This is a genomic window from Acinetobacter sp. CY73, from assembly GCF_059515865.1.
On record NZ_JCAKMZ010000003.1, the window covers coordinates 57672 to 115342 of the forward strand.

At 39.4% G+C, this 57671-nt stretch carries 53 protein-coding genes (1 of these 53 only partly in view); 30 read left to right on the plus strand and 23 right to left on the minus strand.

Annotated features, from left to right (window positions below):
* Positions 1 to 197: 197 nt before the first annotated feature.
* From AC5YD2_RS02860 to rsfS, 4 genes are all read left to right on the plus strand, one after another.
* Positions 198 to 986 carry a crotonase/enoyl-CoA hydratase family protein gene (locus tag AC5YD2_RS02860; RefSeq protein ID WP_496124863.1) on the plus strand — a complete coding sequence of 263 codons (789 nt, stop codon included), beginning with the start codon at positions 198 to 200 and terminating at the stop codon, positions 984 to 986.
* 63 nt (positions 987 to 1049) lie between these two features.
* Positions 1050 to 1916 (plus strand): NAD(P)-dependent oxidoreductase, encoded by an 867-nt coding sequence (locus AC5YD2_RS02865; protein WP_496124864.1) that lies wholly within the window; start codon positions 1050 to 1052, stop codon positions 1914 to 1916.
* Between the two features lie 84 nt (positions 1917 to 2000).
* Positions 2001 to 2783 carry a hydroxypyruvate isomerase family protein gene (locus tag AC5YD2_RS02870; RefSeq protein ID WP_496124865.1) on the plus strand — a complete coding sequence of 261 codons (783 nt, stop codon included), beginning with the start codon at positions 2001 to 2003 and terminating at the stop codon, positions 2781 to 2783.
* A 112-nt stretch (positions 2784 to 2895) separates the two neighbouring features.
* Positions 2896 to 3300 (plus strand): ribosome silencing factor, encoded by a 405-nt coding sequence (rsfS, locus tag AC5YD2_RS02875; protein ID WP_496124866.1) that lies wholly within the window; start codon positions 2896 to 2898, stop codon positions 3298 to 3300.
* A 271-nt stretch (positions 3301 to 3571) separates the two neighbouring features.
* On the opposite strand, the gene AC5YD2_RS02880 is transcribed toward rsfS, so the two are convergent.
* Genes AC5YD2_RS02880 through AC5YD2_RS02890 form a run of 3 tightly spaced genes read right to left on the minus strand, consistent with a single transcriptional unit; the run spans position 3572 to position 6483 of the window.
* The gene (locus tag AC5YD2_RS02880) at positions 3572 to 5017 is read right to left on the minus strand and encodes an NAD(P)(+) transhydrogenase (Re/Si-specific) subunit beta (RefSeq protein ID WP_496124867.1); all 1446 of its coding nucleotides are present in this window, start codon (positions 5015 to 5017) and stop codon (positions 3572 to 3574) included.
* A gap of 3 nt (positions 5018 to 5020) precedes the next feature.
* Positions 5021 to 5344 (minus strand): proton-translocating transhydrogenase family protein, encoded by a 324-nt coding sequence (locus tag AC5YD2_RS02885; RefSeq protein ID WP_278362360.1) that lies wholly within the window; start codon positions 5342 to 5344, stop codon positions 5021 to 5023.
* Between the two features lie 11 nt (positions 5345 to 5355).
* The gene (locus AC5YD2_RS02890) at positions 5356 to 6483 is read right to left on the minus strand and encodes a Re/Si-specific NAD(P)(+) transhydrogenase subunit alpha (protein ID WP_496124868.1); all 1128 of its coding nucleotides are present in this window, start codon (positions 6481 to 6483) and stop codon (positions 5356 to 5358) included.
* 912 nt (positions 6484 to 7395) lie between these two features.
* Here AC5YD2_RS02890 and AC5YD2_RS02895 point away from each other — a divergent pair.
* Positions 7396 to 8322 (plus strand): DMT family transporter, encoded by a 927-nt coding sequence (locus AC5YD2_RS02895; protein ID WP_496124869.1) that lies wholly within the window; start codon positions 7396 to 7398, stop codon positions 8320 to 8322.
* A gap of 54 nt (positions 8323 to 8376) precedes the next feature.
* On the opposite strand, the gene soxR is transcribed toward AC5YD2_RS02895, so the two are convergent.
* Positions 8377 to 8859 (minus strand): redox-sensitive transcriptional activator SoxR, encoded by a 483-nt coding sequence (soxR, locus tag AC5YD2_RS02900; RefSeq protein ID WP_496124870.1) that lies wholly within the window; start codon positions 8857 to 8859, stop codon positions 8377 to 8379.
* Between the two features lie 66 nt (positions 8860 to 8925).
* Here soxR and AC5YD2_RS02905 point away from each other — a divergent pair, with 66 nt between their 5' ends.
* Together AC5YD2_RS02905 and AC5YD2_RS02910 are read left to right on the plus strand one after the other, a co-directional pair.
* On the plus strand, positions 8926 to 9357 hold the full coding sequence (locus AC5YD2_RS02905) for a RidA family protein (protein ID WP_496124871.1): 432 nt from the start codon (positions 8926 to 8928) through the stop codon (positions 9355 to 9357).
* A 21-nt stretch (positions 9358 to 9378) separates the two neighbouring features.
* Complete coding sequence (locus AC5YD2_RS02910) at positions 9379 to 10584, plus strand: MFS transporter (protein WP_496124872.1); 1206 nt, start codon at positions 9379 to 9381, stop codon at positions 10582 to 10584.
* Positions 10585 to 10685: 101 nt separating this feature from the next.
* Here the strand turns inward: AC5YD2_RS02910 and AC5YD2_RS02915 are convergent, their stop codons facing one another.
* On the minus strand, positions 10686 to 11033 hold the full coding sequence (locus tag AC5YD2_RS02915) for a hypothetical protein (protein WP_496124873.1): 348 nt from the start codon (positions 11031 to 11033) through the stop codon (positions 10686 to 10688).
* A gap of 45 nt (positions 11034 to 11078) precedes the next feature.
* A complete protein-coding gene (locus AC5YD2_RS02920; RefSeq protein ID WP_496124874.1) occupies positions 11079 to 11336 on the minus strand; it encodes a hypothetical protein in 258 nt (85 codons plus the stop codon).
* Between the two features lie 177 nt (positions 11337 to 11513).
* Between AC5YD2_RS02920 and dusA the strand changes: the two genes are divergently transcribed.
* Complete coding sequence (gene dusA, locus AC5YD2_RS02925; RefSeq protein ID WP_496124875.1) at positions 11514 to 12539, plus strand: tRNA dihydrouridine(20/20a) synthase DusA; 1026 nt, start codon at positions 11514 to 11516, stop codon at positions 12537 to 12539.
* A gap of 58 nt (positions 12540 to 12597) precedes the next feature.
* Here dusA and AC5YD2_RS02930 read toward each other — a convergent pair whose 3' ends face one another.
* From AC5YD2_RS02930 to AC5YD2_RS02960, 7 genes are all read right to left on the minus strand, one after another.
* Positions 12598 to 13383, minus strand: a complete 786-nt coding sequence (locus AC5YD2_RS02930; RefSeq protein WP_496124876.1) for a tRNA threonylcarbamoyladenosine dehydratase — start codon at positions 13381 to 13383, stop codon at positions 12598 to 12600.
* A 366-nt stretch (positions 13384 to 13749) separates the two neighbouring features.
* Positions 13750 to 14583, minus strand: a complete 834-nt coding sequence (locus AC5YD2_RS02935) for a TatD family hydrolase (RefSeq protein WP_496124877.1) — start codon at positions 14581 to 14583, stop codon at positions 13750 to 13752.
* Positions 14584 to 14615: 32 nt separating this feature from the next.
* On the minus strand, positions 14616 to 15596 hold the full coding sequence (locus AC5YD2_RS02940) for an RsiV family protein (protein WP_496124878.1): 981 nt from the start codon (positions 15594 to 15596) through the stop codon (positions 14616 to 14618).
* Between the two features lie 157 nt (positions 15597 to 15753).
* A complete protein-coding gene (locus AC5YD2_RS02945; protein WP_496124879.1) occupies positions 15754 to 16608 on the minus strand; it encodes a hypothetical protein in 855 nt (284 codons plus the stop codon).
* Positions 16609 to 16702: 94 nt separating this feature from the next.
* On the minus strand, positions 16703 to 18295 hold the full coding sequence (locus AC5YD2_RS02950) for a peptide chain release factor 3 (protein ID WP_496124880.1): 1593 nt from the start codon (positions 18293 to 18295) through the stop codon (positions 16703 to 16705).
* A gap of 301 nt (positions 18296 to 18596) precedes the next feature.
* Positions 18597 to 20660: a bifunctional diguanylate cyclase/phosphodiesterase gene (locus tag AC5YD2_RS02955; RefSeq protein WP_496124881.1), complete on the minus strand. Its 2064-nt coding sequence runs from the start codon at positions 20658 to 20660 to the stop codon at positions 18597 to 18599.
* A gap of 214 nt (positions 20661 to 20874) precedes the next feature.
* Positions 20875 to 23058 carry a carboxy terminal-processing peptidase gene (locus AC5YD2_RS02960; protein ID WP_496124882.1) on the minus strand — a complete coding sequence of 728 codons (2184 nt, stop codon included), beginning with the start codon at positions 23056 to 23058 and terminating at the stop codon, positions 20875 to 20877.
* Positions 23059 to 23255: 197 nt separating this feature from the next.
* Between AC5YD2_RS02960 and nagZ the strand changes: the two genes are divergently transcribed.
* Entirely contained in the window at positions 23256 to 24275 is a 1020-nt protein-coding gene (gene nagZ, locus AC5YD2_RS02965) for a beta-N-acetylhexosaminidase (protein WP_496124883.1), read from the plus strand.
* A 97-nt stretch (positions 24276 to 24372) separates the two neighbouring features.
* Entirely contained in the window at positions 24373 to 25269 is an 897-nt protein-coding gene (locus AC5YD2_RS02970) for a class I SAM-dependent methyltransferase (protein ID WP_496124884.1), read from the plus strand.
* A 118-nt stretch (positions 25270 to 25387) separates the two neighbouring features.
* Here the strand turns inward: AC5YD2_RS02970 and AC5YD2_RS02975 are convergent, their stop codons facing one another.
* The gene (locus tag AC5YD2_RS02975) at positions 25388 to 26710 is read right to left on the minus strand and encodes an alpha/beta fold hydrolase (RefSeq protein ID WP_496124885.1); all 1323 of its coding nucleotides are present in this window, start codon (positions 26708 to 26710) and stop codon (positions 25388 to 25390) included.
* A 287-nt stretch (positions 26711 to 26997) separates the two neighbouring features.
* Between AC5YD2_RS02975 and AC5YD2_RS02980 the strand changes: the two genes are divergently transcribed.
* From AC5YD2_RS02980 to AC5YD2_RS03015, 8 genes are all read left to right on the plus strand, one after another.
* On the plus strand, positions 26998 to 28263 hold the full coding sequence (locus AC5YD2_RS02980; RefSeq protein WP_496124886.1) for a glutamate-5-semialdehyde dehydrogenase: 1266 nt from the start codon (positions 26998 to 27000) through the stop codon (positions 28261 to 28263).
* Positions 28264 to 28550: 287 nt separating this feature from the next.
* Entirely contained in the window at positions 28551 to 28964 is a 414-nt protein-coding gene (locus AC5YD2_RS02985; protein WP_496124887.1) for a hypothetical protein, read from the plus strand.
* Positions 28965 to 29273: 309 nt separating this feature from the next.
* The gene (locus tag AC5YD2_RS02990) at positions 29274 to 30488 is read left to right on the plus strand and encodes an acetate/propionate family kinase (RefSeq protein ID WP_496124888.1); all 1215 of its coding nucleotides are present in this window, start codon (positions 29274 to 29276) and stop codon (positions 30486 to 30488) included.
* Positions 30489 to 30538: 50 nt separating this feature from the next.
* Positions 30539 to 32680, plus strand: coding sequence for a phosphate acetyltransferase (pta, locus tag AC5YD2_RS02995; RefSeq protein WP_496124889.1), 2142 nt, complete (start codon positions 30539 to 30541; stop codon positions 32678 to 32680).
* 91 nt (positions 32681 to 32771) lie between these two features.
* A complete protein-coding gene (locus AC5YD2_RS03000) occupies positions 32772 to 33062 on the plus strand; it encodes a hypothetical protein (RefSeq protein ID WP_496124890.1) in 291 nt (96 codons plus the stop codon).
* A gap of 518 nt (positions 33063 to 33580) precedes the next feature.
* Positions 33581 to 35107, plus strand: coding sequence for a fumarate hydratase (locus AC5YD2_RS03005; protein ID WP_496124891.1), 1527 nt, complete (start codon positions 33581 to 33583; stop codon positions 35105 to 35107).
* Between the two features lie 71 nt (positions 35108 to 35178).
* On the plus strand, positions 35179 to 35682 hold the full coding sequence (locus tag AC5YD2_RS03010; RefSeq protein ID WP_496124892.1) for a hypothetical protein: 504 nt from the start codon (positions 35179 to 35181) through the stop codon (positions 35680 to 35682).
* A complete protein-coding gene (locus AC5YD2_RS03015) occupies positions 35682 to 36176 on the plus strand; it encodes a DUF2059 domain-containing protein (RefSeq protein WP_496124893.1) in 495 nt (164 codons plus the stop codon). Before AC5YD2_RS03010 ends, AC5YD2_RS03015 begins: the two co-directional genes overlap by 1 nt.
* Before the next feature lie 194 nt (positions 36177 to 36370).
* Here AC5YD2_RS03015 and AC5YD2_RS03020 read toward each other — a convergent pair whose 3' ends face one another.
* From AC5YD2_RS03020 to tig, 4 genes are all read right to left on the minus strand, one after another.
* The gene (locus AC5YD2_RS03020; RefSeq protein ID WP_496124894.1) at positions 36371 to 37123 is read right to left on the minus strand and encodes a DUF2846 domain-containing protein; all 753 of its coding nucleotides are present in this window, start codon (positions 37121 to 37123) and stop codon (positions 36371 to 36373) included.
* 164 nt (positions 37124 to 37287) lie between these two features.
* On the minus strand, positions 37288 to 38598 hold the full coding sequence (clpX, locus tag AC5YD2_RS03025; RefSeq protein ID WP_496124895.1) for an ATP-dependent protease ATP-binding subunit ClpX: 1311 nt from the start codon (positions 38596 to 38598) through the stop codon (positions 37288 to 37290).
* 36 nt (positions 38599 to 38634) lie between these two features.
* Entirely contained in the window at positions 38635 to 39246 is a 612-nt protein-coding gene (gene clpP, locus AC5YD2_RS03030) for an ATP-dependent Clp endopeptidase proteolytic subunit ClpP (protein WP_496124896.1), read from the minus strand.
* Positions 39247 to 39438: 192 nt separating this feature from the next.
* The gene (gene tig / locus AC5YD2_RS03035; protein ID WP_496124897.1) at positions 39439 to 40773 is read right to left on the minus strand and encodes a trigger factor; all 1335 of its coding nucleotides are present in this window, start codon (positions 40771 to 40773) and stop codon (positions 39439 to 39441) included.
* A 261-nt stretch (positions 40774 to 41034) separates the two neighbouring features.
* On the opposite strand from tig, the gene AC5YD2_RS03040 reads away from it, so the two are divergent.
* The 5 genes from AC5YD2_RS03040 (at position 41035) to AC5YD2_RS03060 (ending at position 48034) form a co-directional block, all read left to right on the plus strand.
* Positions 41035 to 43209, plus strand: a complete 2175-nt coding sequence (locus tag AC5YD2_RS03040) for a TonB-dependent receptor domain-containing protein (RefSeq protein WP_496124898.1) — start codon at positions 41035 to 41037, stop codon at positions 43207 to 43209.
* Positions 43210 to 43895: 686 nt separating this feature from the next.
* Positions 43896 to 45593, plus strand: coding sequence for a 2-isopropylmalate synthase (leuA, locus tag AC5YD2_RS03045; RefSeq protein WP_496124899.1), 1698 nt, complete (start codon positions 43896 to 43898; stop codon positions 45591 to 45593).
* A gap of 100 nt (positions 45594 to 45693) precedes the next feature.
* Positions 45694 to 46854 (plus strand): homoserine O-succinyltransferase MetX, encoded by a 1161-nt coding sequence (gene metX / locus AC5YD2_RS03050; protein WP_496124950.1) that lies wholly within the window; start codon positions 45694 to 45696, stop codon positions 46852 to 46854.
* Positions 46854 to 47447, plus strand: a complete 594-nt coding sequence (gene metW / locus AC5YD2_RS03055; protein ID WP_496124900.1) for a methionine biosynthesis protein MetW — start codon at positions 46854 to 46856, stop codon at positions 47445 to 47447. The genes metX and metW overlap by 1 nt, the downstream gene beginning before the upstream one ends.
* Positions 47444 to 48034, plus strand: a complete 591-nt coding sequence (locus AC5YD2_RS03060) for a tetratricopeptide repeat protein (RefSeq protein ID WP_496124901.1) — start codon at positions 47444 to 47446, stop codon at positions 48032 to 48034. Before metW ends, AC5YD2_RS03060 begins: the two co-directional genes overlap by 4 nt.
* 69 nt (positions 48035 to 48103) lie before the next feature.
* Here AC5YD2_RS03060 and AC5YD2_RS03065 read toward each other — a convergent pair whose 3' ends face one another.
* Together AC5YD2_RS03065 and AC5YD2_RS03070 are read right to left on the minus strand one after the other, a co-directional pair.
* On the minus strand, positions 48104 to 48343 hold the full coding sequence (locus AC5YD2_RS03065; protein ID WP_496124902.1) for a hypothetical protein: 240 nt from the start codon (positions 48341 to 48343) through the stop codon (positions 48104 to 48106).
* A gap of 296 nt (positions 48344 to 48639) precedes the next feature.
* Positions 48640 to 48894 carry a hypothetical protein gene (locus AC5YD2_RS03070; RefSeq protein ID WP_496124903.1) on the minus strand — a complete coding sequence of 85 codons (255 nt, stop codon included), beginning with the start codon at positions 48892 to 48894 and terminating at the stop codon, positions 48640 to 48642.
* A 201-nt stretch (positions 48895 to 49095) separates the two neighbouring features.
* Here AC5YD2_RS03070 and rdgB point away from each other — a divergent pair, with 201 nt between their 5' ends.
* On the plus strand, positions 49096 to 49722 hold the full coding sequence (rdgB, locus tag AC5YD2_RS03075) for an RdgB/HAM1 family non-canonical purine NTP pyrophosphatase (protein ID WP_496124904.1): 627 nt from the start codon (positions 49096 to 49098) through the stop codon (positions 49720 to 49722).
* A gap of 40 nt (positions 49723 to 49762) precedes the next feature.
* On the opposite strand, the gene AC5YD2_RS03080 is transcribed toward rdgB, so the two are convergent.
* Positions 49763 to 50641: an AEC family transporter gene (locus AC5YD2_RS03080; RefSeq protein WP_496124905.1), complete on the minus strand. Its 879-nt coding sequence runs from the start codon at positions 50639 to 50641 to the stop codon at positions 49763 to 49765.
* Between the two features lie 245 nt (positions 50642 to 50886).
* Here AC5YD2_RS03080 and AC5YD2_RS03085 point away from each other — a divergent pair, with 245 nt between their 5' ends.
* From AC5YD2_RS03085 to AC5YD2_RS03100, 4 genes are all read left to right on the plus strand, one after another.
* The gene (locus AC5YD2_RS03085) at positions 50887 to 51114 is read left to right on the plus strand and encodes a Sec-independent protein translocase subunit TatA (protein ID WP_496124906.1); all 228 of its coding nucleotides are present in this window, start codon (positions 50887 to 50889) and stop codon (positions 51112 to 51114) included.
* 9 nt (positions 51115 to 51123) lie between these two features.
* Complete coding sequence (gene tatB / locus AC5YD2_RS03090; RefSeq protein ID WP_496124907.1) at positions 51124 to 51558, plus strand: Sec-independent protein translocase protein TatB; 435 nt, start codon at positions 51124 to 51126, stop codon at positions 51556 to 51558.
* Positions 51555 to 52331, plus strand: coding sequence for a twin-arginine translocase subunit TatC (gene tatC, locus AC5YD2_RS03095; RefSeq protein ID WP_496124908.1), 777 nt, complete (start codon positions 51555 to 51557; stop codon positions 52329 to 52331). The genes tatB and tatC overlap by 4 nt, the downstream gene beginning before the upstream one ends.
* Before the next feature lie 203 nt (positions 52332 to 52534).
* Positions 52535 to 54790 (plus strand): PhoX family protein, encoded by a 2256-nt coding sequence (locus AC5YD2_RS03100; protein ID WP_496124909.1) that lies wholly within the window; start codon positions 52535 to 52537, stop codon positions 54788 to 54790.
* Positions 54791 to 54942: 152 nt separating this feature from the next.
* On the opposite strand, the gene AC5YD2_RS03105 is transcribed toward AC5YD2_RS03100, so the two are convergent.
* A complete protein-coding gene (locus AC5YD2_RS03105; protein ID WP_496124910.1) occupies positions 54943 to 55722 on the minus strand; it encodes an NRDE family protein in 780 nt (259 codons plus the stop codon).
* A gap of 93 nt (positions 55723 to 55815) precedes the next feature.
* On the opposite strand from AC5YD2_RS03105, the gene lgt reads away from it, so the two are divergent.
* Positions 55816 to 56631 carry a prolipoprotein diacylglyceryl transferase gene (lgt, locus tag AC5YD2_RS03110; RefSeq protein ID WP_496124911.1) on the plus strand — a complete coding sequence of 272 codons (816 nt, stop codon included), beginning with the start codon at positions 55816 to 55818 and terminating at the stop codon, positions 56629 to 56631.
* Positions 56632 to 56682: 51 nt separating this feature from the next.
* Here lgt and AC5YD2_RS03115 read toward each other — a convergent pair whose 3' ends face one another.
* Entirely contained in the window at positions 56683 to 57513 is an 831-nt protein-coding gene (locus tag AC5YD2_RS03115; RefSeq protein WP_496124912.1) for a YwqG family protein, read from the minus strand.
* A 99-nt stretch (positions 57514 to 57612) separates the two neighbouring features.
* On the opposite strand from AC5YD2_RS03115, the gene AC5YD2_RS03120 reads away from it, so the two are divergent.
* A protein-coding gene (locus tag AC5YD2_RS03120) for a hypothetical protein (protein WP_496124913.1) crosses the window boundary here: on the plus strand, positions 57613 to 57671 show its 5' end (the start). Its footprint extends 349 nt past the window's final position; only the first 59 of its 408 coding nucleotides appear in the window; it begins with the start codon at positions 57613 to 57615; its stop codon lies beyond the right edge, outside the window.

The following is a 57671-nucleotide window of genomic DNA, read 5'->3' on the forward strand; positions in this document are numbered from 1 at the left end:
AGTTTTAATTGCTTAGTTGTGTTGCGTAGAGAATGAATTCTTAAGCAATAAGCTTTAAAGGTGCGTCATCTTATTTACTTTATTTAAGTCCTTGGAAGCCTAGCATTTAGAAAAAGGACAGATGACTCAGCTGTCATGTATGCCAATCAGACACATGCTATGCTTGATGCATAACACAATAATCACGAGTAGAGATCATGGATTTATTACGTATTGAAAAAAATAATGGTATTGCGACAGTCTATTTAAACCGCCCAGAAAAGCGTAATGCCATGAGTTTTGCTTTACTTCAGGCATTGGTGGATACCGCTAAAAAAATTAGAAAAGACCGCACTATTCGTTGTGTCATTTTAACAGGTGAGGCATCAGTGTTTAGCGCTGGTATCGACCTTGCCGACCTCAATAATCCTAAAAATCGTGCTTATGCGGCTTGGGAGTTAATTAAACCCGGTCAAAGTTTATTTCAAAGAGCTTTTCTCATTTGGCAAGAACTCCCTGTACCTGTGATCGCAGCCATTGAAGGATACTGCTTTGGTGCGGGTATGCAATTGGCACTGGCAGCCGATATTCGTATTGCACATCCTAAAACGCAAATGTCGATTATGGAAACACGTTGGGGACTCGTGCCTGATATGGGATTAACACGCTCGATTAAAGGTGTGATTGGTATTGATCTTGCTAAAGAACTGTCATTAACAGCACGTATTTTCGAAGGCCATTATGCAAAAGACATTGGATTGGTCACGCATTTAGATGATCAACCTTTGGTGAAGGCTCAAACCATTGCTGAAGAAATGTTACAACGCTCACCAGATGCTTTAGCAGCGGTCAAACAAGTACTCGACGCGATGCAACATCAGCCTAGAAAATCATTACGTTTAGAGAAAATTTGGCAACTCAAATTACTTTTGGGTAAAAATAGTCAAATTGCCCGTAAAAAAGATAAACATCCTGAAGTACAATTTTTACCGCGCCAATTCAAATAGACAGAATGATGTGTTTCACATCATCTCACTTAATCGCACAATCAGAATCACGGAAGAGTTGCTATGAGCTACACCAAACAGACTAAAATTGCATTCTTAGGCATGGGCTTAATGGGAAGTCGCATGGCTTCTCGACTGCTTCAAGCCGACTTTAAAGTGGCCGTCTGGAATCGTACTGCATCCGCATGTGATCCGCTTTTGTCTCAAGGTGCAAAATTCATCAATTTAGAAGAGGTGGGCAACTACCCTGTTGTACTGATGTGTTTATCTGATGATGATGCCGTGCAAAGTGTATTGGATCTGATCAAGCCCCATTTAGTTGCACATCAGGTGATTGTGGATTTCTCAAGTTTATCTGTGGATAAAACCAAAAGTCTCGCTGAAGAAGCAAAATCTAAAAATGTCATTTGGATTGATTCCCCTGTTTCAGGCGGAACAGCAGGTGCTGAAAACGGTTCATTGGTGATTTTCGCGGGTGGTGATACCAATGTGATTGAAAATCTGAGCGAGATCTATGCTGTACTTTCTCAACGTGTTACGCGGATGGGTGATACAGGTACAGGGCAAGCAACCAAAATCTGTAATCAGCTGATCGTAGCTGCAAACAGTACGCTCATTGCAGAAGCCGTAGCGCTGGCGGGTCAAGCAGGTGTGGATACACGTTTACTTGCACCTGCACTGGCCGATGGATTTGCGGACTCAAAACCTTTTCAAATACTTGCGCCACGTATGGCAATCCATCTTTTTGAACCTGTGCAATGGAAAGTGAAAACTTTATCCAAAGATTTAAACAATGCCTTAAAGCTTGCTGAACAATTTGATTTAGATATTCCTGTTGCAAAACAAGCATTTTCGCAATTGTCAGCGCATCAACAACTCGGTCATGCTGAAGATGATTTAGCAACGGTCATTCAACACGTTGAAAAGTAGCTACTGTTTCCATCGTTCATGGCTATACGACTTCATCTGCTTTAACTTACGCTTCAACTTATAAATAAACAAAGGAATACTTTCATGATTCAACTGGCTGTCAATTTGTCGATGATTTTCACTGAAGTTCCTTTGGTTGAACGTTTCGCATTGGCAAAAAAACATGGTTTTCAGAATATCGAAATTCAATTTCCTTATGAATTAGATATTGCCACCATTCAACAGCAATTAGATGAGCACCAGCTTAGACTTTGTCTGATCAATGTCCCAGCAGGTGATCTGATGCAAGGTGGAAATGGACTTGCGGGAATACCGGGTCAAGAAGTTGCATTTGCACAAGCGGTAGAACGTGCGATTGAATATGCCACTGCTTTACAAGTGTCCTCGGTGAATATTCTTGCGGGAAAGCAGCCTCAAGATGCTGACCTTCTCCCTTGCTTGACCACTTTGGCTGAAAATTTAAAGTTTGCTGCAATCAAGCTTTCTGACAATAACATTCAACCCGTATTTGAGATGATTAATGGCACGGATATGCCACGTTTTCTGATTCAGAATATTGCTCAAGCACAAGAAATGCTCGAAGCCGTCAATCATCCTTTCTTGAAAATGCAATTTGATTGCTACCATATGGCGATGATGAATGAAAATATCCTCGAAGCATTACAAGAGAATATTCAATCTATAGGTCATATCCAATTTGCAGATTGTCCTCATCGTCATCAACCTGATACTGGTGATATCAACTATGTAGATATTTTTGAATATTTAAATCAAAGTAATTACAAAGGTTTTGTTGGGGCAGAATATAAACCCACCCCAACGTCTGAAACTTCATTTGATTGGAAAGATAAATACTTTTCGAATTAAGTGGCTCAATGGGTTTAGAGAATCGCTTGATGGTTTTATCCACTAAATTTGAAATTTTAGTGTAAAAGCGCTATAGTGAAAGATGAGTTATAGTCAGGACAAAACACTTCTCATGAATTTAGAACCATCGCCCGGCGCTTCTAATTCTCACGAACTCTCAATGAATTCTCAAAATCAATCTGTTCAACAATGTTTGGCTGTTGTTAAAGAAGCATTGCTAGACGTTAAAGCGAAAGAAATTACTACGATTGAAGTTTCAGCGATTAGTAACGTTGCTGATGCTATCGTGATTGCATCAGGTACTTCTACACGTCATGTGAAGTCTCTAGCAAACAACGTGGCTGATGAAGCACGTAAAGCTGGCTTCCGTCCGATCGGTATCGAAGGTGAAAGCGATGCAGAATGGATCCTTGTTGATTTAGGTCTGGTTGTTGTTCATGTCATGCTTCCGACAGCACGTAAATTCTACGACTTAGAAAGCTTATGGCGCAATGCTGCTACAGAACCTGTAGCTTAAAAACGCACATGAATGAAAAAAGCGACTCTTGAAGTCGCTTTTTTTATGACTTTAATTTGGTGTAATCTTGGTATTTTCTAACGATATTAAGACATAATCTCGATTAATGAGAATGCTATATACTATCTATTTAGCTTCGATGCCATTAATCATTTACAAGGTGTGTCTTGAATCAAGACCCTGAGATTTCGGAAATACTTTGCCCTGCAACTTGGCATAAAACGCAAAAACCACCCGAAGGTGGTTTTCATTACATTAGGAAATTAAAGTCTTAGTGACCTGTACCATTAATGGCTTTAGTCATGTCTTCAACGACTTTTTTCGCATCACCAAAGATCATCATGGTCTTGTCGTTATAGAACAAGTCATTATCCAGACCCGCATAACCTGTTGCCATTGAACGTTTGATCACCATAATCGTGCGTGCTTTATGCGCTTCAAGAATCGGCATGCCATAGATTGGAGAACTTGGATCATCTTTTGCCGCAGGGTTCACCACGTCATTTGCACCGATCACCAAGACCACATCTGTCGCAGGAAAATCAGAGTTGATTTCATCCATTTCTAGAATATCTTCATAGGCAACATCTGCTTCTGCAAGTAATACGTTCATATGTCCTGGCATACGGCCTGCAACTGGGTGAATTGCAAAACGAACCGTTACACCTTGTTCTTTAAGCAAGTTTGCGAGTTCCTTAACCGCATTTTGTGCACGACCTTGCGCCATACCATAACCTGGCACAATCACAACGCTGTCCGCATTTGACATTAAAAAACCAGCATCATCTGCAGAACCAGAGCGATGGTTACGTTGAACTTGTTCACCGGCACCCGCTGTTGGTGCAGTTGCTCCCCCCATTGCCCCACCGAACAAAACGTTGATGATTGAGCGGTTCATTGCTTTACACATAATGTAAGACAGAATCGCACCAGAAGAACCGACTAGAGAGCCAGCAACAATCAACATATTGTTTTCTAAAGTAAAACCAATACCTGCCGCAGCCCAACCAGAGAATGAGTTCAATAATGACACCACTACCGGCATGTCACCCCCACCTACAGGCGCAATCCAAACCCAACCAAAGGCAAGTGCCAAACCTGTCATCGCCCAGAATGAATTCATATGACCTGTTAGGAAGAAATGAACACCGAAACCAAGCATCGCGATAAAGATCAATGCTTGAACGGGTTTAACCCATCCACCAGAAATGGTTTTCGCCCATTTCTTCGCAGCTAATTTACCATAAGCGAAGACCGATGCTGTAAAGGTAATCGCACCGACAAAACAGCCTACAAACAGTTCAAATAAATGAACTCGGCTCATTTCATGGAAATTCACACCATTTGCAGCTAAAAGGTCAGGACCCAATTCAATCAGTTTGTTATTGTGAATAATCGCAGCAATCGCAATCAATACCGCAGCTAGACCAACTAAAGAGTGCATTAAAGCCACTGTTTCAGGCATTTGTGTCATTGGCACTGTACGCGCACGTGCAATACCCACAATTGCACCAAGTACCATTGCACCGACAATCATCCAAACAACAGGATTATCTGCTACAAAGAAGGTCGTCAATACAGCAATCGCCATTGCGATCATACCGTAGCGGTTCCCTTGGATCGCAGTTTTAGGACCCGATAAACCACGCAAAGTTAAGATAAAAAGTACGGCACCGATCAGGTAGAACCAATCCGCATATTCTCGAATCATTTCCATGAATTAACCCTCTTTTTTCTTTTGCTTAGGTTTAAACATTTCTAGCATTCGAGCAGTTACTGCAAAGCCACCAAAAATATTAATACTTGCCAAGAACACAGCAATCGCACCCAAAACACTCACTACATTGATGGTTTGGAAATCCACACTGCCTTCAACGCCCACGATTGGAAGTCCAACAGTTTGAATCATCGCACCGACAATAATGATTGAAGAAAGTGCATTGGTCACCGCCATAAGCGGTGTATGAAGTGCCGGTGTAACGCCCCAAACCACGTAATACCCTACGAAGATTGCGAGCACAAAAATTGTAATTGTTTCAACCATGATCAGTCTCCTTAACCACGTTTTAACAGCACTTGGCCGCCATGCGTGACAAGCAATGCTTTTTGAATTTCATCTTCTTGATTGATTTTGAAATTTTTATCTTGATCAAAAAGCGTTTCAACGAAATTGAATACGTTACGTGCATAAAGTGCAGAAGCTTCTGTAGATACAGTCGCTGGAATATTTGGAATACCCAAAATTTTCACCCCATTTGCCGTCACGACATTTTCACCGCACACCGAACCTTCGACATTCCCCCCAGACTCAACCGCCATGTCTAAAATCACAGAACCTGGTTTCATCTTGGCAACAGTTGCAGCACTAATTAAACGCGGTGCATTACGACCAGGTAAGAGTGCAGTTGTAATCACAATATCGGCATTCGATACTGCTTTGTCCACGATCACGGCTTGGTCTTGAATGTACTGTTCACCCGGCATCCAGCCATAACCATTTTTAGCCGCATCAGCAGCTTTTTGTTTTTCTTCGTCAGACATGGGTACGTCTAACCATTTACCACCCAGTGATTCCACTTGATCACGTGCAGTTGGACGCAAATCTGTTGCTTCAACAATTGCCCCAAGACGCTTTGCGGTTGCAATCGCTTGAAGACCTGCCACACCTACCCCCATGATCACCACACGTGCAGGTTTTACGGTACCTGCAGCCGTCATCAGCATGGGGAACATTCGTTGATATTCAGCCGCAGCAAGTAATACTGATTTATAACCAGATAAGTTTGCTTGAGATGACAATACATCCATGTTTTGCGCACGAGATAAGGTTCGTGGCAAAAGTTCCAATGCGAATGCAGAAATCTGCTTGCTCGCAAACTGATCTAAATCGGGATTACGGTAGGGATCAAACATTGCAACGACGGATGTATTCGCTGATAATTTTTCGATTTCAGACGCTTGTGGCGCACGAACTTTCAAAATGAGTTGGCTACCTGTATATGCGTCGTCGGTCATTGTCGCACCAACGTGTTCAAAAGCACTATCGATATAAGCAGCTTTTACACCTGCTCCACGTTCAATGACGACACTATGACCTGCGCCAATTAATTTTTTGACTGTTTCTGGCGTCGCAGCAATACGAGTTTCACCGACGACAGTTTCAGTAGGGATTCCGATCTGCATGAGCATTCCTCAAGCTAATTTTTCTTAAGTAAACATCACAACCTGTGATGCTCCCCTCTGGATATAATTCATACGAATTTTTTGATTCTAATTGAACTTTTTTAAAATACTACCCAGTATTTATTTAATAAATGGGTGTATTTCGAACGACAAGGTCACACTTTTTTATCTAAAAAATATTTTTATATGTATTTGTTGACGAAAAATTATCACAAACAGGATTAAATTAGATCACTTATTAATCAATTTCTATTCTGTGCAGATTTTTATAAATTAAATAAGAATATCTTTAACTGTAAATTGATCTTTCTGACATTTTTTTAAACTTTTCAGACAAAAATACCAATGCTTAAAAAAGTGCTGAAAGCAGATGTGATCAACGTTTCAGTCTTAGTCAAACTATCCATTTGCTTTAATGACATTTCTTTTATGATTAAGATAATTCAACATGACTTTTAGAAAGCCATATTGCTGTCAGTTGGGTCAATTGATCTAACTCTGATGTTTTGCCGTTTTTGATTGAGAGAATGAAAATTAAAACCGCACAAGAAATAATCAGTGTTTTTTTCTATTCATCGCAATTTGATGCATTTAATTTGTTTCTGCATTTTGTTTGATGATGACTCAACACTAGATTGTATTTTTTGAACCAAATTGGTGCGAAAAATAATCAGTGATTTAGATGAAATGATCAAATCAAACGTTAAAGCCCTATTCTGAATCAAGCGACAATATTGAAAAGACTTAGATTTACAAGATTCAGATTTAAAAGAGATACCATGTTGCTATCGACTAAATCAGCTTTTATTATTTTATTGATGGATCAAAACTTCATATACTGAATAGCCATTCTAACGGCACTCAATTTCACTCCAGGCTTAAAATACTTAAATAGAGAAACTGTAGATCCAAATGAAAGTCACCTTATCAGGCACTCAACTGGGCTCAGTCTTCGCTCTTTCTGCCGCATTCCTTTTTAGTACCAAAGCTATTTTCATTAAACAGGCTTATGAGTTATCGAGTTTGGTTGATGGAACAGTACTGATGGCTTTACGTATGTTCAGTGCTTTGCCTTTTTTCTTACTCATCGCGTGGTTCAATCGTCATCACAACAAAAATCTGAATAGTAAAGATTGGCTCTTTCTGATCTTTGCGGGTTTACTCGGTTTCTATATTTCAAGTTGGTTAGACTTTGCAGGCTTGATGTATATCAGTGCATCATTAGAAAGAATTATTTTATTTCTTTATCCAACCTTAACGGTATTGGCATCAAGCTTTATCTATAAACAAGCTTTAAGCCTTAAAAGCATCATTGCCATCGCACTCAGCTACGGCGGAACCGTGATTGTGATGTGGCAAGAGCAAAGCAACGTCCCACATGAAAGTAATTTTTGGTTAGGTGCAAGTTTGGTTTTTGCTAGTGCTGTGTGTTTTGCGATTTACCTCTTGTTTACCCCTAAACTGATTCAAAAATTTGGCTCTTGGAACTTTACAGGTTTGGCTTTGAGTGTGGCATGTCTGGGAACACTTACACATTACTTTATTGCGACACCGAATCCTGTACAACTTCTCATGCAACTTCCTGAAGTCGTAATTTGGTATGGTGTTGCTTTAGGTATTGGCGTAACGGTCATTCCAACCTTATTGGTCGCTCAAAGTATCGCGCGAATTGGGGCTTCACAAACCGCAATGATTGGTTCAATTGGACCGATCCTCACCATTATTTTAGCGACTTTATTTTTGGGTGAATCAATGAATATCATCCAATGGTTGGGTTGTGCACTGAATATTGTTGGCGTGATGATTATCTCGTTGTCAAAAAGTAAGCTTGGCCGTTAATCACGAATGGCTTAATCCATTTAACTGAATTGTCCAGTAATGAAAGTTGAACAGTTACTTCATGATTAAGCGCTCATGATCAAGCTCAAATAATATTTTATTAAAATGTGCCCCTGCGGATTGCTTCCCTAGCTCATCATTTGGATTGCGAAGTGGACATTCTGTCATGGATAAACAACCACAGCCAATACACCAATCTAATTGCTGACGCAGTTGTAGCAGGTTGATAATTTTTTCGTCTAACAGTGTATGCCAGCTCTTCGACATCTTCTGCCAATCTTTTTGGCCAGTCACACCTTGTCTGGGTAAGTTTTCAAACTCTTGTTTTATGTCAGCTAGACTAATCCCCACTTGTTGTGCAACTTTTATAATCGCGATGCGTCGCAACATAGAACGCTGATAACGTCTTTGATTACCTTCTGTGCGTACACTCCAAATCAGTTCCTTATCTTCGTAGAACCTTAAGGTTGCGACTGACACTCCACTACGTTGCGCCAATCCACCAATACTGAGCCACTGTCCTAAATTTTCTCCCACAGCACTTGACCTCAAGTTAACTAGAGCTTTGATAATCACTCATCATCTTTTAAATGTCACCTTCTCATGTCAAATTCTAATCACAGTAAGCAAAATTCCATCCTGAGTATTTACAATCCATCGGCTTTATACAACCCGATTCCCTATGCTTATAGTCATGTTGCAGAAGTAAAAAATTTCTCACGGATTATTCACATCGCAGGTCAAGGTGGTGAGGATATTCATGGTGTATGCGCTATCGGTTTTGAACAACAGCTGATCAACACATTTAATAATATTAAAACTGCACTAGATCATTGCAACGCAAAATTCTCAGATATTGCCGTTTTGAGAATACTCGTTGTGGATCATGATTCACAAAAACATCAGCTTTTGATTCGTGAAATGAATAGAATATGGAAAGATAAAAAATTTCCAGCATGTACGCTCATACCTGTTCCTTGTTTAGCGACGACAGATATGCTGATTGAGATTGAAGCAACAGCTTATTGTGCTTAAGGTGATCACAAGGATATAAAGATGCAGCATGACCTCGATCAGCTCAATCAAAAAGACATTAGTCAGGACAAAGGACTGTTATTATTAATGGCAATTGCCTGTGGTATTTGTGCAGGTGCAAACTACTATTCACAACCTTTAATCAACTCTATTCAGCTGTACTTTCAAGCACCTGCCCCTGATGTAGCATTGAATGTGACCTTTGCCCAAGTGTCTTATGCACTTGGTTTATTGTTCATCGTACCGATGGGCGACATTCTCAATAAAACTAAATTCATTCCATTCCTTATGTTTCTAGCCTCATTAGGCTTATTTATTTGTGCATTTTCAGTCAATCTTGAAATGCTTTGGATTGGAACAATCATCACAGGATTATTCTCTGTCGCGGCTCAGATTCTGATTCCTTTTGCGACCATGGCAGTGAAACCTGAAAAAACAGGTGAAGTGGTCGGTCTACTGATGAGTGGCTTACTTGTGGGTATTCTGATTTCAACGAGTTTAGCGGGCTTACTCTCCAATTTATTCAATTGGAAATTGATTTATATCGTCAGTGGCATACTTATGCTCATGGTGGCAGTGGTGCTCAATCTGAGACTCCCTTATATTGAAACCAGTAAAATGAGCTATGCCAGTATTTTTCGTTCGATGGGAAAACTACTGAAAGATGAGCCACGTTTAATCTTCCGTTCATGTGTTGGTGCTTTTGCTTTTGCCACTATGAGTATCTTGTTTTCAACCATGGCTATCCTACTCAGCTCCTCTTTTCAACTCTCTGATGTGATGATCGGGTTATTGACTTTGGTTGGAATATTTGGCGCTTTATCGACTAAAAAAATTGGACAATTTGCAGATCAGGGCTATACCAAAACCATCACTTGGTCTGGGATTGGGATATTAGGAATCAGCTGGATTTTTCTCTATCTCGGGCAGTATTACCTGATCAGCTACATTATTGGTTTTGGTCTGATTAATTTAGGGCTCGCATCCGTACACAGTAGTAATCAAAATATTATTTTTAGGCTCAGTCCCGATGCGAAGTCTCGCATTAATTCGATTTATATGACCTCTTATTTTATTGGTGGCGCTGCTGGTTCTGCTTTAGGTATTTATGCATGGCATCATGGGGGTTGGGCAATGTCATGTCTGGTTGGTGTGGGATTAGTGATATGTACTGCTTTTTTTGCAATAGTCGATTTTCGTTTTATTCGTCGTCACAATATTGTTTGAAAGCCGAGATAGATTCGATCATTTGATCTTAGAAAAAGCCCCGATTGAGGCTTTTTTATTGGATGACTTTTATAAAGAGCATCTTTATTAAGAGACTTTTATTATGAAACTTGTACAACAGGATAATGTGGTTTTAAGAAATGCCACTTTTGAGCATTATTAATGAGTAGTTCTAAAATTGCGGGAATCAATGCCGTTAAAATTTGGCAACATTGACCAATTAAAGGACGGTTTAAACTGCTGTTATAGCTGACACCACCCTGTAAAATCTGATACTCAATGGTTAACATTCGGTTTAAGAGGGTATAAAGCAGCGTGTTTAAATCTTTTATCTCTAGCAGATGCTGTATCCGTTTTTTCTCATTTTCAAAATGCTCTCTCCATGTAGCTTGAGACACCGTTTGATTGCGATAGTCCCAATACATTTGATAAGAATATGGATTATCCAATACCTTTTTAATGGGTGCTTCGAGTTTCTCCCATACAATATTTGATCATTTTTGTGTTGCATCTTGATGTGAAATCAACTCTAGAAATTGTCCAATCTGATCTTTTTGTTGCGTTTTACTGTCTACATCTTCTGCATGAATGGCATTAAAAGAAACCCATAGGCTTAAAAACTGAAGATCTTTATCATCTTCCATCAACACTGATTTTTTTAACCAACTCAATGAGCGTTGAATCCTTAAATTAAATTGCTCAGAATTTTGATTTTTTGTACTTTTAAATATTTCTTCAAGTACGTAGATCATAGTGACCTCTGACTTTTATCTCTTATTTTTCCAACATACTTAAATTTTAAACATTGCACAATTTTGATTTTGTTATGTCATACCCATTAAATGTGTGTATTTTTCTAAGACTGTCGATTTTTTTCGAAAACTCGTATAATTCTGCGCTCTTTATATTCTTTGCTACGGATCTTGTTTATGTCATCAATCCAGTCATTAACACCTCGAATCTCGGTTGCACCGATGATGGATTGGACGACTAAGGACTACCGTTTCTTTGCTCGCTTGTTCAATCCAAACGTGATTATGTATACCGAGATGGTAACCACTGGTGCGATTATTTACGGTGGGGCGAATCGTCATTTAGATTATAACCATGAAGAACATCCGATTGTTTTACAGCTTGGTGGTTCTGATCCGAAAGACCTAGCAACCTGTACCAAAATGGCGCAAGACTGGGGCTATGATGAAGTCAACCTCAATGTCGGGTGTCCAAGTGACCGCGTTCAAAATAATAAAATTGGCGCATGCTTGATGGCAGAGCCTGATCTAGTCGCTGAATGTATTTCAGAGATGCGCAACGCGGTTGATATTCCAGTGACGGTAAAACATCGAATTGGGATTGATGACATGCAGTCTTATGAAGAAATGTTGCATTTCGTCGATACCGTGGCGAAGACAGGCTGTAATAATTTCATCGTTCACGCCCGTATTGCATTACTGCAAGGTTTATCACCGAAAGAAAACCGTGATGTTCCACCTTTGCGTTATCAAGATGTATACCGATTAAAACAAGACCGCCCGAATCTACTGATTGAAATCAACGGTGGTATTAAGACCTTTGCAGAAACCCAAGAACATCTCAAGCATGTTGATGGGGTAATGATTGGACGAGAGGCTTACCATAATCCGTATTTATTGGCTGAACTCGGTCAATTGTGGAATTTAGATCTGCCTGATCGTTTTGAAATCATGGATCAAATGATGCCGTATATTGCGAAACGTATGCAAGAAGGTGCGCCACTTTCTATTATCACACGTCACATTCTCGGTTTATTCCAAAATTTACCAGGTGCACGTAAATGGCGTCAGGCTTTAAGTGGTGGCAATGCCAAAACTTTTGCTGATGTTGAAAATGCGATTGTGAATATCAAAGAAGCGATGCAACGCACTGAAGATTATTTAAAAGAAAGTGAACTCAGAAATCAGCAACCTGAAATTTAATACCTATAAAAAAGCCCCATAAATTGGGGCTTTTTACAATGAAGTTTAAGCAATCAACTCACTTTAAAGCGTTTAATTGCTGGGCTTTTTTCTGATCCAATTTCTTAAGTACTTCTGAAACTGCCACCATGGCAAAACTCGAAGTCACAACGACAGCCGAACCATAACCACCACAGCGCAATCCTGCACTTGGGCAAACCTCAGCACTTGAGAATGGATTATCAATCGAGTACACGCAGGTAATACCAAATTTCTCTTTTGGCTTTTTACAAATACCTTTGCTACGGAGTTGAGTCCGTAACTTGGCTAACATTGGGTCTTGTTCGGTTTTAGATAAGTCAGCCACACGGATTTTTAACGGATCAAGCTTGCCACCTGCGCCACCCGAGACAATCAAAGGAATTTTGTTAAAGCGACAATGCAACATTAGAGCAAATTTGGCTTTCACATCATCGATACAATCCAGAATCAAATCAGGTGTACTCGCTAGAATGTCTGGGATATTTTCAGGTGTTAAATAATCATCGATCAAATTGATTTTAATTCTAGGGTTAATGGCGCGACAACGCTCAGCCATCACTTCAATTTTTTCATGACCGAGGGTTGTCGTCATTGCAGGTAATTGACGATTAATATTTGACGCAGCAACCACATCCATATCGACCAATGTCAACTCACCAAGCCCTGTACGCGCTAAAGCTTCAACCGCCCAAGAACCAACCCCACCAATCCCGATGACCATGACATGACTTTGCTCATAATGATTGAAGCTTTGTTCTCCATAAATTTTCGCAACACCTGCAAAACGGCGTTCATATTCATCATCTTGGAGAATTTCAGTCATAGCTCAAATCAATCTTAAAAGTACAAATTACATTTTAACAAATTCACCTGTGAAAATGTATTTTCAGCCGAATGATTGTCGCTGAACGACATTATCTAAAAAGCTAGATAAAAAAAAGCCCCACTGCTTTTGGTGTGAGGCCTGGAGAACTGAGTATTTTTTGGTATCTAATGTTTGGTCTGTAATGGCACATGAAATAGAGTGATTAGAATTAGATTACATTCTGACATTAACATATGTCAGTTTGATTAAACATTCAAGCAAACATAACACTTTGAAACGAAGCTACCGATCATTTGCTTAATCTAACAACATTTTCAAAATTAAATTTATCCTGTTTTAAACGTTTAAGCTTAAATTTTTAATCTAGGATTTTAAATGTAACGCCTCCATAGAATTCATCCATACTGTATTGGCGATTTGCTCACGATCACCACCGAATACGTCAACAAGTCCATCTAAAACGAAGGGTAAATTGACAGGTGTGTTCCGTGTCCGATGTTGATTCGAAAGCTGACAACATAGTGGCGTCATGTCGGGACAGTCTGTTTCTAAGACCAAATGCTCAATACCAAGCTCCTGTACGACTGTGTGGAGCTTTTTGGCTTGAGGATTGGTAATTTGTCCTGTAATCCCCAACTTAAAACCCAATTTGATCAATGCTTTTGCCTCTTCCACACCCCCGCTAAACGCATGTGCGATACCACCTTGCTTAAATTGATGTTTTTTAAGCATCGCTAAAGTTTCTGCATGGGACTTACGGATATGTAGCAATATGGGTTTATCAAAATGTTGCGCCATCTCTATTTGTCTTGAAAAATAAAGCTTTTGCTTCTCGAAAATTTCAGCTTGCTTATGCTGCTTTAAAAAAGTATCCAAGCCAATTTCACCAATAGCAACACAATCATGCTCACTCAATATCTTCTCTAATTCATCCAAATGTTGAGTTTGATGCTGCTCGATATAAAAAGGATGAAGCCCTGGTGCTAAATAGCTTCGTGGTGCATTAGGTAATTGATTCAGTTGGTGATGCGTCTGAATTAAAATATCAAAACGCTCTCGTAGAAAACCAATTAAGACAAGCGCCTGCACCCCTGCCTGTTTTGCTTTGAGTGCTAATTCTGCGCGATCAGCATCAAAATCCGATACATCAAAATGTGTATGTGTATCAAACAAAGGAACAGGGGTCAAAGAACTCATGAGATCTCTTTCGTACTCTACTTTATTGAGGTTTATGTCTTAGACGACTGAGTAACCACGGCATCTGAACTTGCCTGTTGCTCTTTAAACGCTTCAGGTAAATATTGCGGTTTCAAAATACCTTTGAGCTGTTCATAGGGAATCGTTAACCGCGGTAAACCCACCACATAAGGACCAATTTCATATTCTTGATATTGTAAAATTAAGCCTTGCTTGCCCAAATAGTAGTTTTGACTCAGCTCAAATTTCCAAGCTTGTTCATAGTCTTGAACATTTTCAGCCAATTTATTGTCTATCACCCATGTTTTAAATTGGTCATGTGCCAATTGTTTCAGATCAACCCGTTTATTGGCTTCAATCAATTGATCGAGTTCAATGATTTTTTTCTCTTTTAAATCATAATTATAGTAGTGCTGCGCTGAAGAACCATGCGCACCACCCAAATAATGACTTGAGTTGATCACCACAGTTGCCAACGGCTCTTGAGAGTTTAAAATTTTAGGGCTTACACTAAATGTAATTTCATGATTTACACCGAGCTTTTTCAGCTCATCATCCAATTTTAAAAAATTATTAACGTAAGGCTGTATCTGCTGTGCCAAAGCCTGAGTAGCAGTAGCTTGTTGATCCACTTCACTGGCAGACGTTTCAGTATTTGCATCAGACGCAGTAATTACATCCTGCGATGCCTTTTCATCTTTTGCATCGACTTCAATCGTTGATTGAAGAATTTTCACGATTGCCTGATCAATGATTTTGTCTAACTCAGGTTGATTTGTACTTAATCGATCAAGACGGATTTCAGGGCAACCATTGCCACGACAGGGTTCAAGTACCACTGGAATCGTCTGCGTTGAACCAATGAGTCTAAGTTGCTCAACAACAGGCTCTGATACTTCACCTTGATCAATCGGCGCTTTTGCATCTTGATCTTTATCAACGGGCTGACAAGCACTCATCAGTGCCATTAAGCTGATCACGGGCATTAAAGCTAGTTTATTAATTTTTAACATCTCTTGATCCCAATCAGGAAATCGCTTTTATCTAAAATCCTAGCCTAGCGCTGTCACTTAGCATGCTCAAGCTTCATTTGTATAGGTTTAGATACCTTGAGTTTAAATTTAACCGCTTAGTTCTTACAGAATATGACAGTCGCTATCATTATAAAATTTAAAACATTTTTTCAATGACTTCTGGGCGTAACACCTGTGACGTTTGTTCTTTGGTGAGATAAATATCTAACTGAGTCCCATCTTTAACAATTTCATTGGCGCGATAATGTAGCCCGATGCCTTCACCATCAAAAAACCAGTCGCTTTGTCCCCAATACAATTTTTTAGGCGCTGCTTTCTGGGTGTCAGAACTTTGATCTGCTTTCCATTCAGTATATTTTACTTGAATCATTTCATTTAAAGCATTTTGCTGATTGTTTTGAATCACATCCAACAAACTTAACTTCTTTTTTAATTTTCGATCAGCGACAAAGAAATAACCACGGTCTTTGACCGTCATACTTTGTTGCTTGGTATTCACAATCACTTGTAGTAATACATATTGGTTGCGCTGTGAGGCGATTCGCGTATTCAAATGCAATTCATAAGCCTGATTTGTTGCAAACTCAGCCTGCCAAGCATCTGATTTTTTGACATAGGCATCGATTGCTTGTTGCAATGACATCGCTTGTTTTAAACCTATTTGATCCTGAATCACACGTGATTGGCTTTCAGCAATCCATTGATTCATCCATGCATCTTGAGTTTGAATCGTTTGAATATCCATCTCAATACAATTTTTCTTCTCACAAAAAGGCAAAGCATATTTTGCGGGTTGTTCTTGAATATTTAAAAAAGGAAGAATCTCTGCTTGTTGTTCCTTTTTCAATTCGATATTCGATTGCTCATCATTTGATTCTTTATTTTTAGCATCACAAGCCACCAGACTCGAAATACAGAAGCTGAATAAACATGCCTTGAAAAATGTAGGTATAAATGTTGAGTTATTGAGTTCCATTTTCACAGCATACATTCCTTGAATTCACCTAAATGATCATAAGCTATTTTGAAATAAAAACAGCTTCCTGAAGAAGCTGTTTTTTATCACTATACGTATTTAAACTGTATTAATGTTCACGTGTTGCACGGAAATTAATATCAGGATAACGCTCTTGCATCAACTGCAAATTCACACGACTTGGAGCAAGATAAGTCAAATGCCCACCACCATCTAAAGACAGTTGATCATGTGCTTTTTTCTTAAATTCGTTGAACTTTTTCTCATCATCACAAGAAACCCAACGAACTGTATTGATGCTGATTGGCTCGTAAACACAATCCACTTTGTATTCTTCTTTAAGACGGTATGCAACCACTTCAAACTGAAGCACACCCACAGCACCAACAATTAAGTCATTACTGTTTTGTGGCATAAACACTTGCGTTGCACCTTCTTCAGAAAGCTCTTTCAGACCTTTTTGAAGCTGTTTAGATTTCAATGGATCTTTTAAACGAACGCGACGGAACATTTCAGGTGCAAAGTGAGGAATACCCGTAAATTGAAGTTTTTCACCTGAAGTAAAGGTATCACCAATCTGAATCGTACCGTGGTTATGCAAACCAATGATATCACCCGGCCACGCTTCTTCTAAGTGCTGACGGTCGCCTGCAAGGAATGTTAAGGCATCACTGATACGTACATCTTTATCTAGACGTACATGCTTCATTTTCAAGCCTTTCTCATAGCGACCTGAACAAATACGCATGAATGCAATACGGTCACGATGTTTTGGATCCATATTGGCTTGAATTTTAAAGACAAAGCCTGTGAAACCCTCTTCAGTTGCTTCAACTTTACGCGCTTCAGTAGGATGTGCTTTCGGCTCAGGTGCATATAAGCTAAATGCATCCAGCACATGATCAACACCGAAGTTACCCAGAGCTGTACCAAATAACACAGGCGTTTGACGACCCGCTAGAAACTCTTCCGTGTTTAATGGCTCATTTGCCATTTCAACTAACTCTAGTGATTCTTCAAATGCCGCCCAAGCCAAGTCACCTACTTTTTCTCGTAGATCTGGATAGTCATAACCATCACGAACCTCAATATCTGTAATGGTTGACCCAAAGCCCGCTTGATACACATAGAATTTCTTTTCAATGATGTTATAAACACCAGCGAAATCACGGCCAGTCCCTAAAGGCCAAGTCAACGGAACGCATTTGATCTTGAGGACGTTTTCGATTTCATCAAGCAACTCTAATGGCTCACGAATCTCACGGTCCATTTTGTTGACGAACGAAATGATCGGTGTGTCGCGCATACGACACACTTCCATTAATTTAATCGTACGATCTTCGACACCTTTTGCACCATCAATCACCATTAATGCTGAGTCTACAGCTGTTAATGTACGATAGGTGTCTTCTGAGAAATCTTCATGTCCCGGTGTATCTAGAAGGTTAATCATTTTGTCTTTAAATGGAAATTGCATCACCGACGTGGTAATCGAGATACCACGTTCTTTTTCCATTTCCATCCAGTCAGATGTCGCTGCACGATCAGACTTACGGCTTTTCACCATACCTGCAACCTGAATCGCTTGCCCCCACAACAGTAATTTTTCTGTCATGGTGGTCTTACCCGCATCGGGGTGGGAAATGATAGCGAACGTACGTCTTTGAGCGACTTGTGCCGCTAATTCATCTTTAAAGCTCATGTTAATACCTGCCGCAGAAGAGCAGCTTCAAGATCAAGTGCTGATCAAATTTAAAATTTGGCAGTATTGTAGCAGATTTATCGCTATTGTTTTCTGATCGTGATATGCAAAATGTGATACTGAACAGTGAAAATCAATTGCTTAAAAACTTTAAGTGAAATGCTTATTGAGGAGGGAGCTGAACGCATTTCTTGGATATGAATCTAAATGCTTGAGTAGAAAATATATTCAAAAAAATAAAAATTTTAAATTCAAGATTTATTTGCATCGACTATTTGAATTAAAAGGCATCCACTCTAAATCAAACATTTTTAAAAGTGGTTTCTAATCGGTCTACAGGCAATGGCATCCCGAGTAAATAACCTTGGAATTGCTGGCAACCTAAAGCTTTAAGAATATCTGCTTGTTGCTGTGTTTCCACGCCTTCTGCAGTAACCACTAAACCCAAACGATTCGCCAATTCAATAATACTACGAAGAATAATCTCATCTTTTGAACCCACTGATAAATTACGAATAAATTCACGGTCAATTTTCAACTCATCAACCGGTAGATCTTTCAAATACAAGAAACTTGAATGTCCTGTTCCAAAGTCATCAATCGCCAAAGAAATACCCAAATTACGCAAATTTTCAAAAGTACGAATACTCATATCAATATGGTGCATTGCTGTAGATTCAGTGATTTCAATAATTAAATCACTTGGATCAACGTTATATTTCGCAATCAAATTGGCTAAAGTATCAATCAGCTGTTTATGCTCAAATTGAACTGCAGATAAGTTGACCGCAATAGGTGCAAATGCACGTCCTTGCGCCGTCCAAATTTGTAATTGCTTACATGCCTGCTCAAGTGCCCAATAGCCCATTTTGATAATGAGACCTGTTTGTTCAGCACCCTCGATAAACATATTTGGCGCGAGCAATCCTAGACTTGGATGCTTCCAACGTATCAATGCCTCTACGCCACAAACTTCTAGATCTGCGTTAAATTTTGGTTGATAGAATAATACAAATTGTTGTTCTTCTACGGCCTTGTAAAGATCATTGATGAGCTTCGATTGACTGCGTGCAATTTCTTGTTGGTCAAGCGAATAATTAAAAACACTAAATGTGTTACGCCCTTGCTCCTTCGATTGAAGCATAGCCGCATCTGCATTGATCAACAGGTCATGTAAATTTGTGCCATGATCAGGATAATAAACAACGCCTAAACTTGCAGATACATTGATTTCTTTACCTGCAACATTAAAACCATCTTGAATATTCTGTAAAATTATTTCTGCAACAGCTTCAGTACGGTCAGGTTTAAAGTTTTCAATCACCAATAAAAATTCATCGCCACCAAGCCGTATTAGTTTTTGATCGGGCTCTAATAGCGCGTGCAGCCGCTGAGAAAGCTTCACCAACAACTCATCACCAATATGATGTCCAAAAGCATCATTCACTGCTTTAAATCGATCTAAATCAATATAGATAAATGCGATTTTTTTATTTGAAAATTTATGCAGGGAAAATAGCGAAGTGGTGTAATCAATTAAAAATAACCGATTGGGAAGTTTGGTGAGATTATCTTGTAAAGCTAAATTTTCCAGTTCTTGATTGACTCTTAAGAGCTGTAAATTTCGGTCTTCTAATCTTAATTCCAAAATAGCGACTGCAAAAGACGCAACAAGTATCAAGCAAGTAATCGCAATAATCACAAAGAGTGTTAATTCCGAACCTTCCTGCATCGCCATCGCATGCATACTTTCTTGAATCGTATGAAAGCTCGCTGCTGCCATGCCTGTATAGTGCATCCCAACAATACTAATGGCTAATAATGCTGCGACTGTTAATTTTAAGATAAAACCATTTGCATTAATTTGTTTTATTTTAAAAAATAACCAAAATGTCAAACCTGTACCACAAATCGCAATCAGAACAGAAAGTATGACTAACATGGAGTTGTAATGGATGATATACCCTGGAATAAGTAACCCAACCATCCCAGTATAGTGCATCCCAGATATACCAATCCCCATTACAAAAGAGCCCAGTACCAACCGGCTTAGAGGTAAGGTTTCACGGCTTGTAAGCCAAACTGCAAAAATAGAGGCTGCAGCGCCAATAATATAGGATAAGAAAGTAACACTTGGAGAAAAACTGTAGCCTTCGGGCAAATGACAAGCCAGCATGCCAACAAAATGCATGACCCAAATCGCAAAGCCTAGAATCAATCCACTGAAAAATATAAGTGTTTTTTTTCGAGATGAGTTGGAATTTGAAAATATGAGCTGCTGTAATGAAATAGCAACATAACAGGTAATGACTGCCGCTACGACAGAACCTGTTACAAGTGCATAATTATAACTCATATGAATCATATAAAAACTATTCCATTCCTGAACCTAATTATTCTTCTATTTAAACCCCAAAAATACAGCCTATAAATGTAAGAAGGTTCAACTTTTAATGAGCGTTTATCGCTTACAACAATATCACCATCTCATTGAAGGTCAAGTTCTTTTTATCTGGGAATATAAAAAAATGGCATATAAAAATACGCCATTTTTTAACTAAACTAAAGATTAAATTTAGTTATTTTTTCAAGTGATTCAAGTCCAATAAGACGTTTGCAGCTTCTATGACGAATGTTTCCTCTTCAGGAAGCGCAGGTCTTTGATTTGCCTTAATTTTAGATCTTGACTCAACCAAAGCATCCATTGAAGCTTGATAACTTTCCCAGTTTGGATAAGGTTTTTTTCCTGTTTCCGTTCGTCGTTTATTTTCAGCATCTAAGGTTTTTTGTTCAAGCGCGTTAAGTTCAGCTTTGCGTTTGTCTATATCTAGAACAATTTTCTTTTGTTCTTTCGCCGCTTGAGCGATCGTTTTTCGCGCTTCTAAGTATTGAAACTGTGCATCAGCAGCAACACGTTGTTTAGATTTCTCACTTAATGCTGGAATATGACTTTCGATTTCACCTTCACGTTTAAATGGCGTGGTTGCAATCGTGTCCCATTCCAATGCATTTTTTGCCTTACGCTCACCAAATTCTTCATCGTAGATATCGACAAGTTTGATGTCTGGAATCACCCCTTTATTTTGCGTACTGCCCCCCGTGACGCGATAGAACTTACGTTGGGTAAGCGTTGCTTGACCATGGGCCAAAGTATCCAGCTGAACCTGCGCAGTTCCTTTACCTGTCGTGGTACTACCAATCACAACGCCACGACCATAGTCCTGAATGGCAGCAGAATAAATCTCACTGGCAGATGCAGATGCCAGATTGATCATGACTGCGAGAGGACCCGCATAGGTCTGCTTACCCCCATCGGTATCCTCAAAGACGCTGACATTACCATTGCCATCACGAATCTGTACGACCGGCCCAGACTTAATGACTTGTCCTAGCATTTTGGCAACTTCTTCGAGTGAGCCACCCGGGTTGTTACGCAAGTCAATCAAAATGCCTTCAACATTTTTAGTGGCTAATGCCTGTAAGGCTTTATTGGTATCTTCAGAGACAGAACGATAATCCGCCCCTGCTCTACGTGCACGATAGTTCAAATAGAACGATGGGATTTCAACCACACCAAAAACATGCTTCTTACCATCACGGCTAATCTCCACAGTCCGTGAACGAACACCTGCATCTTCTTCTTGAATCACATCTCGAACAATAGTCACTGATCGTGCTTGGCTCATGGCAGCGCCCGCACCAAGTAACTTCACGGTGACCTTGGTGCCACGTTTACCGCGAATAAGCCCTACAATCTCTGAACTTGGCCAGCCGATCACATCGACCATCTTCTCGCCATCTTGAGCAACACCAATGATGCGATCACCTGACTTCACTTGTCCGGTTTTACTTGCTGGACCGCCATCAACGATGGTTTCAATCTTGGTATAATCTTCATTACCACGATCTGGACGGATGGATACACCAATTCCCTCTAACTGTAAAGTCGTTTGACGGTTCAATTCCATCGCATCCACAGGCGGGAAATAGTTACTATGAGGATCATATGTCGCCAACATGGCATTTAATGTTTTATCTAGAACATCGTCACTTTTAATACGTGCCATACGTTCCAATTGACGTGTATAACGCTTAGTTAAAGTTTCAACGGGGGTTAAATCTTCTGATGCTGTTAAGTCCTGTCCATCCGCAAGTGTTGGGTCATCTTTTAACGCTTGCTGTTTCGCTGCTTCTTCTTCTTTAGTGATCGTCAAGTTGATCAATTGAGATACCAGCATTTTACGCCATTGCGTTTCTTGATCTGCACGCTGGGTAAAATACGGCGCTTTCTCGCGGTCAGTCTCAATATATACATCTGCTTGCTTTAAGTTCTGTGGCTTTTTCAACTCAGCCAACATGAATTCATAAAATTGTTTAAGTCGCAGACGATATTGCTCATGAATGGCATAAGGACCAGACAAATCACCTGCTTTTAAAGCTGCTCCAAAGGTTGAGCCATATTTCTTTTTATATTGACTCACTTCATTCGCGAGAAATAAGCTGTGATCTGGATCTAGACTATCCAAATACATATCTAAAATACGATTCGATGTATTGGCATCAAGGCGCATATTTAAATAATGCTGACGATCAACTAAGGTTGCTAGCTGACGTGAAACTAAGGCTTGCTCTCTAGATGGCTGGATACTTTGAGCTGTCGACGTTACTGGGTCACTCGCAGCAATCGCATCATTCATCGCATGAGTAAAAAATAAACCACCTGTTGCAATCGCAACTGCACAAGCTAATGTTTGTAGTTTCATAAATACTTTGTGTTTCCTTGGATTAACCAATTTCATTACTGTTATTTTGATATGAATGCTTGATATTCAAAATCTTAAACAATTTTTTATGTCTCTGCCGTGTATTTTTATCATAATCTCTAATGAGAAAATGTAGCAAATCATTGCAGAATTCGGGTATTGTTTTCTCTTTTAAAAATACAACGACGGACTCTACGATGATTGGCGCATTGATGCTCGATATTGCGGGCACAGAACTAAATCAAGAAGATATTGAACTCTTAAAAGCGCCGCAAGTCGGTGGCATGATTCTATTTAGCAGAAATATCGAATCACCTCAACAAGTTCGCGCACTTACCGATCATATGCGTCAAGTTCGACCAGATATTTTAATTGCGGTTGACCAAGAAGGTGGTCGAGTTCAACGTCTAAAAAATGGTTTCACTTTACTTCCAGCAATGGGTAAGTTTGGAGAACTTTACTTAAAAGATGCTGAAAAAGCTATTGATCTTGCTGAGAAATGTGGTTGGCTGATGGCAACTGAAGTTCTTGCGGTTGGTATTGATTTTAGCTTTGCACCTGTTTTAGATATTAATGATGTCAGTGATGTAATCGGCGACCGTGCTTTTGCTCAAAATGTGCAGGATATTATTCCTCTTGCAAGTGCCTTTATGCATGGCATGAAGCGTGCTGGTATGGCAAATACAGGGAAACATTTCCCTGGTCATGGTTCAGTAAAAGCAGATTCTCATGTAGCAGCGGCAATTGATCAGCGTAGCTATGAAGAAATTTATCAAAATGACATGCAAAGTTTCATTCAACTCAAACCACAACTGGATGCACTCATGCCTGCGCATGTCATCTATGAAAATGTCGATCCTAACCCTGCTGGATTCTCACCATTTTGGATTCAAGAAATCCTACGTCAAGAACTCCAATATGATGGCGTGCTCTTTTCAGATGACCTCACCATGCAAGCTGCATGTGTTGCTGGTGGCGCAGATGCACGAATTTTGGCTGCATTAAATGCAGGCTGTGATATGGGCTTGGTCTGTAATCAACGAGAAGCCGCATGCTTAGCACTCGATGCCATTACCGACTTAGCTCTCCCAAATCAAGAGCGATTAGAGCGCATGCGCGGTCGCATCCCTCAGATCAGCATAGGTGAACAACTTGATTTAGGTGATGAATGGCAAGCGGTCAAAAAGACCATTGAAGCATTTAAAAGCTCAATCTAAGAATGAAAGGAACATCAACGATGTTCCTTTTTCTTTATTGGACAAACATGATAAAAATAAGATAACGAGAATAAAGCATCATATAACAAGGATAACTATGTCTAACTCCAAGTCTAATTCAAAATCTAATCCAACGTCTAAATCCAACTTATCCAAACATCGACATATTTCATTTACCGCACATTACACAGGTTATATCTGGTATCAAATGGGGATTTCACACCCTGCTCTTGCGACAGCCAAAGGTAAATCTTTAGCCATGATTGCTAATCCAGTGGAAACGCTTGCGGAGAAATATATTGGTGGAAGTATGCGTACCACTTTAAAAACACGCCATACTTTACTGGATGAACATCTCACTCAACTCATCGAAAAACATCCAGACCTTCAAGTTCTAGAAATCGCAGCGGGACTATCTCCACGCGGTTGGTGGTTTAGACAACGTTATCCTCAAATTGATTATCGCGAACTCGACTTGCCTGACATGGCTGCGACCAAACAAGTTGCCTTAGCACAAATAAATACGCTTAGCCCAGAAATGCTGTCTGCTGACTTGTTTACTGAAGATTTTCAAAATGCGTTTACCGTTTTTGACCCTCAACGACCATTAGTGATCATCAGTGAGGGTTTGATCAACTATTTTGACAAAGCATTATTACAACAACTACTTGAATCAATCGTGAAATATGGCTCATCTTTTAAAACTTTGCATTATTTAACGGATATTTATCCAGAACCTGTTAAAAACAAACTGGCTAAGGTGATTTGGTCAAGTAGCAAACTATTAAAATTAATGTCTCGAAGTGCGTTTAGCTTTCATTTTATCGATCCTATTGAAGTAAGATCTTTTTTTCAAAATGCAGGATTTACTCAAGTCAATGTAGTTCAACCCACAGCCTATTTTCAGCAAGAAAATAACCATTCTGATCAAGCTGAATCAAGTAAACACTTAGGTGATTTAGTTTGGATGATCCATGCACAGGTGACTAAATAAAGCGCCATTTACACAATAAACTATAGCATAGAGTAAACATTTGCTCATTGATCAAGAAAAGAAAGGGCTTCATTTCAATCAAATGAAGCCCTTAATTGTTTTAGATCTATAAAATAGATTAAAAATGCTCATCAATATGACTTTTCTGGTGATTGATAAATTTAAGTAATCGATCCGCCACCTCGAAATAACCGTGCTTAAATAAAGCACGAACACCCTGATCAGTCGCCTCAAAGATCAAGCATTCGACCTTGAATTCACCCTGTTCATCTTCCAGATGCAGTGCCAAATCACGAGCATGCTGATTGATATAATCAATTTCAGATACAGGTGCATTGAACAACACACCAAAATAGTTAAGATCAACGATCTCCACATTAAGCACCTTTTCTGAAAGGCGATGTGATAAACACGTTTTAGGATGAGATACCTTGATACGCTCTTCGCCACGGCGTTCCAAGCTCAGCATTTGCTGACGGTTGAGTGGAATAATTCCTTCAATACCTTGAATTGATTGCTCTTTTAAAAATGCAGTAAACAAATTCATGGTTTCCTTGCGACGTTGCAGTTGAGGTACATGATCCGCATTGGCAATCATGGCAAACTCAACATCGGGACATTGCAAAGCGAAGTTGGCATTTTCATAGGGCAAAGTAAAACTATCAAACTGACCACAAGCAACTAATGTTTTACAGCTTGGAATCGGGACGTTGTCTAGTCTCAATAAACGATGACAGTTAATTTCATAGCGCTCTTGCTCAGTATCGCTAAACTCAGCCATTTGCTTAAAGAATAATCGTTTTGCTGTAGGTGACATCCGCGTTCGATCCAGCTTGGCATGATTGACCAAATACAAAATCACCGCTTGTCCAAACTCATCCATACGCTGTTCTTTCATCAGCATTAAGGATTCTTCTAAAAGCATGCGCCAGCTTTTACGGGTCTTTTGCATCACGCCCATGAGGATCATACGATCCATGAGCTCTGGACGCTGTGCGGCAAAGCAGGATGCAACCACAGAGCCTAAGGACATTCCCATGACCGATACTTTAGAAATCTCAACAATATCAAGCCAAGTACCCAGCATCGTTGAAAGTTGTGAAATTTCTAAACTTCCTGCAGAAATGCCTGTATCACGATTATGAATTTGCTGATTTGAACCCAACGAAGGTAAATCAATTAAGATCACTGGTCCTTTTTCAAAAAGCTGTTCCACACAATATTTATAAGAACTAAAGGTTTGAAATGCACCACCCACAATCACAATCGGGGTGTTATGCATTGTTGCAGGATCGGCGATCGCCATATACTCAACTTTCCAACCATCGATCCAAGTGATCCGTGGCGGTTGTTTGAAACTATTTTTATTGTATATATCGAAAAAATTAAACCCTGATGTATTCGGGTACATTTCCGAGTCCATTTGTATAACGGAATTCATTTCCCTATCTCCATTTGGCCTTATAGTTTTAATTTGCAAGCCACTTATCTAGACGACATTCTCAAATATTTTTGATTGTGTAACTTATTTAGCATTCACATTTCATTCTATACAAATGAGTGAATATTACGCAATCACAGGATCAACCATTTATCTTTTTTCCTAGATACACTGACTCAGGAAATAGTTACAAGTTTTATCCAATGCCGATTTTTATAGAATAAACATAGATTGTTATAGCATCGACTGCTACTATTTGAGTGAGATTTTTAAGTAACCATACCGCTATGCACGAGTCTATCGAACAGTATATGCAAATGTTGGGACAAAATGCTCGAGAGGCATCTCGCTTCTTGGCTGCTGCTTCAACATTTGAAAAAAATCATGCTTTATCTGCTATTTATACAGCTTTGCAAAATAGCCAATCGCACATTTTAGCTGCCAACACTATCGACATGACCAAAGGTCGTGAGAATAATCTGGACAGCGCATTACTGGATCGTTTAGAACTTAGCCCCACACGCTTTCAAGGTATGCTTGACGGTTTAAGAGACGTGATGAATTTGGTCGACCCGATTGGTGAGATTACAGATTTAGCTTATCGTCCCTCGGGCATTCAGTTGGGTAAAATGCGTGTACCGCTAGGTGTGGTGGGTATGATCTATGAGTCACGTCCAAATGTCACATTAGAAGCTGCATCGTTAGCGATTAAATCGGGCAATGCAATTATTCTGCGTGGTGGTTCTGAAGCATTAGAGTCAAATAAAGCGTTATCCACTGCAATTCAACATGGTTTAGAAGCAGCGGGCATGCCACAAAATGCAGTGCAGGTGATCAATACACCTGATCGTGCTGCTGTGGGCCAATTGATCACGATGTCTGAATATGTCGATGTGATCATCCCACGTGGTGGAAAAGGGTTAATCGAGCGTATTACCAATGAAGCGACGATTCCTGTGATTAAACATTTGGATGGGAACTGTCATGTCTTTGTTGAAGCTCAAGCCGATCTTCAAAAAGCACTTCCAATTGCATTGAATGCCAAGACACATCGCTATGGCGTATGTAATGCGATGGAAACGCTTTTAGTCGATGTAAAAGTCGCGGATGAGTTTTTACCCTTGGTTGCTGAATTGTACGCTGAGAAAAAAGTTGAACTTCGTGGTTGCCTCGACGTGCAACGTATCTTAGGGGATTCTGTGAAGGCTGCGACTGAAGAAGATTGGTATGAAGAATACTTAGGTCCAGTTCTGGCTGTAAAAATTGTCAGCGGTTTGGAAGAAGCGATTCTTCACATCAACAAATATGGTTCACACCATACTGATTCTATTATTACTGAAAACTTCACCACGGCGCGTAAGTTCTTAACACGTGTAGATTCAAGTTCAGTGATGGTGAATGCTTCTACGCGTTTTGCAGATGGCTTTGAATACGGTCTGGGTGCAGAGATTGGTATTTCTACCGATAAAATTCATGCCCGCGGACCCGTTGGCTTAGAAGGCTTAACTTCCCAAAAATGGATTGTTTTGGGTGACGGTCAAATCCGCCAATAAAAAGTGATTTAAAATCACCCTAAAAACGCGTCATAGCCCCGTGCATGACGCGTTTTTCTATTTTAGTTGATACATGTTAAGGCGAGTTTAAAATTTTTCCGATTCAACACCTTTAATCCGATGTTTGTGATTGAATTCAGCCACATTCCTAATTCATCAATTCAATTTGATGAATTAGATTGAACCGTTTAGCTACATATTCATCCATCATTCGATGTATCTTTATTTTGATAAGAACTGCTTACGTTTTATAAAAACCACTGAATAGATAATATTAGGATGACTCAATGTTCTACTACCTGATTATCACCACCTTTGTTTTAGCACTTGGCGTATCACTTTTGGTGATGTGGCTTTTCTCCAATTCGATCAATAGTATCCTTGCACGCATTATCCACGACCCGATTCATCATGCATGGGCGAAATATACAAAATTTGCAGGTATGGTCGTCGGTACATCATCCGGTATTCGTATTTATGACATGGAAAAATACATCACCCCACTCACCTATGTCGGAGAAGATGAAAATCAAAAAAGTGTGATTATCGAACTGACTCAAGAACGTTGGTTTTTAGAAATCTATCGCACCATCATTGAAACTTTGCAGGGTCTAGCGTGGATGATGTTATTGTTTTTTATGGTGGCATTGTTTGCCTATGTCGTCGTGCGTTGGTCTGAAATAAAATATAAAAACGGATAATTTGATTTGTCCTATTTGTTCAAAAAACAACAAGCATGTTATGGTGTACGCGACACACAAAATCAACTCGCAGATCATCGTTAACCTAGATCGACACCTAGTATTTAGATAATAAATGGAAACTGATAGCCGATAAATTCTAATTATTATTATCATTTGGGTCGATAATGCTTAAGTCTAATCACCTAAAGTCTATCTAGGACAAAAAAATACTGCGTGATACAAATGCAACCAGATCAAGAATACAGCATTTAAGATCATTGGTACGACAACAAGCTAATACTAAAATCGCCAGTCAAGGAATACACCATGCCTAACTCAGTTCTTATCATCAATTGCGGATCTTCTTCAATTAAGTTTGCTTTATTACTCAAAGATCAAAACTTCCGCATTCATGGACTTGCTGAAAATTTAGGTACCCCTGATGCGCGTATCAAAGGGGTGACTTTAGGCAATGAGCCTGTCGATATCCATATCCCAAATGCCGATCATAAAGAAGCGTTAGAAGTGGGTTTATCTCGCTTAGCCAATCATAAACCCGATGCGATCGGTCATCGTATTGTACATGGCGGCACCCTGACTCAAGCTGAGCTGATCACTGACGATATTATTGAGATTATTCGTGATGCAACCCCACTTGCACCATTGCACAATCCTGCTCATCTAGTGGGTATTGAAGCCACTCGTCGTTTATTCCCAGACCTTCCGCAAGTCGCTGTATTTGATACTGCATTCCATCAAACCATGCCTGCACATGCGTATCGCTATGCAGTTCCTAAATTCCTTTACACAGAACATAACGTGCGTCGTTATGGCTTCCACGGTACCAGTCATGCTTATGTTTCTGAACGCGGTTCAGAACTTGCAGGTAGCTATAAAGAAGGGGGCTGGTTAACAGCGCACTTAGGCAACGGTAGCTCGACTTGTGCCATTTGGAATGGTCAAAGTGTCGATACCTCTATGGGCTTAACGCCATTAGAAGGTTTAGTCATGGGTACGCGTAGTGGCGATGTAGATCCAAGCTTACATAGCTTCCTTGCGAAAAACTTAGGTTGGGACATTTACAAAATTGACAAAATGTTGAATAGCCAATCTGGTCTACTTGGTTTATCTGATCTATCCAATGACATGCGTACCTTGATTGAAGCATCAGAACAAGGTAATGAAGATGCAGCATTGGCCATTGAAGTGTTTTGCTACCGTTTAGCGAAATCACTTTCAGCGTTAAGCTGTGGTTTACCACGATTAGATGGTTTGTTCTTCACCGGTGGTATTGGTGAAAACTCAGCATTCATCCGTGAAAAAACCATGTCTTACCTACCGCACTTTGGTTTCAACTTCAGTAAAGAAAAGAATGATGCTCTGAAACGCGGTACAGAAGGACGTATTGATGCGGGAACTGGACCGCAAATTTGGGTTGTTCCAACCGATGAAGAAGGTCGTATTGCTCAAGAAACTTCAAATGTCGTGATACGTGAGGTTGAAAACGCAACGACAAAAAAGCCTGAAGCAGCAACTGCATAAGTTGCCTTCAGTTCAGTATTACTCTCATTTAAACTTTTGAAATAGATGTTATGAAAACGATTGTACTTGTACCGACTGGAGAAGGCGTAGGACTGACGTCAGCATGCTTGGGTTTAATCTTTGCGCTCGAAAGCCAAGGAATTAAAGCAGGATTTTTAAAACCTTTTTCTCAAGAACAATACGATACAACGGCTGATCGTACGACCACTTTAGTTCGCCATGTTTCAAAAAATGAAACTGTAGAACCTATTGCATATAGCACAATCATTCAACAGATCAATGCTGATCAAACGGACGAGCTACTTGAAGCTGCGGTGCATTTACATCGTCAGATCGCTAAAAAACACGATGTGATCATTGTCGAAGGCTTAGTACCAAACGGTCGTGATGCTTTTGCTTCTGAACTTAATGCTCAATTGGCTCAAGCGCTAGATGCTAAAGTTGTGATTGTGAGTAATGCTGATATTCAAAATCCAGTGGCTTCTGCAGATAAGGTCGAAAGCCAATTACGTCATTTGGGCGGTGCATCAAATAGCCGTACTTCTGGCGTATTGTTCATGCGTACCAAAGGGCTCTCTGAAGAATCAGCTCAGATTCCTGTAACCATGGATCCAGATCTTCGTTTAATTGATGACACGACCAACTTTATAAAAGCGATTCAAAAAACACATCCTCAAATTGGCTCTGAAAAATTGCCGGTGATTGGTCTTGTGCCGTTTAGTAATACCTTAAGCGTGCCACGTATGTCTGACATTGCACAACATATTCAGGCAGAATGGATCAACTTAGGCGAAGCTCAGCAGCGTCGTGTTTTGCATAGCAGTTTAATTGCATCCAATATTGCGCATGAGTTACATAAATTTGTTGCAGGTGAACTCATCATTAGTGCATCAGATCGTATTGATGTTCTTCTCGCAGGAAGCCTCGCAAGTAGCAATGGTATTCCACTGGCGGGTTTAGTGTTGACTGAACAATATGCACCGAATCCACAGGTAATGGATTTCTGCCAAACAGCGATCAAGCAAGGTTTACCGATTTTGCACACTCAACTCAGTACGTTTGATACCGCTCAAAAGCTGTCAAATCTGAGTAATGAAATTCCTGTTGATGATACTGAACGTGCTGAACAAGTCACTCGTTTTGTATCAAGTCATATTCATCCTGAGTGGATCACTCAACTGATTAATGGCTCGTACCAACCTCGTTTATCCCCTTCTGCGTTCCGTCATGAATTGGTACAAAAATCAATAGCCGCGAAAAAACGTATTGTACTCCCTGAAGGCGATGAACCTCGTACCATCGAAGCAGCATCGATTTGTCAGTCACGTGGTATTGCGCATTGTATTCTACTGGCTAAACCTGAAGCGGTCATTGAAGTTGCTAAAGCACGTAACATCACCCTACCTGACAGTCTAGAAATCATTGACCCAGACACAATTCGTGAGCAATATGTTGAAAAAATGGTTGAGCTGCGTAAAGGTAAACTCAGCGATATTCAAGCACGCGAACAACTTGAAGACACCGTTGTTCTTGGGACAATGATGCTTGCCTTGGATCAAGTTGATGGTTTGGTGTCTGGCGCGGTTCACACCACAGCAAATACGGTTCGCCCTGCATTCCAATTGATTAAAACAGCGCCTGACTATTCTTTAGTATCTTCAGTGTTTTTTATGCTGTTGCCTGATGAAGTTTATGTTTACGGCGACTGTGCCATTAACCCTGATCCGAATGCTGAACAACTGGCTGAGATTGCGATTCAATCCGCAGATTCTGCAAAAGCATTTGGTATTGACCCACGAATCGCGATGATTTCATATTCTACCGGCACTTCAGGTGCAGGTGCAGAAGTTGAAAAAGTGGCTGAAGCAACACGTATTGCGAAAGAACGTCGTCCTGATCTATTGATCGATGGTCCATTACAATATGATGCAGCATCCGTTGAAAGTGTGGGTCGCTCTAAAGCACCTGAGTCTCAAGTCGCGGGTCGTGCCAATGTGTTTATCTTCCCTGATTTAAATACAGGTAATACCACCTATAAAGCAGTGCAACGCTCTGCCAATGTCGTCAGTGTAGGGCCAATGCTTCAAGGACTAAACAAACCTGTCAATGACTTATCTCGTGGTGCGTTGGTCGATGACATTGTGTTTACCATTGCGTTAACAGCGATTCAGTCTGAGCAGCAAAACGCTTAATTTTCAATACATTTCAGCATAATAAAAAACCACCCTTTTGAAAAACAGGGTGGTTTTGAATTTATTAATAGAATAAGTTAAGAAAATTTACATGACCTCCGAAAAAGATAAGTTAGCTAGATACTGGTATGAACAAGGCCATAATTATTATGAAAGTTCAAAACTTTTATTAAAGTATCAAAATCAACAAACAATTTTTCCTGTATTAACATTACTAGCTTTTAGTAGCGAATGTTTTTTTAAAACTTTACTTACATTAACCAATGTAAAGATTAAAAGGTTTCATGAATTAGAAAAATTATTTAATGCATTACCATCAGATGTAAAGGATCAAATTTCAAATGAATTTTTAACAACTTATCATCATCGGATAGATCTATAAATTCTAAAACCTTTATAGACTCCAGATACTTTCTCACAGAAACTACTTTCATTGATTCAGGTCAAGCACAACCTTTTCACCTCGGTACCTTAGAAATCTTGTGTGAATTCTTATATAACTTTATCAAGCATAATGGTGAAACGATTAAGTATAATTATAAATAACCCGAATCGCGGATAAGGATTTTTCTTTAAAACCATAAGCTAAATGTAATTTTATGATTAGTTTTTAGTGTTATCAGACCAAAGCATAGACTTTTTTATGCTCAAAATGATGGATAAGTCTCAAGATGAATGATCTCATTTCCTTAAGCAGGATTCGGGTTAAATAGTACATTCACTCTTTTTATGAGTTGAGAGCCTAATAAACTCAAAAAAATGTTCAGCCGATTAAATTTACTTTCTCATTCAAGCGCTGTATTAAACTTTCGCCCAAATCCTCAGCAAAAAAACCACAATTGAGTCATTTTGTCTTATAATTTAGCCCGCTAGCTATCAGCCCGCTCAAGAGATTTTTGTATGACAACTATTATCAAGCAAGATGACTTGATCACATCGGTTAAAGATGCGCTTCAGTTCATTTCTTACTATCACCCACAAGATTTCATCCAAGCGATGAGCCGTGCGTATGACCGTGAAGAAAACAAAGCTGCAAAAGATGCGATCGCACAAATCCTAATTAACTCTCGTATGTGTGCAGAAGGACATCGTCCAATCTGCCAAGATACGGGGATTGTAAACGTATTCGTTGAAGTGGGCATGGACGTTAAATTTGATTTAACGATGGGCTTAGACGATGCAATTAACGAAGGTGTGCGCCAAGGTTACTTAGAAAATTCTAACGTACTTCGTGCATCTGTATTAGCTGACCCTGCATTTGGTCGTAAAAATACAAAAGACAACACTCCTGCTGTGATCTACCACAAATTAGTTCCGGGTAATAAAGTAGATATCACGGTTGCAGCGAAAGGTGGCGGTTCAGAAAACAAATCTAAGCTTGCAATGTTAAACCCATCTGACTCAATCGTGGATTGGGTACTTAAAACTGTTCCAACGATGGGTGCAGGCTGGTGTCCACCGGGTATGCTCGGTATCGGTATTGGTGGTACTGCTGAAAAAGCCATGATGCTTGCGAAAGAAGCATTGATGGAAGAAATCAACATGGACGAATTGCTTCGTCGTGGTCCACAAAGCAAAATGGAAGAGCTTCGTATCGAAATCTTCGAAAAAGTAAATGCTTTGGGGATTGGTGCACAAGGTCTTGGCGGTTTAACCACTGTTCTCGATATTAAAATTAAAGATTACCCATGTCATGCTGCGGGCAAACCAGTCGGTATGATTCCGAACTGTGCTGCAACGCGTCATGCACACTTCACATTAGATGGTTCAGGCGTTGCAAATATTATTGCGCCTAAACTTGAAGATTATCCTGAAGTAACTTGGGATTCATCAACCTCTAAACGGGTTGATCTGGATAACATCACGCAAGAAGAAATGAATTCTTGGCAACCAGGTGATACTTTGTTGCTGAACGGTACAATTTATACAGGCCGTGACGCTGCGCACAAACGTATGGTTGACATGCTCAACAATGGTGAAGAGCTTCCTGTAGATCTTAAAGGTAAGTTTATTTACTACGTGGGTCCTGTAGATCCTGTTGGTGATGAAGTGGTTGGTCCTGCTGGCCCTACAACTGCAACACGTATGGACAAGTTCACTCGCCAAGTATTAGAAGCAACGGGTCTTTACGGTATGATCGGTAAAGCTGAACGTGGTCCTACTGCCATTGAAGCAATTAAAGATACCAAAACAACTTACTTGATGGCTGTGGGTGGTGCTGCTTACTTAGTATCTAAAGCGATTCGTGAAGCTGAAGTCGTTGCTTTTGAAGATTTGGGTATGGAAGCAATCTATAGGTTCGTTGTAAAAGACATGCCTGTATCTGTTGCCGTAGATGTGAATGGTACTTCTGTTCACGCAACTGCGCCGAAAATCTGGCAAGCGAAAATTGGTAAAATTCCAGTAGTGGATGCTGCTGCTAACTAATTTAAAACTTGTCTTAAGTATAAAAAGCACTCTATCATTAGGGTGCTTTTTTTATACTTTATGAGAAAATTATGATAATAAAAAACAAAATTGCAGTGCTAATCCTTAGCTTGAGTAGCTTTCAAGTCATGGCCTCGCCTGCAACAGATCAACAGGTTCAAGAGCTGGTTCAACTTGAAAATTGGAATCAGTTGAAGTCAGCTTTGATCAAAAATGGTCTACCAACATTTAAAAGTAGTGTAGAAGACAGTCTGATTGAACAATTACAGATTCCGCAGCCTATTTCAGCTCAGAATCAACTGATGATCATGAAAATATCTGATATTACGGTGAATGATACTTTAGATCAAATCGATGAAGCCAAGATTATTCAAGATATTAGTCAAGCCTATAAGCGTCTAAGCTCAGAGGAAATTACTGCATTAATTGAATTATATAAAAAACCTAATATGCAAAATGCTGCGAAAAAATCTCCAATCCTCATCGCACAATCGATCGACCAAGCGACAGAAGACTTCACTCAACTTCTACATTCAAATGAAATCATAAATACTATGAAGAAATTGGAAAAATAATGAAAAAAATATTGATTGCCCTAATCATTGGCTTGCAAGCATCCTTCACTTACGCCGCCAACACAAATACAACTTCAATGGCCAACGAACTGGTCGATATCATCGACCAGCATAGTTATCAGATGTTTTTATCCGATGAAAATACCACGAAAACAGCTGAAGTTTTATTAACTTATTTCCAACTCAAGCCATCAGCTAAAAATCGTCAAGCCATGGCTAGTGCCGTGAAAAAATACTATAACCAACCTGATGTACACCAAAAGTTTAAAGCTAAAAGTGCTGCACTGTATCAATCAACCTTTAGTGAACAAGAGATCCAGACTTGGACTGATTTCTTTAAAACGCCACATGGCCAATCTATACTAAAAAATCAAGCCTACTTCCAAGGTATGAGTGATACGGTCGAAAATCTATTTCCTGTAGATCAACAACCATCACCCGAGGCCGAAAAAAAGATAATGGATATTATTATGCAATCCATGCAAGGTGAATAACTTATAAAAGAATGATTGAAGCTTTATGATTTACATAAGCTTCAATTACTTTCTAAAATATTTTCTAAAACTAAAATATCTTCTAAAACTAAAATATTCTCTAAAAAAAAATATATACGCTTTTATTACTCATCTCTGATGATTTTTCAGATCAAATTAAAGAAAATAAAAGGCACTCCCCAACCCTCAACTTATTACCAAGTTCTTGGATCATAAATCTTAAAGGGCTCTGTCAAACGGACATCATCACTGGCTTTATATTTCCCGCTCTCGACTTTCTCATTCGTTTTAATGATTCTACCATTTGGACTTATTTGAGCCACGTAATTCAAACCTGGGGATTTGAGCTGTGTCATCCCAATTTCTTTTAGTGCTTGACGTGTCGGCATCTGCATCAATGGACCTACACGCAATAAATCCGCATCGCCATTTGGTCCTCCACGGAACTGCTCTTCTTCATATTTTAAAAAGTATTGTTGCCCTGCTTTAACCGTGAAATTTGCTGCCAATGGCTTTTTAAAATGCACCACAGCCAAAGGTCGACTAATACTCAGACGATAATCCCCTTCAGCCAATTCAATCCAATAATGGTGATTACTGATCAGACTGGGGATTTTCTTCCCATTTAAAAAGAAGCTTGGTGCAACGATTTCTTGACGATTCCATTTACTATCAGGTCTGTACAAATACAACACAGCGGCATTTTTATTTTGTGGTTTGATCAATTTAAAATACTGACCCGGTTCCTGATTGACCCAAGAACCCAATGAAAACCCAGCAACTTTATATTGATCTAATTTTGATGCGACAAAACTGGTTTTTTTTGAAAAATCGACAGGTTCTAAAGTAGAAATAATCTGTGCTTGAGCAACTGTCTCTTGATTCGGTGAATGACTACACGCAGTTAAACCACTGCTTGCTGAAAGTATAAATGCCAAATAACGCATGATTTTCCCTCATCACGTATTTCTTATTTTGTTTGATGGTGAATTATTTTGTTTTTTGAGCTTAACATTTCAATTCGATATTAAAAATAAAAAAAGGTGGAAAAAGTCGCCCTTTTTCCACCTTTCAGATGAAATACATTTGAAGTTTAAATGATCAATCTCAGTTAAGCAGATTTACTGTCTAAAATTTTCAAATCTATTTTTTCTTCAACAGCTTGTTCAGTCTTAGGCTGACGCTCAGCTTGATACTCAGGTTCAGCTTTATCATTGATGACAGCGTCATTGATGATAACAGTCCCGATATCAGTACGACTTGGCAAGTCATACATGGTTTCAAGCAAAACATTTTCCAAGATTGAACGCAAACCACGAGCACCTGTATTACGCTCTAATGCTTTCTTGGCAATTGCACGTAATGCTGAATCTTCAAACACCAAATCAACATCTTCCATTTCGAAAAGGTATTGATATTGACGCGTTAAGGCATTCTTAGGCTCTGTCAGAATCTGCATTAAAGCTTCTTCATCAAGCTCTTCAAGCGTTGCAATCACAGGCAAACGACCGATGAATTCAGGAATTAAACCAAATTTCACCAAGTCAGCCGCTTCAACTTGTCGGAACAATTCTGATAGTTTCTTGGTATCATCTTTGCTCTTCACATCTGCTGTGAAACCAATACCACCCTTCTCTTGACGCTGCTGTACTACACGCTCAAGACCTGAGAATGCACCACCACAGATGAACAAGATATTCGACGTATCAATTTGAATGAATTCTTGTTGCGGATGCTTACGACCACCTTGTGGTGGGATTGATGCAACCGTACCTTCGATCATTTTAAGCAAAGCCTGCTGAACACCTTCACCTGACACATCACGTGTAATAGAAGGATTTTCAGACTTGCGTGTGATCTTGTCGATCTCATCGATATAGATAATGCCTTTTTGCGCTTTCTCTACATCATAATCTGCTTTTTGAAGTAACTTTTGTACGATATTTTCAACATCTTCACCGACATAACCTGCTTCGGTTAAAGTGGTTGCATCTGCCATCGCAAAAGGTACATCTAAAAGACGAGCAAGGGTTTGCGCAAGTAAAGTTTTACCTGAACCTGTTGGTCCGATCAGCAAAATATTACTTTTCGCGAGTTCTACACGCTCTTCTGATTTATTTTCAGATTGAGTCACTTTAAGACGTTTGTAGTGGTTATATACCGCAACAGAAAGTGTCTTCTTCGCAGTATCTTGACCAATCACATACTGATCGAGTGCAGCACGAATTTCATGTGGTTTCGGCAATGGACGTGTAGCCCACTCACCTGTTTCAACTTGTTGACTCGTCTGAACCAAATCTAAGCATACATCTACGCATTCATTACAAATGTAAGCGTCCTCGCCTGCAATGAGCTTACCCACTTCAGACTGCGTTTTACCGCAAAATGAACAATGCTTTTGTCCTTGAGGATTTTCAGACATTTTCACTCCAAATTTCTTAATCTATGCTTTTAAAGCTTAATTTTGTGGACGTTTTGACAGAACTTCATCAACTAAACCATATTCTTTTGCAGCTTGAGCTGTCATAAAATTATCACGGTCTGTATCACGCGCAACAGTTTCATAGTCTTGACCACTGTGCTCTGCCATCAAACGGTTTAAACGCTCTTTGATGAAAATGATTTCACGTGCATGGATTTCGATGTCCGATGCTTGACCACGGAATCCACCCAATGGTTGATGAATCATCACACGTGCATTTTCCAAGCAGTAACGCTTACCTTTGGCGCCAGCATTTAATAGGAATGCACCCATTGAAGCCGCTTGACCCATACAGTAAGTCACCACATCTGGTTTGATAAATTGCATGGTATCGTAAATCGCCATACCTGCAGTCACCGACCCCCCTGGAGAGTTGATATATAAATGAATATCTTTTTCAGGGTTTTCAGCTTCTAAAAATAACATTTGCGCGACAATCAAATTCGCCATGTTATCTTCAACTTCACCTGTTAGAAAAATCACACGTTCACGTAAAAGACGTGAAAAAATATCGAAAGAACGCTCGCCACGAGAAGATTGTTCAACCACCATCGGTACGAGTGCGTTAGCAATTTGTGGAACATACATACGTTATTTATTCCTGAATTCTTGTTACTCAACACATAATCACAATATGAGGGATAATTGTTGAAAATGCAAAATATTCCCCATTAATTATCAGAATTATTTTGCATATGCTATGTGATGAAAGGACATCTTATCGATCTTGAAAGTATTAAAAAAGGCGCTTGTCAGCGCCTTTTTCACAACGAAGAAGAATTAACCTTGTTGTTGACGAGCTTGTTGCTCTTTCAACAATTCTTCGTAGCTTACAGTCACATCAGCCACTTTAGCTGAAGCTAAAATGTAATCGACAACTTGATCTTCTAAAACCACGGCTTCGATTTGAGCACGTTGCTTTTCATCGTTTTTGAAGTATTCAATCACTTCAGTTGGATCTTCGTAAGAAGAAGCCATGTCTTCGATGTAAGCTTCAACACGAGCAGCATCAACTTCAAGCTTCGCATCAGTTAATACTTTGCTTACCAATACGCCTAATTTAACTGATTTCTCAGCTTGTTCTTTGAACAATTCATCAGGAAGCATGCTTGAATCAAATGCTTTAGCGCCTTGAGCACCGAACTGCTGAGTGAACTGTTGAATCATTTGTTGACGTTGACGGTCAATTTCTTGAGACAACATTGATTCTGGAACTTCGATTTCATTCGCTGCTACAAGCGCATCAAAAGTTGCACCTTTCACTTGGTTACGAAGACCGTTTTTCACTTCACGTTCCATGTTTTTACGAACGTCAGCTTTTAATTTCTCAATACCTTCTTCTTCAGTTACACCAAAGATTTTAAGGAATTCAGCATCAATTTCTGGAAGTTTTTGTTTTTCAACAAGTTTCACAGTGATTTTGAATTGAGCAGCTTTACCCGCTAAGTTTTCAGCTTGGTAGTCTTCTGGGAAAGTGACGTCAATTACTTTCTCTTCGCCTTTCTTCATACCAACGATGCCATCTTCAAAGCCAGGGATCATACGACCTGAACCCAATACAAGTTTGAAGTCTTCAGAAGAACCGCCTTCAAATTTTTCGCCGTCAATTGAACCTTCAAAATCGAAAGTTACTTGCATGTCTTTTTTAGCCATGCCTTTAGTTTCAGCCCAACCCGCACGTTGCTTTTGAAGATTTTCGATCATTTGATCTACATCTTTATCGCCAACTTCTGCAGTTTTGCGTTCTACTTCTAAGCCTTCGAACTTAACTTCAACTTCTGGATAAACTTCAACAGTCGCTTCAAATACGAGCGCATCTTCTTTGTTTTCAACTTTATCAATGTTTGGCATACCAACAGCATTGATTTTTTCTTGTTGAATGGCTTGGAATACTGAGTCACGAATAACATCGTTCACAACTTCGTTGTAGATACCAGCACCGTACTCACGACGTACAACGTCTAATGGCACTTTACCTGGACGGAAGCCGTTGATCTTAACAGTTTTAGATGTGCGTTTTAAACGAGCTTCAAACTGCTCATTCACACGGCTCGTCGGTACAGATACAGTTAAACGACGGGCAACGCCCGAAACCGCTTCAGAAGTTACTTGCATGGCTTCCTCGATATAGAAATAGTGATTGCAATTTTTTAAGTGCCACATTATATGACAACAATCAAAGATATACAAAATACCTTTTTTTAACCACTGTTTTATTGGGTTTATGCCCTATTGACCCTAAAAATATTTTCTTATTCTATTCATACTTAGTTAATTTTGTATTGTTTTTATTGCAAACGATAAGGTTTATCATTAGTATTTGCATCAAATTTAATCAGCTCTCTCAAGCTTACTCATACCTTTAGGATCGAATATATGAGTCATTTCAAGTTGCAGCCTCTAACACTTGCGCTTTTAGCAGTGACAAGTACTTCTGTTATTGCAAATACAACAAATTCAGAAGTCAAAAATGCACAACAGCTATCTACTATTGTTGTTTCTGCAGCGGGTTTTGAACAAGATATTAAAAATGCACCAGCTTCAATTAGTGTAGTTACAAAAGAAGATATTGAAAAGAAAAATGCGTCTAGTATTGCTGATCTGTTATCTGATGTTCCAGGCATCGATATTCGTGACGGAATAGGTAAAACCTCTGGTTTAAATGTAAAAATGCGTGGCTTGGGTAATGATTATAGCCTTGTTTTAATCGATGGACGTCGTCAAACAACTTCATCGGAAGTAGCCCCGAATGGTTTTGCTGAATCATCAAATGGCTATTTGCCTCCTTTAGCTTCAATTGAACGTATTGAAGTGATTCGTGGACCAATGGCAACACGTTACGGCTCAGAAGCAATGGGTGGAGTGATTAATATTATCACTAAAAAAGTATCCAATGAGTGGAATGGTAATGTCACCGTTGGTGGTAATGTCATGGAACATAGCGGTGAGGCTGACTCTTGGAAAACGAGTTTAGTATTAAATGGTCCATTAATTCAGGATCGCTTAGGTTTGCAATTGCGTGGCTCATACTATGATCGCCAAAAATCTGATCGCATACCCGGCACATCTGGTCGTGATCCAAGACCAAGCGAAGCCGATATTTATGATTTTGGTGGCAAACTATCTTTTGAATTAAATGATCAGAATAACTTTTGGATTGATGGATTCCACTCAAGCCAAACTTACCAAAATAATGATGACCGTTTAGGTACTGCTGATACCCCAACAAGCATCGGTGGTTATAAAGATGAGTTGGAATTCAATCGCACTCAAATTTCATTAGGGCATGAAGGAGACTATTCATTTGGTAAATGGTCTTCATATATTAGTCACACTGAAACTGAAACCGTTGGTCGTACCATTCCAAATAAAACGTTCCCAAATAATATTGGTGCTGGTTTAGATCGTAATCTTGAAAACACAGATTTGGTTGTTGACTCTCATGTTGTAATGCCAATTGCAGATCATAAGTTAACTGTAGGTGCGGAATATAAAGATGCTGAAGTAGCTGATGATATTGCAGGTATTGGCAGTAAGTTCACGAAGGATTCTTTTTCATTTTATGCTGAAGATGAATGGCGTATACGTGACAATCTAGGTCTTACAATGGGCGGGCGATATGAAGATCACTCAGGATTTGGTGGACAATTTAGCCCACGTGCGTATTTAGTTTGGAATACAAATGACCTTCTCACGATTAAAGGCGGTGTAAGTACTGGATATAAAGCACCATCTGCAAAAGCATTACATAACGGTATTATAAGTGTAGGCGGTCAAGGTACCAGTTTTGATATTGGGTCCCCAAATTTAAAACCTGAAGAATCAATTAACTATGAACTAGGATTTAATTTTAATAATGGTAATTTGGACCTGACAACAACCGCTTTCTTTACACAGATTGACAATCTTATTACAGATGGTCCAGATCTATGGAACTGCTACTCTGCAAGCACTCCAAATCAACCGGGCTGTGTAAGTTATGGGTCACATATTACCCAAGATAACTTCTCTCAAAGTATTAATGCCAATGAAGCAGAAACTAAAGGTGTAGAATTAAGCTTGAAATACAGCATTATTCCTGAATGGGATGTAAAAGCTGCTTACACTTATATGGAAAGCGAAATTACGAAAGGAGCAAATAAAGGTTCATATTTAAATAATGTACCTAAAAACGCATTTAATATGACTTCAACGTGGTATGTGAACGATGCCTTGAATGTTTGGCTACAGCATGAATACAAGTCAGATCGTAAACGCTACACAACTGAACAAACAGCAGGTGATGCAGCGATTATTTATAATGCAACTGGCAATAAGTTAAAAGGTTATAACCTTTTCAATTTAGGTGGTAGTTACACTGTGAATGACCAGTTACGTTTTAATGCAGCTGTTAACAATTTATTAGACAAAGATTTTAGCAATAATGGTACATATATAAACAGTAAGGGCGAAACTGCCTCTTATTACGATTATATGATGCTTGGTCGCTCTATGGAAGGAACGTACTTAGCAGGACGTAACTACTGGTTATCAGTTTCTTACGACTTCTAAACTATTCTGGACTGGAAACCCTACTTCGGTAGGGTTTTTTATAGAGCTTTGCGCCTTTCAAACACTTTTCACAAAGCTATAGGTGTCAACACAGCTGTTAAATTACGACGTTTTTTAACTATAAAGTATGATTCGAGATGTATCCAGCTACCATATACATTACTTCTAGATCTAAGTATTCAAAATTTACATAGAAAATTAGCCAATCAATACAAAAGGCATCCATTAGATCCATGTTTACTATCACCACATTGATAAGTGAGTTAAATCACAAATTTAATACTTAAAATAGAATGAACAATTTGCAAAAGCTTTATTACGCAATAAGTGTTTATTGAAAGATTAATTTTCCATTTACCCTACATCAATTAAAAAACAAACGAAAACATGATAGTTTAATGAAAATATTTTTCACAATAGCAACAATATAAGAAAATCTTTATTAACATACGACTAAAATCCATAGAAATAGGAAAAACATTTCGACGGTTCTCGATTAAACTTTAAGTTATAGTTTTACAAGGTTTTGAGAATATATCGAGTCAGTAAATACAAAAATATTTTACGAATTCATATATTTATTTATATAAGACCCTTGTGAAAAACACATATAGACACAATCTATTTAGTAGAAAGGTTGCCTTTTATAAAAGTTAAGCAATCCACCCTACGCAAGGAGTTACCTCATGATGTTGGCTGATCCAAGTAAAAAATATCGTCGCATGTATCAACGTGTTGACTTGCCAGACCGCCAATGGCCGAATAATGAAATCAATAAAGCGCCGATTTGGATGAGTACGGATCTCCGTGATGGTAACCAAGCGATTTTTGAACCGATGGATATCGATCAAAAATTCAAAATGTTCCAAATGTTAGTCAAGATTGGTTTTAAACATATTGAAATTGGTTTTCCATCTGCATCTCAAGTGGATTTTGATTTCACGCGTAAGTTGATTGAAGAAAATCATATTCCAGATGATGTTTATATCGAAGTTTTGGTGCAAGCACGAGATCATTTGATTCAACGTACCTTTGAATCTTTGGCGGGTGCAAAGCGTGCCATCGTGCATATTTACAACTCAAATTCACCGACATTCCGTCAAAAAGTATTGAATGTGGATGTTGCTGGCGCGAAAAAATTGGCGATTAATGCTGCTGAAAAAGTAAAAGAATATGCTGCTCAATATCCTGAGACAGATTGGATTTTCCAGTACAGTCCTGAATGCTTTACTGCAACTGAACTTGAGGTTGCTAAAGATGTCTGTGATGCGGTCACTGAAATTTGGGAAGCGAGTCCTGACAATAAAGTAATCTTAAACTTGCCTGCAACCGTTGAAGTGTCAGGTCCGCATGTCTATGCCGACCAAATTGAATGGATGCATCGTAACCTTCAACGTCGTGATGGTGTGATCATTTCTGTACACTGTCATAATGACCGTGGCTGTGGTATTGCGGCATCTGAGCTTGCGATTATGGCAGGTGCGGACCGTGTCGAAGGTTGTGTATTTGGTAACGGTGAACGTACAGGTAACGTAGACGTTGCAGCGATTGCATTGAACATGTATACCCAAGGTGTTGCACCAAACTTAGATTTTTCAAATATCAACGAAATCATCGCAACGATTGAAGAATGCACAGGTTTACCTGTTCATCCACGTCATCCGTATGCGGGTGATTTGGTCTTCACGGCGTTCTCAGGTTCTCACCAAGATGCAATTAAGAAAGGTTTTGAGTTCCAAAAGAACGAAGAAATTTGGGATATGCCTTACTTGCCCATCGATCCTAAAGATTTAGGTCGTGACTATGATGCGGTCATCCGTGTCAACTCTCAGTCAGGTAAAGGCGGTATCGCCTACTTGTTAGAATCGAACTACAACGTGGTTTTACCGCGTCGTTTACAAATTGAATTCTCTCAAGTGGTTCAACAAGTGGCAGATGATGAAGGCGTTGAAGTATCAGCTCAACAAATTTGGGATCTGTTCAAAACAACGTATGTTGAAGCAAAAGATACCCATTATTCTGCGAAAAACTATCGCTTATCGGATGAAAATGGCAATCAAGTCGTAGAGCTAGACGTTGAAGTTGATGGACAAGTTCAGCACTTACGTGGTGAAGGCAATGGTCCAATTTCTGCCATCTTAAATGCGCTTCAATTACCAATTGATGTAGTGAACTATGAAGAACGTAGTATTGGTTCTGGTGCAAACGCGAAAGCATTGGCGTTGATCGAACTTCAAGTCAAAGGTACAGGTAAGTCGGTGTTTGGTGCAGGTATGCACGACAACATCGTGACTTCATCGATTGAAGCGATTCTTGCTAGTACCAACCGTTTGATCGATCAAGGATTATTAAGTGCTGATCAAGTGATTGCTGCTGCGGTATAAGTTTTCACACTATCAATTAACATTAAAATGACTTTAGAAGGATACCCTCAAGTGGTATCCTTTTATGATTCAATATAAAGATTTAAGGCGAATTGCTCCGGTGTCTTTTCCAGCTGATTCAGTGGGTATCGTTACCCCAGAAAAATTCCAATTTGAAGAACCTCTCTCGCTTGAATGTGGACGTATCCTTCCTCGCTTTGAGCTGATGGTTGAAACCTATGGCACGTTAAATGCAGATAAATCGAATGCGATTCTGATTTGTCATGCCTTGTCAGGTCATCACCATGCCGCAGGTTATCATCATGAAGATGATAAAAAAGCCGGTTGGTGGGATGCCTGTATTGGTCCAAACAAAGCGATTGATACCTCTAAATTCTTTGTGGTTGCATTGAATAATATCGGTGGATGTAATGGGTCAACTGGTCCAACCTCTCCAAACCCTGAAAATGAAAATCGCCCTTATGGACCTGACTTCCCTTTAGTTACGGTTCGAGATTGGGTTAAAACCCAAGCGATGCTTTCAGATCGTTTAGGCATTGAGGTTTGGTATTCGGTGATTGGTGGATCATTGGGTGGTATGCAAGCACTACAATGGTCAGTGGACTATCCTGATCGTTTAAAAAATTGTGTGATCATTGCCAGCGCACCGAAGCTGTCTGCTCAAAATATTGCATTCAACGAAGTGGCACGTCAGTCGATCTTGTCTGATCCAGATTTCCACAATGGTCGTTATTTAGAAAATGATAGCTATCCGAAACGTGGTTTGATCTTGGCACGTATGGTGGGTCATATCACCTACCTATCTGAAGAAGCCATGAAGCAAAAATTTGGTCGTGATTTAAAATCAGGCAAATTTATGTATGGTTTCGATGTTGAGTTTCAGGTCGAAAGCTATTTGCGCTATCAAGGTGAACAGTTCAGTCGGAACTTCGATGCCAATACGTATCTGATTATGACCAAGGCATTGGACTATTTTGATCCTTCGCGTGAATATGAGTCATCACTCAATAAAGCAATGATGAATACCAAATGCCGTTTCTTGGTGGTGTCATTTACCACTGACTGGCGCTTTACCCCGCAACGCTCGCAAGAGATCGTTGATTCACTCATTACTTGCCAAAAGCCTGTCAGCTATATTGATGTCGATGCAGAACAAGGTCATGACTCGTTCCTTTTCCCGATTCCATTGTATGTCAAAACACTAAGAGCTTTCTTGGGTGGTCCAGACCATCTTGCTTCAACACCTAAGGAGACTGTGTAATGCGTATTGATCAACAATTGGCAGATAAATGGATCAAACCAGGTTCAAGCGTCCTTGATCTTGGCTGTGGTGATGGCGAATTGTTATCACAAATGGGCAAAAAACACCAAATTCGTGCCTATGGACTCGAAATTGATCAGGAAAAGATTGCAATTGCCGTCAGTCGCGGGTTAAATATCATCCAACAAGACTTAAACCTAGGTTTGGGACGCTTTGCCGACCAGTCTTTTGACTATGTGGTGATGGCACAAGCTTTGCAAGCTGTTGATGCACCTGATGTTCTTTTAAGAGACATGGTGCGTGTAGGTAAACAAGCGATTATTACCTTTCCCAACTTTGCACATTGGAAGACTCGTTCTTTCTTGGCCTTGAAAGGAAAGATGCCTGTTTCTGAAGCATTACCGTATATGTGGTATAACACACCAAATATCCACTTATGCACATTTAAGGATTTTGAAGCACTCTGTGCTGAAAATCAGATAAAAATTATTGATCGACTTGCCGTAAATGGTGATCAACAAGGCAGTATGCTGAGTAAGCATTTGCCTAATTTGTTCGGTGAAGTCGCTATATATAGAGTGAGCGCTATATGAAAAATTTCTTATTAGGTAGTACATTATTTTTGGGGATGCTGAGTATTCAAGCTCATGCGGATTATGTACCTCAACAACCATCAACTTCTGCTCTAGCAGCACAATATGCCCATATGAATGTGGCAGATCTGCAAAAAGCAGCCAAAGCTGGTCAAGCTGCTGCTCAGTTTTACTTAGCAACGCACTATCAAAAAGGCACGACTGTTCCTAAAGATGCGAAGCAAGCATTTACTTGGTTTAAAGCTGCGGCCGATCAAGGTATCGCTGCTGCTCAGCTCAATGTAGGTCGTATGCTTGCAGATGGTACGGGCACAGCTAAAAATGAAACCTTAGCTCGTTCATATTTTGAGAAAGCGGCAAGCCATGGTGATAATCGTGCGAGCTTTAATCTCGCAATGATGGAAGAGAAGAAGAAAAACTATATGGGTGCATACCAATGGTATGAACTGTCTACTCGTGATGGCATGTTAGACAACCGCGTTGTGAATATGTCTGAAACCAAGAAAACAGCTTTGGCTGCCAACCTAACACCAGATCAAATTCGCACTGCCCGCGACCGTGCAGATCAGTGGATTCAAGCACAGTAAATAATAAACAAAAAGCACCTCAGGGTGCTTTTTTTAATCTCTGATTTTCAGACTTTAAATAGCGTTAGACTACTCCATCGGTATTCCTGCTTTTTTACAATCTTGATCCTCGATAATTTTCCATTTATCTGCTTCAGCTTGATTATTGGCTTGTGTGTAAGCTGCAGTCACTATTCCTGCGTAAACGCAAATTTCAATTTTATCGTTGGTCTTTTTGACCGCCTCATACTGAGCAATTGCATCTTTAGTGACTTGCTGTTGAATATCTTGTAACTGTTTTTCTTCAGGACTTGTACATCCAGATAGCATAAGAGCTGACAGAATGAGGCTTAAATAAATTTTCACGTGATCACCTATAATTTTTCTAATTGATCAATATCAACACTGCTATAAATTGAGAATGACTATTTTTATCTGAACAACATTTAGTTGAATAACATTAATTTTTTATTGCTCAGTGTTATAACTTATTAGCATTTTGAATATTAAGCATACATCAAAATAACTTCACTGATTGAACAATTGCTTAAAATAAAACTTAAATTGTGGAGCTCATATCAAGCTAATATTTAACCTTATAGACAAAACATTAAAATCAGATTTACTTAATGAATTAAAGCATCCATGATCGGTTGATAAATTCGCTTTTCTAAAAATTCTTCATTTCTCTGCTCAAACCGATGCAATAAATACTGCTTTGCCTCAGGACTCAGCACCAATTGACAAATAACTTGAGATTGTTGTGTTAGCTCTTGTTGAGACAATGCCGAATCACAAGCAAGTTCAACTAACAATTGCTCTACCTGCTCAATAATATAAAGTTGAGTAAGATCCATTGCTTGGGTATCGTTCATATCCATAAAATCGACCTATTTTCTCATCATTATTGAAACACTGACCATCATTAAATCTACCAAATATATTTTATTTTTAGCACGCGATTTTGATTTACTTTTGAGCATTAGGACGCATTATTTCGAATACTTAAAGTCGCAATCATCATATTCATAACAATCTAAATTCAGTTAGAATGAGCTTTTTAGAATTTTAGAGTATTCAACATGTCTGCACAAGATTGGCTGTCTCAAGGTACATTGGTTTTAGCCAGTAATAACAAAGGTAAAATCGCTGAATTTGAAAAGCTTTTTGCAGAATTGAATCTTCCTGTAAACGTTATTCCACAAGGCAAGCTAAACATTGGAGATGCGATTGAAGATGGATTAAGCTTTGTCGAAAATGCCATTATCAAAGCGCGTCATGCCTCTAAAATTTCAGGTAAGCCGGCGATTGCTGATGACTCTGGAATTTGTGTCCCTGCTCTAGGTGGGGCGCCAGGCATTTATTCAGCGCGCTATGCAGGTGAACACGGTGATGATGCTGCAAACAATCAAAAGTTGTTGGCTGATTTAAAACCTTTACGTCAAAATGGCGAAGCGATTGAAGCGATGTTCGTCTGTGTGCTTGCACTTGTAGAACATGCTGAAGACCCTCTGCCTAAAATCTTCCAAGGGATTTGGACAGGCGAAGTTTTAGAACAGGCTCGTGGTGAAAATGGTTTTGGTTATGATCCTTTGTTTTGGCTTCCTGAGTTGAATATTTCCAGCGCTGAACTGTTAAAAGAGGAAAAAAATAAAATTAGCCATCGTGGACAAGCTATGCAATTATTCAAAGCAAGTTTAGCCCAATAATTTGAACTTAAAATTCCCTCTATTTAAGAGGTTTAAGAAATTAAAAGTTAAATATGGCATTGATCACAATGCCATATCCACCAATCAATAAAATACTCACCACTGTTCCCGAAGCAATAATTTGAGCAGATACCCCTGTACCTCGATAATGCGTCTCTAGCGCTACAATATTCGCAGCTGGTGGCAACAAGAAGAACATCAACATCACTGCAAAAGTCATTAAATCCTTAGGAATGGGCAACAAATAAAATCCAATGAGGCAAAAGATCAGCCCTAGCATCATTTTTTGCATGGCAGTAACGGCACTCTGAACAAGGTTTTCGGGTTTTAGTTTTACTTGACTTAACCACATGCCCAAAATACACATGCCTGTAAAAGTCATGAGCCATTTATCCCACTGATATAAAGATTGAACAAAGTCATGATCTTGATAAATTGAAAAATCCCAAAGGGAAAGTAGAGCAGCGATGCCCAGTGCTAGAACAGGTGGTGATAAGCTCACTTTTTTTATGATTTCTGCTTTAGATTGTGCATGAGGACTCAGTGCAGTTACTGCGCAAATATTGCCAAACACAGAGCCTCCAATATACAGGGCAACCATCACACTGCTTGCCTGTGTACCAAAGATTGCTAATGCAAATGGAAACCCCAGCCAAGCCATATTGAGATAACTCAGACACAGTGCTTTTAATTTATTTTTATAATAATATTTGAAAATGACATACATCAATAAGGAGCACATGAAGCTAAATAAGATCAGCCAAATACTGCCCTTCTGGTAAAAGACCATATTGTAAATAATCACAAATGGAATGAGAACTTTCGCCAGAAGCATTGCAAAAAATGCTCGAAATCGAGTGAGCTGTTTTACTGCAAAAAACCCGATCATAAAAGAAATAAAGGGAAGTATAAGCGCCATACTGATGATGCAATTTGCAATCAAGATTGAAAAGCATGCTAGCACAAAGCAATATCATCAACACTGCATAATCTTTAGCTCTAACATAAACAATCCTTCGTTCTTTGACCAACAAGGTTAAATTACTTTTGCCCCTCTGTCTTAAAACTGCAATCATTTAGTCTTCAAATCGCAACATTACAGTCAATTAATTGTCATATTTAACTGTTCAAATTAATGATTATAAATTTGATGAGTAATAGATCATGGCTGGACTTTCAATTTGGCACGTTCTCATTTTTGCGATTGTTGTTTTGCTTCTATTTGGTACAGCCAAGCTTAAAAATTTGGGCAAAGATGTCGGCGGTGCAGTTAAGGACTTTAAAAAATCAATCAAAGATGATGATGAAATACCGACCGCACAACTCAAAGAACCACGAACGCTTGATCATGATCAAAGTCACACTGATCAGCAAACCACGATTAAAAGCTAAGAGACGGATATGCTCAATATTGGAATGACTGAGCTGCTGATCTTTGGGATTATCGCCCTATTGGTTTTAGGGCCAGATAAGCTTCCTGAAGCAGTATGCTTTGTCGGTAAATGGTATGGAAAAATCACTCGTACTGTGAGCAATATTCAAAATGATTTTGACCGTGAACTGCGTCTATCAGAACTACGAGAACAAATGCAATTTGAAATGAAGCGCATTCAAGAACTTGAAGCAAAAATGCAAGCGCAAATGACAGACTTACAAAAACCAATAGAAGCAACACCCTCCAATTTGGCAAAAAAGCAGACCTTAAAAACTTTGCACTATAAGCCCCTTCAGGGCTCTAGTTCAAAAAACTATGTCATGCATCCCAATAAAATGGGGGTATCTCACTCCTCACAATATTTAGATAAGAAATATCCAGAAATGAAGGTGGCAGTATGAACACATTGCCGTCAACTCAAGCATCGAATGATACTGATCCGATTCAACTCGATGAGATGCCGATTACCAAACATTTGGTGATTTTACGTAAGCATTTATTCAAAATAGTCGGAATTCTGATTGCGCTCTTTTTCTGCTTACTTCCCTTTGCGAATCAGACCTATCAGCTATTGTCTGCACCATTGAGAGCACAACTTCCTGCTGCATCAACCATGATTGCTACAGATGTCACAGCTACGTTTATGGCGCCGTTTAAGTTGAACTTTTTTGTTGCGCTGATGCTTGCCATGCCATTTATTCTTTATCAGCTTTGGTCTTTTGTAAAACCTGCGTTATACGAAAAAGAAAAAAATCTGGCTTTACCCTTACTGCTGGGTAGCATTGTGCTGTTCTACACCGGTATTAGTTTTGCTTACTTTGTGGCACTCCCATCCATTCTGCATTTCTTTATCAGTGTCGCTCCTGAAACTGTTGCTCCGATGACTGATATTAATAGCTATCTCAGTTTCTGCTTAAAGCTATTTTTAGTGTTTGGATTTACCTTTGAAATTCCAATTATTACTTTAGTGTTGATACTCATTGGTGTGGTTTCGACTCAAACCTTAGTTGAAAAACGCCGTTTTATTATTGTGGGCTGTTTTTTTGTGTCGATGTTTGTGACCCCACCCGATGCACTCTCAATGATTATGCTCGCCATTCCCATGTGGATGCTGTTTGAGCTTGGTTTATTCTTAGGGAAGCTCATTGAGAAAAGAAGAATGACGACTGAATAGTACTCGCTATACTTTTAATTTTTAAGTATTTTCAAGCTTTAAACTCAGTCATAAGGGCGATTTTTATCGCCCTTATTTTATTCAGCATACTCATTCTATTATTTAATTTTTTTGAAATATTTCCTTCACTTATTTGTCATGCAAAGTCATTACCTTGTTATCAACTTTCTAAAAACAACCAAGCATGAACGCTAGGATGAGATATGACTGACTTAACTCCATTCAATGATGATTACGATAGCAACAATTCTGGCAATGCTGAATTTGTAGATATCTTTAATAAAAATATTACACGTCGCGACCTGATTACAAAAACCGCAGGCGGTGCAGCAGCAATCACATTAGCAGCATCGTTGACAGGTTGTGGCGATGACAATAACACCTCTAATACAACACCACCCACCACTCCACCAACAACACCTGATCACAATAAAACACCGACTTCACTTAAGTTTAAGACGGTAGATAAAAATATACGCAATCAATTCACAGTCCCTGAAGGCTATGAAGCACGTGTTTTGTATGCGCTAGGCGACCCAATATCAGAAGGTCTAAGCGAATGGAATGAAAATCAAATTCCGACAGGTGCCTCTTTTCTACGTCGCTCGGGTGACTGCCATGATGGCATGACCTATTTTGGCATGACCAATAGCCGATTCGATGCCAATCAATCTGCTACAGGTTTACTAGTAATGAACCATGAGTATGTGGATAACCAGAACACTCTTCATCCATCTATTAATACCATTAAAGATGCCTTCCGCTCGGAAGACGAAGCTTTACGTGAGATTAATTGCCATGGTGTTTCGATTATTGAAGTTCATAAAAATAATATGACACAACTGATGAACATCAATAAATCATCTGTATTCAATCGACGAATTACAGCGGCGTCTCGTATTCATTTTGCTGGACCAGTAAAAGGTAACAATCTACTTAAAACCAAGATCAGTCCGAATGGTGATTTCACTTTAGGAACAATTAATAACTGTGGTAATGGTTATACGCCTTGGGGAACCTACTTAACCACTGAGGAAAATTTCAATCAATATTTCTCACGTGATGATGCGAACCGCGATAATAATGCTTTGGAATCGTTAGCTCGTTATAAAATCCCATCAAACAGCTCGTACAAGTGGCATACTGTAAAAGCCACTGAAGACTCACGTACTGCTGAAATTCAGGACCTTGCTATTCAGGACATCTATGACCGCTGGTTAACTAAAGTTTCAGGTGCGACTGGTGCTGAAGACTTCCGTAATTCAACCAACACCTTTGGTTGGATCGTTGAAATCGATCCATTTGATAACCGTGAATACCCTGTTAAACGTACAGCTTTAGGTCGTTTTGCACATGAAGACTGTCGTGTCAGTCGAGCGATACCAGGTCAACCTCTTGCCTTCTACATGGGTGATGACTCGCAAGGTGAGTATATTTACAAATTTGTATCAGATGCCAAATGGGATCCAAAAGATATCAATGCCGGCTATAAAGCGGGTGATAAATATATGAACTCAGGTAAATTATACGTTGCTAAGTTCAACTTTAACGATGCTACACAAAAAAGCTCTGGTGAATGGATTGAATTAAATATCAATAATCCGCTTATTGCTGGTTATTCAAAATACAAATTTGCAGATCAGGGTGATGTACTCATCAATGCACGTTTAGCAGGTGATGCGGTTGGTGCAACCAAAATGGACCGTCCTGAATGGGTTGCTGTCAATCCGAAGAATGGTGAAGTCTATGTGACGTTGACCAACAACTCACAACGTGGAACCAACCATACCGTTGATGCAGCGAATCCACGGAGCTACTTTGACAATGATAAAGGTGGTGCTGACAAAGGCAATATCAACGGTCACATCATCCGTTTCCGTGAAACAGGTGATACGGTTACTGCATTAAATTTCGTTTGGGATATTTTCCTCTTCGGTGCAGAAGCTGACTCTTTGCCAAACGTCAATCTTTCTGGCTTAAGCAACGCCAATGACTTCTCAAGTCCAGATGGTATGTGGTTTGACCCTCGTGGCGTACTATGGGTTCAAACTGATGATGGCGCGTATACAGATGAAACCAACTGTATGATGCTTGCAGCCTTACCTGGAAGCATCGGTGACGGTAAAGTCAACAGTGCAAAAGCTGGTGCAGGAGCACAATTAACTCCGACTGGCGCCGTACTTGACGACACAAAATTACGTCGCTTCTTAACTGGTCCTGCAGGATGTGAAATCACTGGCGTCACCATGACACCTGATTACAAAGCAATCTTTGTCAATGTTCAACATCCAGGTGGTGTATGGCCATCGAATCACCCTGCTGAGTTCAATCTGAGTAAAGGGACAAGTCCAACGCGCCCACGCTCTGCAACTGTTGTTATTACCCGTAAAAACGGTGGAATGATTGCAGGTGAAGCACTCGAAGAAGAAAGTCAAAATACGCCTAAAACAGCATCTTGATCCAACGATAATGTTGTTCTAAAACTGAAAAAAAGCTGACTCAATGTCAGCTTTTTTTATCTTTAAAGATATTTTTGAATTTTCATCTTTAGATTCAGTTATATCAACATTTTAGAGCTTAGAACGACGTCGGCTTTTTCAGTCAAACTTGGTCAAAACAATGGCTTTTGGATAGTGATGATTTGTCCTTGTTGCTCACCTTGTTGCGTTTTTTCAAGCCATTTAAATTCTCTATTTTTCATGAACAACAGATTTGAACTACGTGTTCCATAAATGGGGCTTTGAATAAAAGTTGAAGACAGTAATTCTTCCATGTCTTCAGCTATCCCTGTATTTGGTAATAAATCTCTGCTCACTTTTCGCTCATCTTCCAAAATATCCCATGCAGCAAACTCGATCTCATGACGAGGTGTCGAACTGATTTGCAACATAGGGAGTAATTCTTGCGTAAAGCGTTTTCTTAAATGTTTGGTTTTTTCCCAATGCTCAGTCATCAATCCATTAGACGTGACATAAACGCCTTTTGCCAAGACTTGGGGTGCTTCACCTCGATTACTCATATACACCGCTTGTTTACGATCCCCAATAAATAAATTAAAGCCAGCATAATCACATTGTACGGCTTCAATCTGCTGAGCAAAACGGATGGGTGCTAAATCAGATTCTAAAAACTGTTGAATCAAATGCCCGCGTGAAGTGCGATAACTTTTCTTGTCCTGACCATCTCTAAAATTGGTCACAATCGCCCAACGTCCAGTCTCAGTAATTCCCATCCATGTACCCCCCGATTGCAAATCTTGTCCTGCAATAATTGGACTATGATCCCATGCATGAATCTGAGATGTTGGTCGGTGGTAAAACTCGTCACGATTGGAAATCAAACACAATGGCATATCATCCAAAACGTGCCACGCCAGCGCTACGATACACATAGTTGATTCTCTTTAACTTTACACACTGAATGTACAACATTTTTTATATCTTTCAGCTAAAATCTGTTCAAAACACAATATCAAGGAACAGGAATGCTGACCTACCCATCTATTGATCCAGTGGCAATATCGCTGGGTCCACTGCAAGTCCATTGGTATGGACTGATGTATTTGCTCGCATTTTTATTTGCTTGGGGACTTGCGAATTACCGTGCCAAACAACGCGGCTGGACACCAGAGATGGTCTCGGACCTGATTTTTTACGGTGCATTAGGTGTGGTACTGGGTGGACGTGTCGGGTATGTATTCTTCTATGGCTTTGATCAGTTCCTAGCAAATCCACTTTGGTTATTCCAGGTCTGGACAGGTGGCATGAGCTTCCATGGCGGATTCTTAGGTGTCATGATTGCCATGCTACTGTGGTGTAAAAAATATAAAATGACATGGTTCCAAACACTCGACTTTATCGCACCATGTGTACCTACAGGTTTGATGTTCGGTCGTATTGGTAACTTTATTGGTGGTGAGTTGTATGGTCGCCAAGTCGCAGATCCTAACTTTGCATGGGGTATGATTTTTCCGACTGATCCGTTACAACTGGTTCGTCACCCCTCTCAGCTTTATCAAGCACTGTGTGAAGGTTTGATTTTATTTATCGTGCTGTGGTGGTTTAGTTCTAAACCTCGTCCACGCTTTGCTGTATCGGCACTGTTCCTCATCGGTTATGGTATCGCACGTTTCGTGGTGGAGTTCTTCCGTGAACCAGACAATGGACAATTGTTTATCGGTTGGATGAGTAAAGGTCAGTTCTTGACTGTTCCAATGATTCTGATTGGTCTGTGGATGATGTGGTATGCGTACCAAAAGAAAATCTATGGCTGGGGTCCACAAAAGACTATTAATCAGTAAATTTATCCAATAAATGAAAGCGAATATTGATTTCAATATTCGCTTTTTTATTTAATGACATGCCCACAAAAAAATAACTTTAGAAAAATCTCTACGCTGAAGATCATTTGGGTGAATATACCATTGTGCAATACCACCGTCACACCATTCCAAACCCTCATCAGTATCTAACTGTATAAGTAATTGATAGTCTTCAATTCCAAGCTCAGTTCGGTTATCTCTAGAATGCAAATAGTTTGCATATCCTCCTATTCTATGACCACCTTCGACTTGAAATTGTTCCGTGTACGGTATTTCGTAATGATGGTATGCATGCAAGAGATCGTCATGATCCCAACTTTCAGCAACCTCATTACGATTAAAAAGTAATGGAGCAAATCTATAATCAAAAAATGTCATGTATTGTTTTGATTCTTTAAAAACTAAACCACTTGGTTTTACCCACAACTGCTCTTCATCTTCAGAAATTTCTGAAATAGTTCTTAATGTTTCACGATCGTTGAGTAAGTTTTCATTTTTATCCACCTCTGGAAAATAAAGAACACGATGATCGAGTTGTATTTCTTCCAGACTCTCGTCCATCCCTAAATTATCTTCTTTCATATTCAGGTAGAACTGCACAATCCCTTCTTGGAGAAAGCCTTCCAAAGAAGGTATTTCAGAAAAGTTGATTTGTGCTAAAAACTGTAAAGGTTCATTTGTGTTTTTAGAACATGGGTATTCAAAATTCAATGGTAAATATGGGTATTTACCTAAATTACTTTGCCATAAATCAAGATGGTTTTTTTCTTCACGGTCAAGCTCAATACAGGTCTTTAGCGTTGACTCTATTTTCTCTAAAAATGGTTGAAACTGTTCAGGTAATTGATCTAATTTTGACATTATTATGATTCCAACATAATTGTACACATAGCATAACTAAAGCTTAAATTTGAGCATAATTAATCTATACTGATCTCACCTTATTAACACAAAATAACTATGCTCGAATTTTGGTTTAATCCTCAGGTATCTCTCATTCAAAAACTCGCTTTCTTTAT

Coding starts and splice junctions, on each gene's coding strand:
- AC5YD2_RS02860 (WP_496124863.1), top strand. CDS start 198: ATGGATTTATTACGTATTGAAAAAAATAATGGTATTGCGACAGTCTAT.
- AC5YD2_RS02865 (WP_496124864.1), top strand. CDS start 1,050: ATGAGCTACACCAAACAGACTAAAATTGCATTCTTAGGCATGGGCTTA.
- AC5YD2_RS02870 (WP_496124865.1), top strand. CDS start 2,001: ATGATTCAACTGGCTGTCAATTTGTCGATGATTTTCACTGAAGTTCCT.
- rsfS (WP_496124866.1), top strand. CDS start 2,896: ATGAATTTAGAACCATCGCCCGGCGCTTCTAATTCTCACGAACTCTCA.
- AC5YD2_RS02880 (WP_496124867.1), bottom strand. CDS start 5,017: ATGGAAATGATTCGAGAATATGCGGATTGGTTCTACCTGATCGGTGCC.
- AC5YD2_RS02885 (WP_278362360.1), bottom strand. CDS start 5,344: ATGGTTGAAACAATTACAATTTTTGTGCTCGCAATCTTCGTAGGGTAT.
- AC5YD2_RS02890 (WP_496124868.1), bottom strand. CDS start 6,483: ATGCAGATCGGAATCCCTACTGAAACTGTCGTCGGTGAAACTCGTATT.
- AC5YD2_RS02895 (WP_496124869.1), top strand. CDS start 7,396: ATGAAAGTCACCTTATCAGGCACTCAACTGGGCTCAGTCTTCGCTCTT.
- AC5YD2_RS02905 (WP_496124871.1), top strand. CDS start 8,926: ATGTCAAATTCTAATCACAGTAAGCAAAATTCCATCCTGAGTATTTAC.
- AC5YD2_RS02910 (WP_496124872.1), top strand. CDS start 9,379: ATGCAGCATGACCTCGATCAGCTCAATCAAAAAGACATTAGTCAGGAC.
- AC5YD2_RS02920 (WP_496124874.1), bottom strand. CDS start 11,336: ATGATCTACGTACTTGAAGAAATATTTAAAAGTACAAAAAATCAAAAT.
- dusA (WP_496124875.1), top strand. CDS start 11,514: ATGTCATCAATCCAGTCATTAACACCTCGAATCTCGGTTGCACCGATG.
- AC5YD2_RS02930 (WP_496124876.1), bottom strand. CDS start 13,383: ATGACTGAAATTCTCCAAGATGATGAATATGAACGCCGTTTTGCAGGT.
- AC5YD2_RS02935 (WP_496124877.1), bottom strand. CDS start 14,583: ATGAGTTCTTTGACCCCTGTTCCTTTGTTTGATACACATACACATTTT.
- AC5YD2_RS02940 (WP_496124878.1), bottom strand. CDS start 15,596: ATGTTAAAAATTAATAAACTAGCTTTAATGCCCGTGATCAGCTTAATG.
- AC5YD2_RS02945 (WP_496124879.1), bottom strand. CDS start 16,608: ATGTATGCTGTGAAAATGGAACTCAATAACTCAACATTTATACCTACA.
- AC5YD2_RS02950 (WP_496124880.1), bottom strand. CDS start 18,295: ATGAGCTTTAAAGATGAATTAGCGGCACAAGTCGCTCAAAGACGTACG.
- AC5YD2_RS02955 (WP_496124881.1), bottom strand. CDS start 20,660: ATGATTCATATGAGTTATAATTATGCACTTGTAACAGGTTCTGTCGTA.
- AC5YD2_RS02960 (WP_496124882.1), bottom strand. CDS start 23,058: ATGAAACTACAAACATTAGCTTGTGCAGTTGCGATTGCAACAGGTGGT.
- nagZ (WP_496124883.1), top strand. CDS start 23,256: ATGATTGGCGCATTGATGCTCGATATTGCGGGCACAGAACTAAATCAA.
- AC5YD2_RS02970 (WP_496124884.1), top strand. CDS start 24,373: ATGTCTAACTCCAAGTCTAATTCAAAATCTAATCCAACGTCTAAATCC.
- AC5YD2_RS02975 (WP_496124885.1), bottom strand. CDS start 26,710: ATGAATTCCGTTATACAAATGGACTCGGAAATGTACCCGAATACATCA.
- AC5YD2_RS02980 (WP_496124886.1), top strand. CDS start 26,998: ATGCACGAGTCTATCGAACAGTATATGCAAATGTTGGGACAAAATGCT.
- AC5YD2_RS02985 (WP_496124887.1), top strand. CDS start 28,551: ATGTTCTACTACCTGATTATCACCACCTTTGTTTTAGCACTTGGCGTA.
- AC5YD2_RS02990 (WP_496124888.1), top strand. CDS start 29,274: ATGCCTAACTCAGTTCTTATCATCAATTGCGGATCTTCTTCAATTAAG.
- pta (WP_496124889.1), top strand. CDS start 30,539: ATGAAAACGATTGTACTTGTACCGACTGGAGAAGGCGTAGGACTGACG.
- AC5YD2_RS03000 (WP_496124890.1), top strand. CDS start 32,772: ATGACCTCCGAAAAAGATAAGTTAGCTAGATACTGGTATGAACAAGGC.
- AC5YD2_RS03005 (WP_496124891.1), top strand. CDS start 33,581: ATGACAACTATTATCAAGCAAGATGACTTGATCACATCGGTTAAAGAT.
- AC5YD2_RS03010 (WP_496124892.1), top strand. CDS start 35,179: ATGATAATAAAAAACAAAATTGCAGTGCTAATCCTTAGCTTGAGTAGC.
- AC5YD2_RS03015 (WP_496124893.1), top strand. CDS start 35,682: ATGAAAAAAATATTGATTGCCCTAATCATTGGCTTGCAAGCATCCTTC.
- AC5YD2_RS03020 (WP_496124894.1), bottom strand. CDS start 37,123: ATGCGTTATTTGGCATTTATACTTTCAGCAAGCAGTGGTTTAACTGCG.
- clpX (WP_496124895.1), bottom strand. CDS start 38,598: ATGTCTGAAAATCCTCAAGGACAAAAGCATTGTTCATTTTGCGGTAAA.
- clpP (WP_496124896.1), bottom strand. CDS start 39,246: ATGTATGTTCCACAAATTGCTAACGCACTCGTACCGATGGTGGTTGAA.
- tig (WP_496124897.1), bottom strand. CDS start 40,773: ATGCAAGTAACTTCTGAAGCGGTTTCGGGCGTTGCCCGTCGTTTAACT.
- AC5YD2_RS03040 (WP_496124898.1), top strand. CDS start 41,035: ATGAGTCATTTCAAGTTGCAGCCTCTAACACTTGCGCTTTTAGCAGTG.
- leuA (WP_496124899.1), top strand. CDS start 43,896: ATGATGTTGGCTGATCCAAGTAAAAAATATCGTCGCATGTATCAACGT.
- metW (WP_496124900.1), top strand. CDS start 46,854: ATGCGTATTGATCAACAATTGGCAGATAAATGGATCAAACCAGGTTCA.
- AC5YD2_RS03060 (WP_496124901.1), top strand. CDS start 47,444: ATGAAAAATTTCTTATTAGGTAGTACATTATTTTTGGGGATGCTGAGT.
- AC5YD2_RS03065 (WP_496124902.1), bottom strand. CDS start 48,343: ATGCTATCTGGATGTACAAGTCCTGAAGAAAAACAGTTACAAGATATT.
- AC5YD2_RS03070 (WP_496124903.1), bottom strand. CDS start 48,894: ATGGATATGAACGATACCCAAGCAATGGATCTTACTCAACTTTATATT.
- rdgB (WP_496124904.1), top strand. CDS start 49,096: ATGTCTGCACAAGATTGGCTGTCTCAAGGTACATTGGTTTTAGCCAGT.
- AC5YD2_RS03080 (WP_496124905.1), bottom strand. CDS start 50,641: ATGGCGCTTATACTTCCCTTTATTTCTTTTATGATCGGGTTTTTTGCA.
- AC5YD2_RS03085 (WP_496124906.1), top strand. CDS start 50,887: ATGGCTGGACTTTCAATTTGGCACGTTCTCATTTTTGCGATTGTTGTT.
- tatB (WP_496124907.1), top strand. CDS start 51,124: ATGCTCAATATTGGAATGACTGAGCTGCTGATCTTTGGGATTATCGCC.
- tatC (WP_496124908.1), top strand. CDS start 51,555: ATGAACACATTGCCGTCAACTCAAGCATCGAATGATACTGATCCGATT.
- AC5YD2_RS03100 (WP_496124909.1), top strand. CDS start 52,535: ATGACTGACTTAACTCCATTCAATGATGATTACGATAGCAACAATTCT.
- AC5YD2_RS03105 (WP_496124910.1), bottom strand. CDS start 55,722: ATGTGTATCGTAGCGCTGGCGTGGCACGTTTTGGATGATATGCCATTG.
- lgt (WP_496124911.1), top strand. CDS start 55,816: ATGCTGACCTACCCATCTATTGATCCAGTGGCAATATCGCTGGGTCCA.
- AC5YD2_RS03115 (WP_496124912.1), bottom strand. CDS start 57,513: ATGTCAAAATTAGATCAATTACCTGAACAGTTTCAACCATTTTTAGAG.